Raw genomic sequence first — 57,671 nt, forward strand, 5'->3', positions numbered from 1 at the left:
CCACGGCCGCCGCGAGGATGAGCCCGTAGGTCGAGGCCATCGACAGGAGGAAGAAGGCCCCGGCGACGAGCACGGCGCTCGCGACGAGGAGGGCCTTGAAGCCGAAGCGGTCGACCATCGGGCCGAAGAACAGGGTCATGACGAGCATGGCGAAGTTCATGGTCAGGAAAAGGTCGCCGGCCGCCCCCTTGTCGAACCCGACCTTGGCGAAGAGCTCCGGCAGGATGGCCCCCAGGATGGCCATGACGATGCCGAACACGAACATCCCGGCCCAGGCCGAGGCCTGGAGCCGGGCGACGCCGGCGGCGGCAGCCCGGTCGGGGACGTCCATCGTCACTTCCCCTTCCCGCGCCTGGCCGCGGCCGGCTTTTCGCCCTTGAACGGCCGGGCGTAATAGAACTCGGTGAAGGCCCGATAGACCCGGTCCATGTGGCCGGGCGGCACGCCGTGGACGTTGGGCGAGACGAAGGTCGGCGGCACCTTCCCGGTCCTGGCCAGCACGGCGGCCGTCTCGGCCACGAGCGACATGGCGATCGAGACGGCGGCCACGGTCGAGCCGGCGGCAACGCGCTCGATCTGCCCGACGTCGACCAGGGCGTCCTCGGGCGGGACGTGGTTGTCGATGGCCACGTCGGCGATCTCGGACAGGACCTTGCCGGACGAATGGGTGCGCTTGGCGATCCCGACGTTGGCGTGCGAGGAGACGGTGACGACCTTGAGGCCGCGGGCCCTGGCTTCCAGGGCCATGTCGATGGGCGCGGCGTTCAGCCCGCCGTGGGAGAAGACCAGCATGACGTCGCGCTTCTCGAGCGGATAGCTCTGGAGGAAGACCTTGATGTAGCCCTCCTGGCGCTCGATCCAGAGAAGCTCCCGGGCGCCGCCGGGGCCGATGACGTTCGACCACATCAGGCGCGGATCGTAGAGCGGGAAGAACCCGACGAAGCCGCCGTAGCGCGGGAAGATATCCAGGACGGGAATGACCGAGTGGCCGCTGCCGAACATGTAGACGCGGCCCTTCTTCCGGATCGAGGCGGCCATGAGCTTGGCCGCGGCCTTGATGGCGGGCATCTCCCGCGCCTGGATCTCCGACAGGATCCACTGCATGATGCCGAGATAGTTCTGAGCGGACATGGGCAACTCCTTCCTAGGCCTTTTGGTTCTTCTTCGGATTGCGGAGGATCCCTCTCTCCGGCTCCGCTCGGGGTATTGCCTTTAGCTCCCCGGCCCCCCGGGAACCAGTCGTCCGGTTCCCCCCGCTTCGCGGGTCCCCTCTCCACGGACGGGGATCCTCAAGGCAATACCCCTCGCTGCCTCGAGAGGGAATCCCGTGAACGGACGAGTGAGCCGATTTTTCCCACGCCAGGCGGCCGCAACCGTAGAGGCCGGCGTCCTCGCCCAGGGCGGAGGGAACGACCCGGACCGAGCGGGCGGCCAGGGGCTGGGCCCAGCGCCGGAATTCGCGGCGCACGGGCTCGAGGAAGAGGTCGGCGGCCTGAAAGAGCCCGCCGCCGAGGACGACGACCTCGGGATCGAGCAGGCTGACGATGTTGGCGACGCCCATGGCCAGGTAGGTCACGGCCTCGGCGACGACCTCCCGGGCCAGGGGGTCGCCCTGGCGGGCCGCCGCGGCGACGGTCTCGGCCGTGACGGCCTCGATGGACCCGCCGGCCAGGCCGAGCAGGGCCGACGGTCTTCCGGCGCGCAGCGCGGCGCGGGCCTTGCGGCCTACCGAGTTGCCGGAAGCCTCGGCCTCGAACGAGCCCATCGCCTCGTATTCCGGCTTGAAGCGCGGGTCGAGCCCGAACCAGCCGACCGCGCCGGCGATGTCCTCGTGGCCGTGGACGATCCGGCCGCCGGAAACGATGCCGGCCCCGATGCCCGAGCCCACGGCGAGGAAGACGGCGTCGCGGGCGCCGGCCGCCGCGCCGCGCCAGGCCTCGCCGGCGACGTAGGCGCTGCGGTCGGATTCGAGGACCAGGGGGAACGTCACCGCGGGCAACCGCCCCTCCGGCCTTGTGATCTTATCCAGCAGCGGATACTGGTCCCAGCCGGGGATGTTCGGCGCCCAGACCCTGCCGCTCGCCGAATAGGCGATGCCCGGGACGCAGACGCCCGCGGCGAGCAGGCGCCCCCCGGCGGCGCGGGCCGCCCCGGCCAGGGCCTCGATCCGCCCGCGGACCTGGCCGGCCGCGGCGTCGCCCCCCGCCTTATCGATGGGGACCTTCTCCCGGGACAGCATCTCTCCGTCCCTGGTGAACAGGGCCGAGGCGATCTTGGTCCCGCCGACGTCGATGCCGCCGCAGAAGTCGATCATCGTTCCGCGATCCGGACGACCCAGACTTCGCGCGGCTGGAGGGACTTCTCGACGACGGCCCGGTCGCCGTCCCGGGTCAGGGCGACGGCCCGGCCCGACTCGAGGTCGGCCGCCGCGGCCCCGGCGGCGTCCGTCCGGACGCCGAACCTGGCCGTGACCGCCTTGTCCTCGCGGTTGAACCCGAAGAGAATGGCGTAGCCGTTCCCGCGGAGGAGCCGGCCCTCGACCAGGGCGTCCGGCGGGGAGACCGAGACGCGCACCGGGGCGGAGATCTTCAGCCAGTCGGCCAGCCCGGCGAAGAGCTTGCCGTTGTTGGGGTTCTTGAAATGGTGATAGGCCGAGGCGAGGAAGGAGCCGGCGATGATGGCCCTCCCCTTGCCGAACGGCGCGGCCACGATGGCCGGCCGCCCGTCGGGGAACGCGGCCACGACCCGGCTCGCCTGCCCGAAGACGTCCAGGCTCTCCTCGAAGAACAGGCTGTCGAGCTTGTCGCCGGGCCGGAGCAGCGGGAAAGCCTCGTCGGCCGACTTGATCTCGACGACCCCCGTCTTGGCCAGGGGCGTCAGCTCGAGTTCGCGGCAGCCGAAGACCTGGTCCAGGCCGCCGCCGGGGACGACCGGGCTGGAGGCGCCTTTCTCGTCCACCCAGCCGCAGCGGGCCTCGGTCAGGAGCGCGCCGCCGCCGCGGACGTATTCGACCAGGGCCTTGACGTGCGGCTGCGACATCATGACCGGGTAGGGCGCGATGATCAGCTTGTAGCCGGCGGCGCGGGGCGTCCCGAGGTCGCGGACGTGGAGGAAGTCGACCGGGATGTTGCGCTCGAAGAAGGCCCGGTGGACGCCCTGCAGGGATTCGCTCAGGTTGTTGACCCCGACCGTCTGGCCCTCGCCCGTGAAGGACTGCTGGCCGCCGACCATGTGCGACAGCGGATTGTACAGGACGGCGATCTCGGCCTTGACCGGCAGGGCCCCGAGGAAGAGGTCCTTGTTGGCCGTGACGGTCCGGGCGATCCGGCCGCCGGCCTCGGCCCGCTCGGTGACCTTGCCGTCGAGCTCGACCAGGCCGTAGCCGCCGGCCTCGTAGCCCGTGCTCATGGGATAGTAGGCGTAGATGTTGACGGCCCGGGCGCCGTAGGCGATAGCGCTCCACATCCAGTCGCGCGTGTCCGCGGCCACCACGGGGTAGCTCATCTTCAGGCCGAAGACCCCGTAGCCGCCCTGGAGCTCGCCAATGTAGAAGCCGCCGTTGCCGATGCCCATGGACCGGACGAAATCGAGGCCCGCGGCGCGGTAGAAGGGCGACCAGGGCTTTATGGTCCAGGCGTGCTTGGGGTAGATCGAGGCGCCGTAGAAATCGGCGCTGTCGGACATCTTGCGGTCGTCCGGCGTGCCCGACCAGTCGGGCCGGGTGAAGATGCCAGGGGCGGCCGAGTGGCTGGTGACGACCGTGTCGGGCAGGACCGACTTGACGGCCGCGGCCTTGAGGGCCAGGTCCTCGGCCAGCTTGTCGGAGATGAACTCCTTCCAGTCGATGTAGTCGGTGAATGTCAATATGGTGCCGTAGCGGGGCGGCTGGACCTCGTCGAACGACTTCATCGTCCGGTACCAGGCCTTGTTCAGGGCCTCGATCGCGCCGTACTTTTTCTTCAGCCAGTCCCGGAAGCGGGCCTGGGTCGAAGGGCAGTAGCAGAACTGGACCGAGGCCAGGTCGCCGACATAATAGACCTCGGCCCAGTTGATGATATGGGGCTCGCTCCAGAGGTCCCAGCCGTAGAAGGCCGGCTTGCCCTTGACGGCCCGGGCCGCGGCCTTGAAGAACTCGAGGACCTTCGCCTGGACGCCGGCGTGGTCGAAGCAGAAGCCCGGCGCGGCCTGCGACTCGACGGCCACGCCGTTCGAGGAGACGAACTTGCTGTCCGGGTGCTTCTCCCCGACCCAGTCGGGCGCCGAGTCGATGTAGACCTGGACGATGACCCGGAGACCGGCCTCGCCGGCCAGGTCGGTCAGGAGCTCGAGGGCCGAGAAATCGTACCGCCCCTCGGCCTTCTCGCAGGCCGTCCACTCGATCCAGGTCCGGACGGTGTTGAAGCCCAGCCGCTTGATCTGGTCGATGTCCTTCTTCCAGGCTTCGCGCGACCGGGGCGTCACGGCCTCGAGCATGGGGGCCCGGGGCTTGCCGCCCGCGTACCAGACGGAGACGGGGAAAAAGCCCCTGGTCTTGTCCGGTCCGGCCGGTCCGGCCGGGGCGGCGGCGGCCGGGAGGCCGGCCGCGGACAGGACGAGGGCGAGCACCATCGCGGCGGATCGTGCGTTTCTCATGCTTTTCACCTTTCGCGGCGCTTAGTCAGTTCCGGGCGGAGCGGGCGCCGAACGACTTGCCGACGACCTCGAGCAGGTCCGCGTTCCCCGAGCGGTAGTCGCCGCCGAGCTCCCAGATGATGACGCCGGCCGAGCCCTTGTCCTTGACATACTGGGCCTTGAGCCCGGCCGAGCTCATGTCGTCGTAGGAGATGACCAGGCCCCCGTCCGTCCGCCGCAGGTAGGGCACCTGGGCCTCGCTGTCCCAGACGCGGGACCAGCCCGAGGAGGGCAGGTTCATGACGTCGACGTAGGACCAGCCCTGGCTGGCCGTGAACGGCGCCCCCATGGCGCCGCAGTCGAAGGACCGGCCGAAGAACGGCACGCCGATGAGGAGCTTGTCCAGGGGCACCTGGCGGCTGCGGGCGTAGGCGAACGACTCGTCGACCGAGCCGCAGCTGTCTCCCGGCGGCTCGTACAGGGGCGAGTTGTGGCCGGAATGGTCGGACCAGCTGCCGTGGTAGTCGTAGGTCATGATGCCGATGAGATCGAAGGCGGCGGCCAGCCGCTCGAAATCTATCCAGCGTCCGTAATAGCTCCCGGACGGGGCCGCGATCGTCAGGAGGAGCGGCGGCGATTGGGCCCTGAAGGCGGCCGAGAGGGTCTCGACCAGGAGCGAGAAATCGGCCTTCTGCTGTTCGTTCGAGACGAACTCCCAGTCGAGGTCGGCCCCGTCATAGGCGTTGGCCCGGCAGAAATCGACCAGCGCGGCGGCGAAGCGGGACCGGTTCTCGGCCGTCGCGGCCGTGCCGGGAAAGCCGGCGCAGTTCCCCCAGCCGCCGAGGCTGACGATGATCTTGACGCCGTTCGCGCGTGCGGCGGCGTTGAGATCGGGATAGAGGAAGCCGTCCGGGACGACGAGGTTCCCGGAGGAGTCGGGCCAGGCGAAAGCATGGGCGATATGGGTCAGGAAAGCGAAATCGATCGCGGTTTGAGGGTACTCGGCCTTGTTATCGGACCGGTAATAGCCCATGACGACCTTGTTCGGCTTGATCGGCTCGGTCGGGACCTGGGCGACCTCGCAGGCGAACGAAGCCAGGAGGATGGCGGTCAAGGCAAGGGCCGGCCCGGCGGCAGGGACCGTTGTCCGTCGTCGGAGGCAAGACATGAGCGCGCTCCTATTCTTAGCTTATCGCCGCCCCTTTTTCAATGGACGAGACTCCGGAGGAGGGCCTGTTTCTCCGGCGACCTGGCCAGGGCGTCCCAGGACCAGAAAACAACCCCGATCGACGGCGGCTTCAGGGCCTCGGCGGCCGCGGCCCGGAACTCGCCGGGCGGCAGCGTCTCCGTGACATAGGCCTCGGAGACTTGGGCGCTGGCCAGGACGGGTGCGCCGGTCCGCGACGAGATGTCCGCGACGACGTCGTGGATCCAGGCGGGCGGCCGCCGGACCATGTGGTGATAGCACATCGGCGAGATGAGGTCGACCAAGGGCGCCAGGCGGGCCAGGTCCTGGCCGGCCACGGCGCGGACGGCCCCGCCGAAATCGTCGTGCCGCCAGGGCACGGCGTGCAGGTTGACCTTGACGGCCGGCTTGGCCTCCCGGGCGGCCTTGGCCAGGCGCTCGACGGCCCGGGCGATCGTCCGGCACTTCCATTCCGTCCATTCGGCGGCACGGGCGGACAGGATCCAGCGGGCCTTGTCGGCCGTCGTGCCCAGGGTGGCGGGAAGCGCCACGCCCATCTCCTTCTCGAAGCCGGCCAGGCAGACCGGGCAGAAGCAGGTCTGGGGCAGCGTTTCCGGGGCCCGGTCCGGCGCGACCTTCTCCCAGAACACGAAGTAGCGGATGAAGTCGAGGCTGACGGCATACGGGTCGCCGGCGGCGACGAGCGCCTTCAACCGCCCGATCTTGCGCCGGAGGTGATCCTCGCGGGCCGGGCAGACGAATTCGACCCAATCGTCGCGGGCGGGAACGCCGGAGGCGGTGATCGCGGCCAGGCCCGGGTCCGCCTTGATGGCCTCGGGGTCCTGGAAGACCGGGAAGATGAGAAAGAGATCGAGGCCTTGGGACTTGGCCCCGGCCCGGAACTCAGCGTTCCCGAGCAGGGCGTCGCTGACGAAGGCCGTATTGATCCCGAGATCCCGCCAGGCCCGGAAGAGGCCGTCGAAAGGCGGGGCGGCCTCGTAGATCTTGACCCCGACGACGGGGCGCGGAGCGGCGGCCCGTCCTCCCCCGGCGCAGGCCGCGGCCAGGAAGATCAGGGCCGCGGCCAGGGCGAGGGCCGGGGCTGTCCTTGAAAAAAGCCTGACCGGTGGAGGTTCTGCGAACACCGTCCCTCCTTGGAGAAGATGGATCAGCCCAGTTCGGGGAGGCAGAAGGAGATCGAGCGCCGCTCGCCGCAGGCGCCGCAGCGGAGCGCGGCCTCGAGCTTCTCGCACTTGAGCCCCTTCTCGGTGCGGATCTCGCTGGTCCACTTGCCGCCGCACGCGCCGCAGGACACCGGCAGGACGAGGGTGACCGTGGCCCGCCGGCCGCGACCGTCCGTCTTGGGGACGTCGACCGCCCGGACGCGGAAATCCAGGCCCTGGGCCTCCTTCAGCTCGCTCAGGAACGACCTGTAGAAGCGCAGCGTATCGGCCGATTTCTTGACGGCCAGGCGGCGTCCCGCGGCCGTGCGCATGTTGGCCGGCAGGACGGAGGCATAGGTCAGCTCCTTGCTCAGGGAATCCATGGCCGCCGACTCGAGGTTCCGGCCCCGGAGGGTCGACTTGACGAAGAAGTTGGCCACGCCGAGATAGCCGAACTTCGACAGGAAATCGGCGTCGTGGACGATATCCGCCAGGCGGTTGCGGCTGGCGCCGGATTGGTAGAGCGAGCGCAGGGCCCGGAGGACGTGGCCGATATCGGCCATCTTCAGCCCGGCCTGCTCGAGCGTGGCCCGGGCCAGCTGGGCCGCCGCCTCCTCTTCGGGCTTGTCGTCGGCGTGATAGCGCCCCCCGGCGAACTTCCCGGAGTCGTGGAAGAGGGCCACGAGCGCGGCCAGGTCCCGGTTCTCCTTTTCGGCCTTGGCCAGGCTGTAGGACTGGCCGGCCACGAGAACCGTGTGCTCCCAGAGGAAGCCCGGCCGGCCGTCCTTCTTCTTCGAGAACCTCTTCTCGGCCTCCTCGATCGTCCGCCGGACGCGCTCCACGAGGCCGGGCGAAAGCGTCGTGAGAGAGCGGTAGAATTCCTGCTGCTTGAGAAGCATGGGGGTGTGTGCCCGCTCATTATGTCCGGCCGCCGGACCTAAGTCAAGGCCGTGAACGCGTCCGCCGTTTCGCCGCCCGCGCATTGAAATGGCGGGGCAGAGAACATATGATGGGCCGCGTGACAAGGACGATCAGGTGCGGGGGACGGGAGATGACGGCCGTCGTGCTGGCCGGCGGGCGCGGCCGGCGGATGCGGGCCGACAAGGCCCGCCTGGACGTCGGCGGCCATACCCTGCTCGATCATGTCCTGGCCCAGATAGAGCCGCACTTCGACGAGATCATCGTCTCGGTCTCGGACGGCCGGCCGCCAGGTACGGCAGGCCGGGCCGGGCGGCGGCCGGATGTCAGGGCCGTCACGGATGGCGTCCCCGGGCAGGGGCCGATCGCGGGGATCCTGGCCGGGCTGAAGGCGGCCCGGAACGACGCCTGCCTGGTCGTCGCCTGCGATATCCCGGACATCGACCTCGATCTCGTTCGAGTCCTGGCCCGCACGGCCTGCTGGTCCGAGATCGCCGTCCCGGTCGGCCCCGCCGGCTTCTACGAGCCGCTCTTCGCCGTCTACCGGAAGTCCGTCATCCCCAGGATCGAGGGCCTGCTGGCCGGCGGCGAACGGAGCCTCCTGCCGCTCTTCGACCTCTGCCGCACGGCCGTCGTCCAGTTCGAGGACGCCGCCCGGATCCGCAACCTCAACACCCGCGAGGAATACGAGGATTATCTGCTCTCGCTCGGGCGCCGAAGGGCCCGCGGGTCCGGGAAGAAGCCGACGTCCGCGGGATAGGAGCGCCTGGAAGACCGTTTCGCCGGCTCAGTCGCCGGGCCGCGGAACCAGGCCGTAAAAAAGAAAACGGCCGGCCACCGCACCCATGAGGACCAGAACGAACGCAAGGTTCAGGGTCGGGCGAGAGCCGATCGGTCCGGCCGCGGGATGGGCCGTCGGCGCGGTCTCCGCTAAGGACAGGATGATGAGGATGAGCCCGCCGGCGAGCAGGGCCAGTCTCCCGAAGTGCAGCCGCCGAGGCACTCGCGTGGGGGGCCTGAGCGACGGTGCAGGCGACCTGTCAAGTCCGAAGACAGGCGTTTCCAAGGACTCGACTAGAACATCCACGGCGATCATAAGCGAAGACAGGAGCCAGAGCCCAGAAAAAAGCGGGTACGGATTGCCAGGCGGGGTGCCGGTGATCCAGGCTGTTGCCATGGCCCCGAGGGTCCCGGCGGTCAGGAAGAAAGACAGGCCCGTGTATCCCGGTTCCCAGGACGGCACCGATCTGAGCATATAGATCTTCGACATGCTCACCAGGAATAGGACTCCGTCCACAGCCAATGCGCCCATCACGATACTGAACGATAAGTCGGCTGCATTCCCTGTCCGGACAAGGATATCGGCCAGGACGATGAGGGCCAGCAGCGCGAGCAGGCACAGGATCTCGCGGCTGAGCCAGGACGTTCTCAGGTTCGCGAGGACCCGGAAGGCCCGGAAAGGGAACCGGAGATGGAAAAAGGAAAGGGCCGCGGCGATCCCGAGCAGGACGAGGGCCATTTCGAGGACGGTCAGGACGAGGTGCCGGGCCGGCATCAAGCTCCATCCCGGCGCGGCGAAAAAAAGCAGTATGGCGGACAGGACGAGGATCGCCCCGGCGGCCGTCTGGCCCAGAATGGTGAAGGCGACGAGCGGCCACTCCTTGAGCATCGGGGCCCTAGACTTCTTCCCAGTTGGCGACTTCGGCCCCCCGCTCGGCGGCGCGGGCGGCGTCCCGGTGGGGCCTGATGACCAGGGCCGGGTCGGTCTGGCCGGGATCGGGCAGCGGCACGATCTGGCGGACCTCGCCGTATTTCTTCCGCAGCTCGGCCAGGTCGCCGAAGTCGAGGGCCCGCTGGGGGCAGGCGGCGACGCAGGCCGGCGTCCCGCCGGCGTCGACGGCGTCATAACAGAAATTGCACTTTGAGACCGTGTTCGTCCGGACGTCGAAGCGGAGGGCGGTGTAGGGGCAGGCCCACTCGCAGTAGCGGCAGCCGATGCAGGCGCCCGTATCGACGAGGACGATGCCGTCGTCGCGCTTGAAGACGGCCTTGACCGGGCAGGCCAGGCCGCAGACCGGGTTCTCGCAGTGGTTGCAGGCCATCGAGACGTTGTAAGCGACCACGGAGGGGACCCAGACGCCGTCCTTCTTCTCCCAGCCGCCGCCCGTGACCTCGTAGACTCGGCGCCAGAGGAGGCCGGGCGCGAGGTCGTTGCGGTCCTTGCAGGCCATCTGGCAGGCCTTGCAGCCGCTGCAGGCCGCGGCGTCGAAGAAGAAGCCGTACTGGGTCACCATATCAGCCCGCCTGCGCCTTCTCGACCTGGACCATGATCGTGTGCTGGGCGTTGCCGAAGGCCAGCGGCGTCCAGCGCTCCGACGACAGGACGTTGACCGAGCCGCGCCGGTCGACGCCGTTCGCGTCCGGCGTCCACCAGGCGCCCTGAGGCAGGGCGACGACCCCGGGCATGATCCGCGGCGTCACCCGGCACTTGACCAGGCAGGCGCCGCGGTCGTTCCAGACCCTGACGGTGTCGCCGTTCCGGATCCGTCTCGCCTCCGCGTCGACGGGGTTGAGGAACAGGCGCTGGGGAAAGGCCTCCTCGAGCCAATCGATGCCTTCCATGGTCGAGTGGACGCGCGAGAGATAGTGGTGGCCGATGGCCGAGAGCGGGTACTTGGCCGCCTCGGGTCCGAAGGGGCTCTCCCATTCCTGGATGTACTTGGGCAGGGCCGGGATCTCGTCCGGCCGGTCCATGTCATAAAGCGTCTTGGAGAAGATCTCGATCTTGCCGGAGGGGGTCGGCAGGGGGTGCTTGACCGGGTCCCGCCGGAAATCGACGAAAGCCACGGCCGGACGCGTCACCGGGACCGAGTAGACGCCGGCGTTCGAGCGCTCGAACTCGTCGAGCGTCGGCAGGCCGGGGAAGCGGGTCGCCCGGTAACGGTCGAGCGACCAGGCCACCCAGTCGCGCTCGGTCCGGCCCTCGGTGTAGGCCTGTTCGAGGCCGAGCCGGGCCGCGATCCCGGCGCAGATGCGGTAATCGCTCCTGGCCTCGCCGGGCGGCTCGACGATCTTGGGCATGAGCAGGACCTCGTCGCCGTACTTCCAGCCGTCCTCGAGCCCCCAGGTCTCGAACTGGGTGCAGGCGGGCAGGACGAGGTCGGCGAACCGGGCCGTCGGGGTCAGGAAATTGTCCTGGACGATGATGAACTCGGCCTTCGTCTCGTCGGCCAGGATGCGGGCCGTCCGGTTGATGTTGCCGTGCTGGTTGATGAGGGCGTTGCAGGCCACGGCCCAGATGCACTTGATGTCTGAGGCGAGCTTCGACGCGCCGCGCAGGCCGTCGGCCGGGCCCATCGCGCGGCCGCGGAGGACCGCTTCGGTCCAGAGGAAGCTCGGGATCATGGCCTTGACCGGGTTGTCGCCCGTGGGGAAGACGAGCCAGAAGGGACCGCCGTCGGGGGCCTGGAGGGCTATGCCGCCGGCCCAGCCGCCGGGGACGCCGACGTTCCCGGTCAGGGCCGCGAGGACGCAGCCGGCCCGGACCGCCTGTTCGCCGTAGGCCCGCCTCTGCATGCCGTAGCCCTGGTAGAGGACGCCCGGCCGGGCGGCGGCGTATTCGCGGGCGATCCGGGCGATGGTCTGGCGCGGCACGCCGCAGATCCTCTCGGCCCATTCCGGCGTCTTGGCGACGCCGTCCCGCGTTCCGAGCAGGTAGTCCGTGTAGCTCTCGGCGCCCTCGGCCCCGGCGGGCATCTGGCTCCCGTCGAAGCCGACGCAGTGGCTGCGGACGAAGGCCGCGTCGTGGAGGTTCTCCCGGACGATGACGTAGGCCATGGCCGTCATCATGGCCGCGTCCGTGCCCGGGCGGATGGGGATCCATTCGTCGGCGAGCGCGACGGCGCTCAGGGTCAGCCGCGGGTCGACGCAGACGACCCGGGCCCCCTTCTCGCGGGCCTTCTGGACGAAATACTCGCTGTTCGTCCCGTCGCGCATCTCGGCCGGGTTCCAGCTCCACATGAGGATGTACCTGGAGTTGAGCCAGTCCTGCCGCTGGTTGCCGGTAACGCCCGTGCCGTAGACGGTTGGGGTCGCCGCGGAGATGGCCGCCCAGGAGTAGCTGTTGTAGAAGCCGAGCGAGCCGCCGAAAAGGTTCATCAGCCGCTGGGCGGTCTGGCGGCCGTTGATCTGGTTGTAGCTGCCGGTGCCGTAAGGAACGTAAAAGGCCTCGTTGCCATAGGCCGCCTTGATCCGCTTGAACTCGGCGGCGATGCGGTCGAAAGCCTCGTCCCAGGAGATGCGCTCGAACTTGCCCTCGCCCCTCTTGCCGGCGCGCTTCAACGGATGCATGAGGCGGTCCGGATGATACTGCCGGCGGCGATAGGCCCGGCCGCGGACGCAGGCCCGGAGCTGGGGGTCGGCCACGGTGTCGGACGGTCGGTCGTCGGTCTCGATGCGGACGATGCGGCCGTCGCGGACGAAGGCCTTGAGCAGGCAGCGGCCGCCGCAGTTGTGGGAGGGGCAGCCCGTCCGGACCATCCGCTCTTCGGCCCCGGGAGGCGCCTGCTCGATCAGAACGTGGCGCGGGTCGCGGCGGCGGAATCCCGGAAGGCTTTTCGAAGAGGCCGCGGCCGATCCGACCGCGGCGGTCCAGCGAAGGAAGCCCCGGCGGCTCATGGCCGAGGTCTCCATCCCTTTCTTGATCACGCCGCCATTATTGACGGGAAGCCCGGGGCAGTCAAGACGGGCGGGCGCCGGGGGCGGGGGCGGGCTCGCCCCCCGGGCGCGTCCGGGACCGGCCGCCGGCCGGCTCAGCCGACCTGGGTCGTCAGGAAGATCTGCAGGCCCATCTGGCCGATCTGGTCCTGAATCTCCTCGATGCCGTCGATATGGGCGTCCTCGTCCTTGAGGATGCCCTCCAGGATCTCGCGGGTGGCAAAGTCCTTCACGTTCCCGGCCAGGACGATGGCCTCGTTGTAGGAGTTGATCGCGCCTTCCTCGGCCTTGTGGTCGTTCGCGAACATCTTCGGGATGTCGGCGCCGACGAAGATCTTCTTGAGGTCGCTCACGACCGGCAGGCCCTCGAGGAAGAGGATGCGGCCGATGAGCTTCTCCGCGTGCTTCATCTCGGCCACGGCCCGGGCCTCGATCGCCTTGTGGAGCTTGCCGTAGCCCCAGTTGTCGCACATCTCCGAATGGACCATGTACTGGTTGATGGCCGTCAGCTCGTCGGCCAGCAGCGAGTTGAGGACGTCGATGAGCTTGGGATCGCCTTTCATGTCACCCTCCTTTTGGTTTCGGACCCGGTACGGTCCGTTCGGAAGATATTCTAGGCCCTTCCCCGGACAAAGGCAATCGGCCCCGGGAGGAGACGGCCGCCTTGCGGGCGGGGCTGGAGCGGGGAGCCGTTTTTGGCTAGAATGCAGTCATCTCCGAAGGAGGGACGCATGAGACGCTCGATCATCCTGGTCGCGATCCTTGTCGCCGCTCTGCTCCTGGCCGGGTGCGCGCCCGGCCCCAACAGCGCCGAGAAGACGCCGAACGCCGGGGGCAAGACGGCCGGCTTTTTCTACGGGCTCTGGCACGGCTTCATCTCGCCGGTCACCTTCGTCATCTCTGTCTTCAGCCGGCATGTCCGCCTCTACGAGGTCCACAACAACGGGACCTGGTACAACTTCGGCTTCGTCCTCGGGGCGGGCCTGTTCCTGAGCGGCGGCATCCTCGGCCGGAAGAAGAAGCGAGGCTGAAGGGAGATCTGGGAAGGGGTTTGACTCCCCTTCATTCCAGGGTAACCGTCTTCGCCGGGCCGTAGAGGATCCCGTTGAACAGCAGCTTGAAGGTGCCGTGGGGCTGGCCGCGGAACGCGATCTCCGGCCCGTAAAGGAAAAGCTTGCCCCGGCCGACCTCGGCCTCGGCGACCTGGACGCTCCGCCTCAGATAGGCCTCGCCCCAGGCCCAGCCGCTTCGCAGCAGCTTGCCGTCGTCGAACCAGGCCACCGGCTTCACGCCCTTGAGCTCGGCGTCGGGCGGCAGCGTGAAGGCCGGCGTATTGTCGTAGAAGACGTCCACCGTTTCCGGCATCCCCTGGCCCAGCGGATGGCTGTTGTCCACGCGGGCCCTGAGCACCGAGCCGGGGATATAGAACTTCGCGGCCTTGAGCGGCGCGGCCGTCCCGTCCGGCCCGATCTCGACCAGGGCGTTGGCCAGCGGCAGCCGGAAATGCTCGGCCAGGGCGGTGGCCGTGTCGAGGGCCAGGATGGTCCCGCCCGCCTCGACGAACCGGCGCAGGGCCGGGATCGTCTTCTCGGCCGTGATCCGGCCGATCCGTCCCTTGTACTCGTCGGGAAGCGAGGCCGGCGGCTCCGGCTGGAAGCCCCGCGCCCCTCCCCCGCCGTCCGGGCCGGCCGCCGCGACGCGCGGGATCGAGCCGCCGACGAAGATCAGGGCATCGAACCTGGCCGCGAGATCCTCGCGGTCGAGGTCCGGGGCGAAGACAAGCTCGAACGGGAACTCGAACTGCTCGAGGAGCCAGCGGATCCAGCCCGAGGCCATCGATCCGCCGTACGTGTCCCAGAGCCCGATCCGGACGGGCCGGAGCTCGAAAGCCGGCCCCTTGGGGGCGGAGGCTGCGGCGCCGATCTTCAGGCCCAGCTCAGCGGCCGCTTTCCCCAGGACAGCCGCCGCCTCTCCGGACGCCGGCGCCCAGATCGTCCCCGCGGCCCAGGTCCGGTCGCCGGTCTCTAGCGGCTCCCTCAGCCAATAGACCCTGGCGCCGGCCTTGAGCAGCCGGTTGACGGCCGTGAACGTGTCGTTGATGCGATGGTCGAGGAGATAGCCGGCCGCGCCCGGCGCGGCGTCGAAAACGCCCGCTGGCGGCTTGACCACGCCCGTCAGCCGTTCGAAGGGGCCGTCAAAGCCGTCGAGGATCCGGTCGAAAGCGACGCCCATCTGGTACGCCAGGGTCCAGCCTGCGGCGTCGTAGGGCGGATTGGGGGCGCCGCCCGGGTAGGGGAAGTCGTTCGGATGGTCCTGGGGCTCGAACATGGTCAGCAGGTGCGGCCGGAAGGCCTGGGCGGCCCTGATGACGTAGGAGCCGCGGGGGTAGCGCCGGCCGGCCGCGTCGAAGTCGGCCCTGGCCCGCTCGACGGCGATGCCGCTCTCGATGAGGGCGTTGACCAGCTTGGTCGCCGTCGGGAAATCCGCCTGGTCGGACGGGATGACGTAGCCCCGCGCGTCGCGGCGGGCCTTGTCGAAGATCGCTTCGTAGTACTTGACGTCGGCCCCGCGGCCGCGCCCGAAGCCGCCCGGGCCCGGCGCGCCGCTCCCGGCGCCGGCGGCGCCCCGGCCGGCCGCCCGGTCCTTTTCGATGGCGGCCTGGACGGCGGCCACCGTCCCCGGGACGATGGTCCAGGAGTCCCGGCTTCCCAGCTCGATGGCGTGCCGGCCCATGAGATAGCGCCGGTACAGGAAATCCTCCCGGTGCTTCGAAGCCACGTCGAGGATGGCCAGGTCGGCCGTGATCGAATACTCGACCGACTGGCGAAAATGCCATTTCTGGGGCGCGACGGGATAGGGATAATCCTGGCTGGGCAGCAGCCGCTCCGGGATGAAGGGGATGTCGACCGGCGTCGGGCTGCCGATGGCCTCGGTCAGGATGCCGATGATGTTGTGGAAATAGCCGGTGCTCCGCAGGCCGCCGTTCCACCAGGTCGAGTACGGCGCGCCCGAGCGCATGGTCGCCCCCGGCTTGCCCTCGGTCACGAAGCGGTTGTGCATGGACGCCGCGACGAGGTCGATGCCCATGGGGATGAGCGGGTCGAAGTCATAGTTGAACGGATCGCGGAACGGCGGCGCGAACAGGACCGTTCCGGCCGGCCCGGTCTGGTGATGGTTGTAAAGGACCTGGGGGTGCCACTCGACGAACAGCTGCCGGCTGATGGCCTTGGTCTCCGGCTGGGTGTTCATGTAGAAGTCGCGGTTGTTGTCGTGGCCGATGTACTTCTGGTAGAGGACGGGCAGGCCGTTCATCGACCGCTTGGCCGGCTCCTTCTCGCGCATGTACCAGTCGGCTACGAGGTCGAGCCCGTCGGGATTGGCCGGCACGGCCAGGAGCACGACGTCGTCGAGGATGCGGCGCGTTTCGGCGTCGTTCCGGCTGACCATCCGCCAGACCAGCTCGATGAGCTGCTGCGAGCCGAGGATCTCCGTGGCGTGGAGCCCGCCGTCGATCCAGACGACGGCCTTGCCCGCGGCGGCGAGCTTCCGGGCGCCCTCGTCGGTCAATCCCTCCGCTAGGGCCAGGCGCTTCGAGATGTCCCGATACCGTTCCAGCCGGGCCTGGTTGGCCGGCGATGTGACGACGGCCATGATCATCGTCCGGCCCCCGGCCGTCTTCCCGATCTCGACGACCTTCAGCCGGTCCGACTCCGCGTCGAGCTTCTTCCAGTACGCGGCCAGCTGCCTGTAGCTGACCAGCTGGTAATCGTCGCCGATGGAAAAGCCGAATTGCTCCTGTGGGCTCGTCAGCCGGGCCGCGGCGGCGGGCATCCGCAAGGCCGCCAGGACGGCCAGGACCAGCAGGATGGACAGGGCGGGGCGCGGCGAGCGGCGGGTACGGGTCCGGCACGGGATGGACACGGGCATGCCTCCTCGATGGGTTCGGAGGAGGTTCTATATCAGAGGATGCGGGAGGGTGTCAAAGGCGGAAGGGCGGCGCGGCCGTCACCAGACGCCCGGGATGAGACGGGACCGGACCGCCAGGGCGTATTCCTCGTACCAGAGGAGGTCCAGCTTTAGCATGCGGTCCTCGAGGCAGGTCCTGAGGATGAGCAGCAGGCCGGCCAAGCCCTGAGGGATAAGGGCCCAGGAGGAGCCGAGGGCGAGCGGCGTCGCCAGGCCGAAGAGCAGTCCGCCGAGGTAGCCGGGGTGGCGGCAGAACCGGTAAGGGCCCTCGCGGCAGACGGTCTGGCCCCGGTCAGATTGGATGCGGGCGACGCTCGAGAAGAAGGCGTTGACGCACTTGGCCCAGGTCATCAGCCCGTGGCCGGCGACGAAGGCGGCCAGGGCCAGGACATAGACGAACCAGGGTAAGGCGGCGCTCCAATGGAAGCGGCCCGCGTCCAGCGCGGCCAGGATGACCGCCGCGAAATAGAGCGGCGTCGAGAGCAGGTAATATCCCTTGTCCCACCATTTCATGCCCCGGCCGGGGCGGAGCCGCTCGGCGATGAGCCCGTTCTCGCTGCTCACGAGCCGCGAGGAGGCCGCGAAGGCGGCCGCGGTCCCGGCCAGGAAGAGCCAGCCCTGCCAATAATCCAGACGGCCCGCGGCCGCGAAAATAAAAGCGCCCAGGACGGCGATGCCGGCAAGGTGGGCGGAAACGAGCCGGACCCGGACTCTCCTCATAGTACCATTATCGGCGAGAGCCCCGACGGATGCAATATCGCCCCTGCTCCTGTCCTGACGATCCGCCCGACCCGCCTACTTCCCGGCCTCGCCCCGGACGACCCGGAAGCCCGTGCACTCCGGCGAGGCCGCCGGGCGCGCCTTGGGATCGGCCGGCCGGTCGGCGCTGCCGCCGACCGCCTGGCCCGTGCCGTCCTTCGCGATCGCCCATTCGGCCGCGTTGCCGCCCAGGTCGAAGACGAGCTCCTCGCCCTCCTTGCCGGCCCCGGGGAAGCTGCCGGCTTCTTTCAGCAGGGCCGCCGGCCCGCCGATCTCCCTGATCTTGGCCGCAAGCCGGAGCGCGTCGTCGGGATTCGCGGCGTAGCCGGCCCAATGATCGAGCGTGTTCTCCCCGCTCACCCCCTCCGACAGCCTGGCCGCTTCCTCCGTGGTCGGCAGGCGCCAGGCCGCGCCGGTCAGCTTCGAGAGCCAGGCCGCGTAGGCCCGGGCCTCGTCGAAGGTCACTCCCGTCGCGGGGAAGTTCTCCTGGCCCGGGGCCGGTTGACGCTTAGGGTCGAAGGCCGCGTACTGGGCCCGGGTGACCTCGAAGCGGCCGACCTCCAGGCCGGCCCTCTTGACGGCCTCGGGGACGAGGGCCCCGGCCGGCCCGGCCTCGACGCCGAAGCGGCCCCCGGCCCGGGCGATGGACAGCCGGCGGACCGCCTGGCCCAGCGGCGAATCCGGCTTGAGGGCCTCGTTGGCCGCTTTCTCCGTCTTGAAGAACCAGCGGTCGAACCAGGCCATGTCCTCGTCGAGCTTGCGCAGCTGGTGGGCGTATTCCTGGAGGCCGTGCGGCTCGCCGGGGAAGAGCAGGAACTTCACCGGCACCTTGTCCAGGTGGTAGAGGGCCCGGTAGTGCGTCCAGCCCTGGCTCGTCGGGACGTTGCGGTCCTCGGTGCCGAAGAAGATGATGGTCGGCGCCTTGACCTTGTCCATCTGGAACAGCGGCGAGATGCGCAGGTAAAGCTGGGGGTCCTCGAGCGGCGACTTGCCCAGGTAGTAGGCGTCGAAGGACTGGCCGAAGTCGACGTTGGCCCAGTCGCTGATGAACTCGACGTCGCCGGCGCCGGCCGAGACGACCTTGTAGCGGTCGGGATTGGCGATGGACACGGCGATCGACAGGATCGAGCCGTTCGACCAGCCGAAGGTGCCGACGCGCTGCGGGTCGGCCAGGCCGCGGGCGATCATGGCCTCGACGCCCTTCTCGATGTCCTCGACGGGATAGTCATAATAATGGCCGCAGCAGATCGATTCGACGAACTTGAGGCCGTAGTTGGTGCTGCCGTGATAGTTCGGCTTGAGGATGAAGGCGCCGCGCTGGTTGAGGAGCTGGTGGGCGTAGGCCCAGCTCTCGTCCCACATGTCGAGGTCGGCCCCGGCCGGGCCGCCGTGGGGGGCCGTCAGCAGGGGGTAGGCCTTGCCGGCCTCGTAATTGTGCGGGTAGTAAAGCAGGCCCTCGATCTCCTCGCCCAGGGCGCCGGTCCAGCGGACGATCTCGGTCCGGGCCACGGCCTTGTCCTTGAAGCCGGGGTTGAGGTCGGTCAGCCGCGCCGCCGGGCCGAGCTTGGCGCCGTCGAGGGGGGCCCGGAACCACTGGCCCGGCAGGCTGGCCGTCGAATGATCATAGACCAGGACCCTGGCGTCGCGGCTGACGGCGAAGCCGAAGATGTTGCGGACATGCTCGCCCGCAAGGTCGGTCCGCTTCCAGGCGTCGCCCGTCTTGACGTAGCGGGCCGGGCGGAGACGGACGCCGTCGGCGAGCAGGGCGATGAAGCCGTCCGGCGCCGGCTCGAGGCCGCCGCCCAGGCCGTTGGCCCAGCCGAGGTCGACCTGGAGGTCGCGGCCCGCGGCCAGGTCGTAATAGTAGAGGAGGGTCACTGTCGCGGTGAAGAAGCGGGGATCGGACGAGTAGGGCGCGGCGAAGTAGAAGCCGCGGCCGTCCCGGGCCGGCCGGATGGCGGACGGGATCAGGCGCCTGCCGGCCAGGATCTCGCGGCGCTCGCCGGTCGTCAGGTCGTAAAGGAACGACTTGGGCAGGATCTTGTGGTCCCACTCGAAGCTCAGGTACTGGCCATGGACGGTCAGCGCCTTCCGGCCGTCGGGGCTGACGGCCCAGGCCTGAATGAAGTCCGTGTTGTCGGTCAGCCGGGCGATCTTCCGGTCCTTGAGGGACAGCTTGAAGAGGCGGACCGGCGGCTCGTGGAGGACGTCGTCGACGACCCGGGTCGTGTCCTTGCGGCGCTTGACTTCCTGCTCATAGAACGCCGGGTCCTCCTGGGCGCTGAAGACGACCGTATCGTCGTCGACCCATTCGAAGTCCTCGACGCCGCGGACGAGCCCGGTCACCGGGAAGGGCTCGCCGCCGAAGGGGCTCATCTGCCAGAGCTGCGAGCGCGACAGGTCGGGGTTCGGCTTGGGCAGGGGCTTGGTGCTGCGGAAGAGGATGGCCTGGCCGTTCGGCGACCACTTGGCCGCGGTGTTCAGGTCGGTTCCCCGGGTCAGGGCGATCTCTTTCCCGGTCGCCAGGCTGGTCAGGTAGAGATTGGCGACGCGGCCGTTCTTGTCCTTGTCCATCCGGCTCCGCGTCCAGACGGCCCAGGCGCCGTCGGGCGAGATCTCCCAGCCGGAGGCCGTCTCGGCCAGGAGGACGTCCTCGGCCGTCCAGGCGGCCCCGGGCCGGCCGGGATTCCCGGGAGCCGGCTTCTCCGGCACGGCGGCGAAGGCCGCCGCGGTGATGAGAACGGCCAGGGCTGTCGCGAACCGGATCGCTCGGGGATGTCCGACCTTCATGGGCCACCTCGCTCTTCGGATTTGAAGGGGATTCTTCCACCATTCGGCCGCGCCTGTCAATGAGGCCATCCGGGACCCGTCCGATAATCAATGTCCGGCCGCCCGAAGCGACTAAAGTTATCCAGCTGGCGGAAATACACTCCAGGAGGCTAGTTCGATGTCCTTCAAGCGCACACTTCGCCCCGTTGCCGCCGTTGTCCTCGCCGCGCTCGTGCTCTCGACCGCCGGTTTCGGACAAACGCGCCGGCATGATCTCTCCGTATCCTACGGCGCCCTCTCGATCGACCAGATGGCCGACATCCTCCAGGACGTGGTGACCATCGTCCTCACGCTCGGCTCGTTCAACAAGACCGACGCCAAGTATACGGGTGTGCCCTTCCTGACCTACCATTACTCGGCCAACTCCCGCTTCGGGTTCGGTTTCGCGGTCGGCGGCTACAACGTCTCGGGCACCCTGCAGTCGGGCGGAACCGACCAGGGGACGTTCAAGGAGCGGAACGCCATCGGGGCCGTCGAACTCGACTACCGCTGGATCATGCGTCCCGGCTTCCAGCTCTACTCCGGGGCCGGCTTCGGGCTCCGGTACCGGCACGGGACTTATCAGGCCGCCGATTCGGACACCGTCAACAAGTTCCTGCCGACGTTCCACATCAACGCCATCGGCCTGCGCTTCGGCCGGGCCGTCGGCGTCTTCTTCGAGCTCGGCGCCGGCTACAAGGGCGTCCTTTCGGCCGGGATCAACGGCCAGTTCTGAAGTCCCCGGCGGCCGGCCGGAACCTTGCCGCCGCGCGGTTCCTGGCGTAGCATAGCGTCACGGGAGGTGCGGCATGAGATGCAGGGTCTGCGGCAAGGATTACCCGTCGCTCTATCACTTCAAGACGGCCGACGTCTGCCTGAGCTGCTACGAGGGCATGGGCGAGGATGAGCGGGCGAAGGCGGCCCAGCCGAAGGAGATCTTCCAGCGGACGACGACGGCCTTCACCATCGACGGCTATCGCATCGTCAAGTCGTTCGGCGTCGTCCGGGGGATCACCGTCCGGTCCAGGTCGGTCTTCGGGACGATCGGGGCCTCGCTCCAGACGATCGTCGGCGGCAACATCACCCTCTTCTCCGAGCTCTGCGAGGAGACCCGGGCCGAGGCCTTCGAGATGATGGTCAACCACGCCGTCGAGCGCGGCGCCAACGCCGTCATCGGCGTGCGCTACGACGCGACCGAGATCATCCAGGGCGCGACCGAGGTCCTGTGCTACGGCACGGCCGTGCTCGTCGAGCCGGCCGGATGAGCCGGGCGGAGCCGGGGCCGGCCCGCGAGCGCGGCGGCAGCCCGGCCGCCGATTGTCTGAGGGGAACGTCTATCGTATAATCGGCCACGGTCCCGAGAAAGCCGGCGCCCGGGTGGCGGAACTGGCAGACGCACGACACTTAAAATGTCGCGGCCGCAAGGCCTTGCGGGTTCGATTCCCGCCCTGGGCATTCCCCTTCCCCCTCTTCGGGTCCGGCCGGAAGGAACGATCGGGGCGCAGCCCGACTCCTGATCCGAGGGATCATTTCCTTTCCAGGAACGCCAGGGCCCGCTCCAGGACCGGGTCGCGGCCAGCCAGCAGGTCGCCGATCGTCGGCCTCACCGGGAAGTCCGGGACAAGGCCGCGGTCCCCGGGATAACCGTCGACGGCCATCGTGGTGCGGACGAGCGGCACGGAGACCCGGATGCGGCTGCGGGGCAGGGTCGCCAGGACCAGGCAGGCGGTATTGCCGTAGTAGCCCGCCCCGCCTTCCTCGCCGAAGAACACGGCCTTCTTGTAGAAATGGAAGGCCGAGACCGCTTCGCCGGCGGCCGAACGGCTGCCTCCGTCGATAAGGATGGCCACCCGCCCGGCGAAATGCGGCGATCGGGGCATCTGGAGCCCGCGGTTCGGATGACCCACGACGTCGAACCGTCCGGCCGCGTTCTTCCGCAGGGGCCGGGCCAGCTCGGCGACGCTCTCCACGGTCTCGCTGGTAAAGCGAAAAAGATCGTAGCGATCCTTTTTGGCCTCCATGGCCCAATAATAGAGGAACGGCCGGTCGGCGACGTGGGCGAAGAGCATCTTGCCGTATTCGTCGAACCCGCCGCCGTTCCCGCGGAGGTCGATGACGAGGCCCGGGGTATTCTTCTCTTCGAGCGAGCGGAACGTTTCCGCCAGGAAGGCCGGGAACCCGGGCCGGGACTTGTCCTGGTCGTCGCCGAGGGCCCGGATGGTCAGGACGGCCGTCGAGCCCCGGAAGGACAGCTCATAATTCGGCCGGCGCCCGGCAGTCGCGGGATACCGTTCGCCCGGGATCCGGGCGATGTCCCCCGCCGTGATCCCCGGCACCGCGACCTCCCCGGTCTCCCCGGAGGTGCGGGAGCGGAGGCGGGCCCGGAAAGCCTCCGGCATTCCGAACCGGACGGCATAGAGCAGGCCGAAGGCGGCCGGATCCTCGAGCCGGCGGAGCTTGGCGGTCCTGATCCCGGCGTCGGCCGGGACGAGCGGCAGGAGGGCCTCGATGATCTCCCGCATGGGCCGGCCGTCGATCGCCAGGACTTCGGCGCCCTCGCCGACGCTCCGATCGCCGCTCAGGTTCCTGAGGATATGAACGCGGTCGCCGAGAATGCGGAGGGCGAACGGGAAATGAACGGGCTTGGCGTCTAAATAGGCCGCGGCCCCCTCGGACAGGGCGAGACGCGTATGGCCGTCCTGGATCGCCGCGATCAGGGGAAGGAGCCGGCCGTAGAGATCGATCTCCGTCAGCGGCCCGGTCAGGCCGCTCTTGACGGCCTCGAAGCTCTTCTCGAGCTCCGCGACCGGCGCGTACCTGTCCAACCCTCCATGGCCTTCCTCCAGGATGTCCCAGAGGACCGAGAGATCGGCCTTGAGGGCCTCGACGGGGAGCGTTCCCTGGGGATCGAAAGGGCCAGCCGGGGCTCCGATCTGACCGACGGCCGCCGGGGCGACAAGGACGGCCGCGGTCAATAGGACGAGGGCCGAAATCCCCGGCTTTCTACCCGTCCGCCGCATATCCCTAGTTTATCGCTTGCTCCCGGACACGTCCATCGAAGCCCTCGGCCCCCGAAGACCGAGTTCGGGGAGTACCGCGTGATCCTCGAGATCGACAGCCGTCATCTCCCCCGCCCCTCGTTCCAGACGATATCGCCACGGTCGAGCGACCAGTCGTTGCCGAACCAGCCGATGGCCCGGACGCCGTCCGTCCCGGAACGGAGCGCCTCGGCCGAGAAGAGCATCAGGTCGGGGAAGCCGGCGCCGCTGACGAAATATTGAACGGGCGAGGCGGCCACCCAGCCGGCGCTCCCGGTCCAGGCGACGGCGCCCACCGAGGCGACGTCACTCCCGGGGCGCGGCCGGACGAAGTAGGCCGCGTGGTCGGCTCCGTTGAAACGCTTCTGCCCGATCCGCGCCCACCCGCTCCGGACCTCGATCGGCGAGCCCGTCAGAAGCTTCCGCCAGGCGGCATTGGTGTCGGCGTTGCCGTAGAGGATGACGCTCCGGTCCTTGAATTTGGCCGGGTCGAAGGCCGTGTCCGGCAGGATCTCGATGCCGGCGTTGCCGCGGACCCAAAACGTCTCGGCGTCGTAGCGGGCCTTGGTGAAGGCCCGGAAGTCCTCGGCATCGTCGCCCCGCGTGCCGTAGACGAAGACGAAGCCGTGGCGGAACGCGTCTTTGAAGCCGCCCGAGCGCTGAGGGCCTTTGAGCGCCGGCGCGGGGCGGTCGATGATCCGCCAACCCTTCTCGCCGCGCTCGAGCCGGAGCCGGAGCGGGTCTATCCCGGTCTCGGACTGGATCTTCGAACCGTCGAGATCGATCGCGGCGATCTCGCCCGACGGCAGGGCCGGAAGATCGATGGCCAGCTGCTCGACATTCTCGGTCGTGCCCTTGAATATCTTGCCGGCCTCGTCCCGCTCGATCGCGACCGTGCTGTACTCGAGCGGCTTCCGCTGGGCCAGGATCTCGACCCAGCGCGACCGTGACGAGATCCCGGGGTTGGCCGTGACTAACTCGACGCGCCGGACCTCGGCGTCCGCCGGCCCGACATGGTCCTTCAGGAATTCGAAGAGCGGCGGCCAGTCGACGCACTCGCTCCCCCACCAGTGCCCCGCGCCCGGCCGCTCGTAATAGGCGAAATCCGGGTGGAACCCGCCCAGGAGCTGGCGCATGAAGCGGGCCTGGTCCACGGGCACGTTGTCGTCCTGGTCGCCATGAAGCACGTAGATGCCGTAATGAAGGAAGTTCCGGGCCAGGTTCGCCGTCTCGCTGGGATTGTTCGCCCGCAGGAGCATCCGCTCGACCGGCGATGGGTCCTTGTAGGCCATCCCGCCGCCGTACGAGGTGAAGCTCGTCCAGCCCGCGCTCGGGGCGATGGCCGCCCAGAGGCCGGGCACGGTCGCGCCGACCTGCCAGGCGCCGTGGCCGCCCATCGAATGCCCCGTCAGATAGGTCCGGGCGGGGTCGGTCCCGAAGAGCCGCTCCGCCTCGGCCCGGACCTCGAGCACGTCAAGCCGGCCCCAATCCTCCCAGTCGAAGCCGTAGGGGCGGCGGTTGGTCGCGGCCGCGATCCAGGCCCAGTCCTTCGGCTTATAGGCCCGGGCCTGGCCGCCGGCCTCGACGCTCGCCCCGTGGAGCGAAACCACGAGAGCGGGCTTCCGCCCGTCCGGCGTCCTGGCGCCTTTGACCATCGGCGCCACGCCGAAGTACTGGACGCTGCCGTCGATGTCGCTGATGAAAGTCCGATTGTGGTGGGCCGTGGCCGCGACCGCGTTGAGCTCGAGCGGGAGAACGGGCGTTTCGAGCGCCCTGCGGCCCGCCTTCGCCCGGGCCAGGACCTCGATCCTGACCGGCCCTTCGGACGCCGGCGCGTCGACGGCCAGCGGCACGGCCAGCTTCTGGGTGAAGAACGGGGCGACGGTCACGCCCAGGGGCGTCCGGATCTCCCGGCCGCCGACCCGGAGAAGGATCTCGACCCGCTCCAGTCTCACGGCCGTGGCGTTGACCAGGCGCAGCCCCGCCCAGACCGGGCCTTTCTCCCCGACGACGAGGTCCGGCAAGGTCATGTCCTTGTCGGTGAAGGAGACCTCCGCCGGCGGCTCATAGAGGCGGCCTTTGAAGCGGCCGCGCTCGCCCCGGAAGAGAAGCACGTTCCGCCCCCTGACCAGGCGAACGGGATGGCGCAGGTAGTCGGCGCCGTATTTTTCGCCGCCGCGGAGCTCCCCGTTGATCCAGGCGACATAGAATCCGGTCGCGTCGAGGATCATCGTCCTGGCCTCGTCGGCATCGACGGCCATGAACAGGTAGCCGCCCGTGAGCGCCTTGTCCTCGATCCAGCCGTCCCTGTTCGCCTCGACGGGAGCCCAAGCCTGGTCCTCGCCCTTGGAGTTCTTTCCGACAACGAGACCCTGGCGCGGCGCCACTATCGCGCCAGTCGCCATCTGCCAGGCCAGCAGGTCCGAAGCGACGGCCGAACGCCCATAGAAGCCGATGAGCCCGACGGCCAGCCCCTTCGTCAGGGCCAGCTCGGCCGCGCCGGCCGCGAGCCGCAGGGCGGGCGGCGCGCCGGCCGGCGGATTCGGGGTTCCGCCGGACCGCGCGAAAACTGCGACAAGAGAGATCATGACGACCGGAAATGAGGCGGTCCGGGCCGTTCGGCATCTCATGAGCGCTCTCCTCCGTATTTGATCGGGGCAAATTCGAACGGCCGCATGATAGCCGCTTTTGCTCCGGAGCGTCAACGCCGGGAACCCGGCAGCCGGTCGGGACGATCCGGGGCCGCGGAGCCGGGGGACTCGTTCCGCCGGGGAGCCGTCCGTCAGCGATACCTCTGCTTGTTCCGCTTGATCTCCTTGAGCCGGACGGCGAAGTCGCGGCCAGCCGCCTTTTCGCGCTGCCGGCGGGTCTTCTCGTCCTTCTTGAGCTCGAGGAAGCGCAGCTCGCGGCGGAGCTTGAGGTAACTCTCCCGGCGCGCCGGGTCGAGGGCGCCGTCCTCGACGGCGGCCCTCACGGCGCAGCCCGGCTCCCCCCCGTGGCCGCAATCGGGGAAGCGGCAGCGGGCGGCCAGGCGCTCGATCTCGTCGAAGGTCCGGTCGAGCCCGTCGTCGTCCGCCCAGAGCCCGAGTTCGCGCAGGCCCGGCGTATCTACGAGCAGGGCCCCGCCGGGAAACCGGACGAGCTCGCGGCAGGTCGTCGTGTGCCGGCCTCGCCCCTCCCGGGCGTCGCTGACCTCGCCGGTGGCGAACCGTTCCTCGCCGAGGAGGCGATTGATGATCGTCGATTTGCCCACGCCGGAGGAGCCGAGCAGGGCCACCGTCTTCCCCGGCTCGAGGTAAGGCGCCAGAGGGTCGAGCCCGCCGGCGGCCCGGGCGCTGACCGTCGCCACCGGCACGCCCGGGGCGACGGCGGCCGCCGCGGCCGCGGCCTCGGCCAGGTCCTCCGGGCGGAGGTCGGCCTTGTTGAGCACCAGGACCGGCGCGGCGCCGCTCGACCAGGCCGTGGTCACGTAGCGTTCGATGCGCCGGATGTTGAAATCGCCGTCCAGCCCGCTGACGAGGAAGACAGTATCCACGTTGGCCGCGACGACCTGGGCCTCGACGGCCTCCCCCGCAGCCTTGCGGATGAAGGCGCTCCGGCGCGCGAGCAGGGCCTCGATGAGGGCCCGGCCGCCCTCGACCTGCCGCAGGACGGCCCAATCGCCCACGGCCGGGTAGTCCGCCGCTCCCGCGGCCTTGCGCCGGAACCGGCCCGAGACCCCGGTCTCGAGCTCGCCGCCGGCCGCGGCGGCCGTCCACAAGCCGCGTTGCTGCCGGATGACCCGCCCGGGGACGAGGCCGCGCCCGGCGAACGGCGCGAACAGGTTTTCGAGGCCGGCCGACCAGCCATAATCCATCATCTCCATCATCGTCGGAAACTCCCTGTCAAATGACGCCTGGGGTCGGCGCCGCGGATGCGCGCCGGCCCTTCCCGCCCGCCGGGCCGCGGGCCCGGTCAACGTCCCGGGACCGGTCCTACGGGACGACCTTGTAGACCTTGTCGCCTTCCCGGACGTGCTCCTTGACCTTCAGGCCGGCCGAGATGCCCTTCGCGACCTCGGGGACCTGCAGGTGCTCCTGCTGGAGCGAATCCACGGTCTGGGTGAAGTCGCTCGTGTGCCCCTTGATGCGGATGGTCTCCCCGACCTTCAGGTTGCCGGCCGTGACCTCGATCACGGCCACGCCGATCTTCGGGAAATAGTGGGTGATGTGCCCGATCTCTTCGTCCGCCATGGTCCCTCCTCCCCGTCCTCCCGGCGCTCCCGCCCGGGCGGAATGATACCCCCGAACGGCGGGACCGTCAATCGGCCCGCGGGGGGCCTATTTCAGGAACGAGTAGTCCCGGCCGTACCGCAGCATCTGCTCGACGTAGCCCTCGGTGAGATCGATCTTGACGTCGACGATCCGGCCGCTCTCGACGACCGGCGTGTAGACCGGGTTGACGAACCCGGCGTAGGGGGCCAGGTGGAGCCTGGCGTAGCGCTCCAGCACTTCCTTGTGGAGCTCGGGGTCGACCTGGACGCCGTAGCCCTCGATCAGGGCCTTGGCCGCATCATAGTCGCCCTCGCTCGTGATCCGCTGGATCTCGGCCAGGAGCCGGCCGTAGAGGGCCCGCAGCTTCTGGTAGTCGTTGATGACGAAGAAGGTCTTGCCGTCCCTGGCCACCCGCTCGATGACGTTCTCGGGCCGGCCCTGCTCGTAGACCCAGTGGGCGATCAGGGCCCGGTCGCGCATGTGAGCCTCCTCGACCGTTTTGCCGGGCTGGATGCGGACCAGCTGGGTCATCAGGCCGTTGCGGACGTCGAGGTCGTACTCGGCCATGGCCGCTTCCTTGTCGGGCAGGAGGCCGAGCTCGATCATCTTGTCGTCCATGATGTAGTAGAGCCCGAACAGGTCGGCCCGGGCCTCCTCGATGGCCGAGTGATAGTTCTTGAGCGACTCCGACCCGACGCCGGGCATGAGCTGGCCCGAGCCGTGGCCGAGGACCTCGTGGAGGTCGGTGTGGATGTTGCCGGCCAGGGCGCCGTACTTCCGGGCCCGCTCGAGGAGCTCGGGGGTATAGGTGAACTCCGGCCCGAAAGGCGACTTGAGCGAGGACTGGTCGTAGGCGTAGGTGAAGTTCTCGATGGTCACGGACTTGGAGCCGTAGTCCCTGCGGATCCAGTTGGCGTTCGGCAGGTTGATGCCGATGGGCGTCGAGGGATAGCAGTCGCCGCCGATCATGGCCGCGGTGATGACCTTGGCCGAGACGCCCTTGACCTCCTTCTTCCTGTACTTGGGATCGACCGGCGAGTGGTCCTCGAACCACTGGGCGTTGGCCGAGATCGTGTCGGCCCGCTTGGTCGCGGCCAGGTCCTTGAAGTCCACGACGGACTCCCAGGTGGCCTTCATGCCCAGCGGGTCGTTGTAGACCTCGATGAAGCCGTTGACGAAATCGACGAGCGAGGCCAGGTCCTTGACCCAGAGGATGTTGTATTCGTCGAAGCGGGCCAGGTCTCCCGACCTGTAGTAGGCCACCAGGGCGGCGATGGCCTTCTTCTGGGCCTCGTTCTCAGCCACGGCGGACGCCTTCTCGAGCCAAGAGACGATCTCGGCGATGGCCGGCCCGTAGAGGCCGTTGAGCGAGTAGACCTCCTCGACGACCCGGCCGTCCTTCTTGACCAGCCGGGAATTCAGGCCGTAGGAGACGGGGGTCGGGTCTTTCGGGTCGACGATCCCCCGGTAGTACTGTTCCACCTCGGCCTGGCTGACGCCGTCATAGAAGTTGACCGCGGAGCTTCGGACCAGGTCCCTGGTCGAATCCAGGGAGACCTTCTTGGCGTCCACGGCCGGGTCGAAGAGGATGGGCTTCAGGAAGGCCAGGAAGTCGTCGATCGACTGGCCCGGGGCGAGCGGCAAGGCCTCGCCCTCGGCGCCCTTGACCAGCGCGGCGAAGTAGTCGGCGTCGAAGCCGGGCACGAACTTGTCGTTCGAGTAGTGGTGGTGGATGCCGTTGGAGAACCAGACCCGCTTGACGTAGGTCATGAACTCGGCCCAGCGGGGGTCGTTCCGGTCGCCCTTGTAGCCCCGGACGACGGCGTCGAGGGTGCGGCGGATGATCAGGTTGTGCTTGTAGTTCTGGTCGAAGATGATGTCCCGGCCGCAGAGGGCGGCCTGGCTGAGATAATAGACGAGCTCCTTCTGGGCCGGCGCCAGGGCCTCGAAGCCCGGCACCTGGTAGCGGAGGATGCGCAGGTCGGCGAACTGGTCGATCTGCCACTGGAACTCGGCGGCGGCCGCCGGGGCGGGCGCCGGGGTCTCCGGCCCCTTCTTCCTGCAGCCCCCGGCCAGGCTGATCAGCCCGAGGCAGAGAACGGCCAGGAGCGAGCTCTTGATGTTCGTATTCATGCGGCTGGACCTCCCACGGGATATCACGGGGTATGATAGCCGAATGTCGAAGAAGCGGTCAACCGGAAGAAATCCCGGGCGCCGCCGTCCAAAGTGAGGCTGTGAATTCTAGGTGGAGGTATCCATGAAGAAGCACGTTTGGACAGTCGTTCTCGTCTTCGCCCTGATCGTCGGCCTGCGGGCCCAGGGCCCGCCGCCGCAGCAGCAGATGAAGCTCGAGGACGTGCAGAAGGCGCTGAGTCTGGTCGACAAGCCCCAACCCGCGCCGGCCAAGTTCAAGGCCGGCCTGGAGGCCATCACCGCCAAGGACTCGATCGCGATGCTGAGCTACATCGCGTCCGACCTCCTGGAAGGCCGCGAGACGGCGACCCGGGGCTACGCCCTGGCCGCGGAGTACGCCGCGTCCCTCTTCAAGATGTGGGGCGTCAAGCCGGCCGGCGACATGCCCATGATGCAAATGAGCTCCCGCATGGGCGGCCCCCAGGGCGGCGGCGCCCCGCAGGCTCCCCGGGAGAGGACCTATTTCCAGGAATTCGCCCTCAAGGAGACCACGGACTCCCAGTCGGACATCACCATCGAGGTCGCCAAGGGCGGCGCCCTGAAGACCCGCGCCTTCCATGGCGGGCAAGACTATCAGGGCGGGATGGGCGGCATGGGCGGCGGCACCGAAGGCACGCTGACCGCGCCCGTTGTCTTTGTCGGCTATGGCATCACGGAGCCGTCCGTCGGCTTCGACGAGCTCAAGGGCCTGAACCTCAAGGGCAAGATCGTCCTCGTGCTCAGCGACGCGCCGGGCCGGGACGATCCCAAGTCCCCCCTTCAGTCGAAGAAGGAGCTCAAGGACAAGTATTTTCCGGCCATGCCCCAGGGCGGCGACATGATGGCCATGATGATGCGGGGCGGTCCCCAGCGGTTCAACAAGCTCACGGAGATCCAGAAGCTCGGGCCGGCAGCCATCATCCAGGTCTCGAGCGCCGGCAACGATGCCGCCATCTTCAACGCTCTCTCCATGGTCCGCAAGCCCAGTGATGATCGCGCGATCGTCAACAAGCCCCGCCGGCGGCTTTCGCTGGCCAGCGACATGGGCGCCGCGGAGATGGGCCGGTTCGGCCCCTCGGCCACCCAGATCACCCGGGAGATGGCCAACTTCCTCCTCGAGGGAACCGGCCAGACGGTCGATGAGCTCAAGAAGAAGATCGATTCGACCAACAAGTCTGCCTCGATGGACATCCCCGGTGCCAAGATGACGATCGCCACGACGGCCAAGGTCGCCCTGGTCCGGGGCACCAACGTCCTGGGCATCATCGAGGGCTCGGACCCCAAGCTCAAGGATGAGTACTTCGTCGTCGGCGCCCACTACGACCACAACGGCATGTGGGGCGACTACATCTATAACGGCGCGGACGACAACGGCTCCGGCTCGGTCGGCGTCCTGAACATCGCCAAGGCCATCGCCGCCAGCCCGGTCAAGCCCAAGCGGTCCATCATCTTCGCCCTGTGGACGGGCGAGGAAGAGGGCCTCCTCGGGTCGCGCTATTACGCCCAGAATCCCATCTTCCCGATCGCCAAGACCGTCGGCTATCTGAACTACGACATGATCAGCCGGCCCTACGACGCCGAGACCCTGGCCCGCTCCGCGCGGATGTACACCCAGGCCGGCGCCGAGGCCGAAGCCCTGGTCAAGAAGATCCGCGCCCCCTGGTTCGTCAGCGTCAACCTGACCGAGGGCACGCCCTTCGCTGACATCGCCCGGGAGATGAACCAGTACGTCGGGCTCGACCTGGCCTTCCGCTTCAACGCCCCCGGCGTCGGCAGCGGCGGGTCCGACCACGCCTCGTTCGCGGCGGTCAAGGTCCCCTTCGTCTATTACATGGCGGCCATGACGGCCGATTACCACCAGCCGAGCGACAGCGTCGAGAAGGTCAGCGGCGACCTCATCGCCAAGATCAGCCAGCACGGCTTCCTGACCGTTTACGCGTTCGCCGACAGATAAGGATCCCTTCGCGCGGGGGGCGGGCCGCCCGGCCTGCCCCCCGCTTCATCATCCCTCCCCCCGTCCTATCCCCGCCCCGCCGCCGCGAAAAAAGCCGGAGCCCGCGCCCGGTCCGCGTGACGGGGCTTGCGGGAACTTCCGGAAATAAATTAGAATGGGCCCAAGGGCCATCATCAAGCCCATGAATAAACTTCGTGTCGCGCTCATCTACAACGCCTTTACGGACGCCCAGCCCGACGAGAAGGCCGATACCGGCAGTCTCCATTATCTGCGCCAGATGATCCGGGGCATCGCCCGCGGCCTGCGCCGCCGCCGCCACCTGGTCACGGTCGTGCCGCTGGCCGGCGACCTGGCCGTCCTCCAGCGGCGTCTCGACCGCATCCGTCCGGACGTCGTCTTCAACCAGTATGACGACGTCGTGCACGGCGCCCTCTACGAGATGCGCGTGGCCGCCTTCATCCGCATGCTCGGCTATCCCCTGACGGGGTCGCCCGCGCTGGCCCTCGGGCTGAGCCGGGACAAGTACATGTCCCTGAGCCTGCTGAAGGGCGCCGGGCTGCCCATCCCGCCCTCGACGGTCCTGATCGAGCGGCTGCGCGACGTCGACGAGCACAAGTGGACGTTCCCCCTCATCGTCCACGCCGCCCAGGAGCACGCCGGCATCGGCCTCGACCGCAACTCCGTCGTCGAGACCAAGACGGCCCTGCGCGATAAGGCCAGGGAGATCCTGCGGACCTACCGGCAGCCGGCCCTCGTTCAGCACTTCCTCAAGGGCCGGGAGTTCAACGTCGGCGTCGTCGGGGGCCGGACCCTGCGGGCCATGCCGCTGGCCGAGGTCGACTACTCGCGCCTGCCGCACTCCATCCCGCCGATCATGTCCTACGCCGCCAAATGGGTCGCGACCTCGGTCGAGTACAAGCGGACCTCCGTCATCTGCCCGGCTAGGGTGGATCCGGAGCTGGCCGCCCTGATCAGCCGGACGGCCATCAAGGCCTTCCGCGCGGTCGGCGGCTGGGGCTACGGCCGCGTCGATATCCGTCTCGGCGAGAACGGCGAGCCGGTCATCCTGGAGGTCAACTGCAATCCCTGCCTCGACAGCGGCATGGGCCTGGCCCGGTCGGCGGAGCGGGCCGGCCTGGCCTATCCCGACCTCCTGCAGGCGATCGTCAAGGCCGCCTTCGAGGGCCCGCCGTACGACATGCACCTGCCCATCTTCAAGGCGGCGGGGACCGGCGCGGCGCGGGGCCGCTGAACCGGCTCGCGGGACGGCCTGCCGCTCAGCCCGTCAGACGGCCGGTATAGGCGTAATCGAGGGCCAGGGCGATGACCAGCGAGACGACGTCCATCATCCGCTGCCCCTCCGCGCCCGGCCGGTAGCTCAGGCCGAGGGCGCCGGCCCGGACCTCGAGCTTGCGCAGCAGCGATTCGGCCTCGGCCGGGGTCAGCACGGACCAGTGGACCACCCGTTCGACCAGGCGGTCGTGGAACCGCCTGAACAGGGCGGCGGCGGGCCTCAGGACCTGCCCCCGCGAGGCGGGGAACGCGTCCCGGAGGCTGTCGTCGACGTAGCCGCGGGCGTCCCGGCGGAAGCGCTCGGCCTTCTTGCCGTAGTGTTCGGCCAGCGTCAGGTTCATGCGGTCGGCGGCCCTGAGGTGCCGGCCCCGGCGGCTCTCCGGGGCGGCGCCGCGGATCTCCTCCATGAGCCGGTCGACATAGAGGAGCTTGCGGATGACGGGCCAGTTCCGGTAGCGCTTCCGCCAGCCGGAGCGCGGCGTCAGCCAGACGGCGAAGGTCTCGGCGAAGTCCTCGTCCGGGTGCTTCTGGGCGTAGGTCCGGCCATAGGGGTAGGCGGCGACGTGGCGGACGTAATTGCGGCTGGCCCGGTCCGGACGGAACGCGTCCCGGTAGGGCCTGGTGAACGGCCCGAAGATCTCCGCCCAGCTCGGCCGTCGCCAGAGGCGGTAGGCGTAATTGACGGCGTGGCCGGCCTCGTGGCGCAGGAGCATCATGATCGTCCTGGGGTCTTCGATGTCCCCGGCCTGCTCCTTCTCGAGGCGGGTCAGCCGGGGGTCGGCCAGGTAGAACGGAACGCCGATGACGGGGGTCCGGTCCGGGCAGCCCCAGCTGTCCGTCAGGTAGACCTCGGGCTTGAACCGCAGCTTCTTGGCCTCCATCTCCCGGCGCAGCCGGCCGACAAAGCGCTCCAGGGGGGAGCCTTCGATGGCCAAAGGGAGGTCCGAGACGCGGGTCTTCAGGAGCTCGAAGCGGACCGTCTCCCAGCTCTGGACCAGCGCCCGGATGGTTTTGCCGCTCATGACAGAAGGTGAAAATAGGTCAACGGGGAGGGCTTGTCAAGACGCCAGGGGCCGGGCGGCCCTCCCCGGGAGGGGCGGCCTTGAGGGGCCGGCCGCCTTATGGTAAAATAGTTTTTCGATCGGATCAACCAATCAGAAAGACGTTGCGGAAGGATATTCCGGACCGAGAGCCGCCTCCCCTCGCGGAGGCCGGCCCGGCGCCGGGCTTTGCCCCCCACCCGTCGGATAAGGAAATAACATGCGTTTTACGGAACTCGACCTCGATCCCAGGCTCCAACAGGCCGTCGCCGACCGCGGCTACGTCAACCTGACCGCCGTCCAGGAACTGACCCTGGCCAGGTCCCTCCAGGGCCAGGATGTGGCCGTCCAGTCCCAGACCGGGACCGGCAAGACGGCCGCCTTCCTGATCACCCTCTTCGCCCACATGCTGAAGCATCGCAAGGCCTCCCGCCGGAAGGCGCTCATCATCGTCCCGACGCGCGAGCTGGCCGTCCAGATCCAGGGCGAAGCGCTGCTCCTCAACCGGGCCCTCGGGCTCGAGATCGGCTGCTTCTACGGCGGCGTCGGCTACGCGGCCCAGCTGGCCCAGATCAAGGCCGGCCCGGACCTCATCATCGGCACGCCGGGCCGGCTGCTCGACCTGGCCGAGCGCAAGCGCCTGGATTTCAAGGAGTGCGGCTTCCTGGTCATCGACGAGGCCGACCGCCTCTTCGACATGGGCTTCCTACCCGACCTGCGGGACCTCGTCCGGCAGATGCCGGACCGGACGCGCAGGCAGAGCATGCTCTTCAGCGCCACCCTGAACAAGCTGTCCCGGCGGGTGGCCGAGGCCTACCTCAACGACCCGGCTTTCATCGAGGTCACGCCCGACCAGATGACCGTGGACACGATCTCCCAGGAGCTCTACCGGGTCGGCAGCCACATCAAGCTCAATCTCCTGCTCGGCCTGCTGCAGCAGCGGGCGCCCCGGAACGTCCTGATCTTCACCAACATGAAGCACACGGCCTTCCTGGTCGCGAAGCAGCTCCAGGCCAACGGCTACAAGGCCAAATTCCTCAACGGCGACCTGCCGCAGAGCGAGCGCCTCAAGATCATCGAGGACTTCATGGCCGACCGCTTCCCCATCCTGGTGGCCACGGACGTGGCCTCGCGCGGCCTGCACATCGACGACCTCGAGATGGTGGTCAACTACGACATCCCCCAGGACATCGAGAACTACGTCCACCGCATCGGCCGGACGGCCCGGGCCGGCGCGACCGGCCTGGCCATCACCCTGGCCAGCGAGAAGACGGCCGACCAGCTCGAGGCCATCGAGAAGTTCATCGGCCAGAAGATCCCGGAGATCCCCGTGACGAGCGGCATGTTCGCGCGGGACATGAGCCTCGAGCGCCTGGCCGGCCAGGACCTGGAGCGGCGCCCGCCTTCGAGACGGCGGGGGCACGGACGGTCCGGCGGCCGCGCCGGCCGGACGGGCGGGCGGCCCCGCTCCTCGCATTGACAGGCCGCGGACGGCCGCATAGAATGGGCGCCTGACCCGGGAGGGCCCGGGGATCCCGACGCCGAGGTCGTCCGATGGAAAAGAAGCCGTTGCCCGAGCTGGACCGGATCTGCGCCGCCTTCGATTGTCCGGGGACCTGGGTCTCGTCCTGCGCCATCCCCTCCGGCCACATCAACGACACGTATTGCTCCGAGTTCGATGAGCGAGGCCGGCGGGTCAAGTACGTCAACCAGAGGATCAACCATCACGTCTTCCGGGAGCCCGAGCGGCTCATGGAGAACATCGAGCGGGTGACCGGCTTTGCCCGCGAGCAGATCCTGGCCGCCGGGGGTGACCCCGACCGGCGGACGCTGACCATCGTCCCGGCCCGCGACGGGAGATCCTTCCACCGGACGCCGGAGGGCGACTACTGGCGGATGTTCCGCTTCATCGACGGCGCCCGGACCTATGACCGGGTCGAGGACATCCGCCATGTCTACGCGGCCGCCCAGGCCTTCGGCCGCTTCCAGAAGATGCTGGCCCGCCTGCCGGGCGAGCGGCTCCACGAGACCATCCCCGATTTCCACCATACCCGCAAGCGCTACGAGGCCTTCCTGGCCTCCGTCGGGCGCGACGAGGCCGGCCGGGCGGCGGCGGTCCGGCCCGAGATCGATTTCGTCCTGGCCCGGGAGAAAGACGCCGGCGTGGTCGTCGACGGGCTCGGCTCGGGGCGCATCCCCGAGCGGGTCACGCACAACGACACCAAGTTCAACAACGTCATGATCGACGACCGGACCGGCGAAGGCATCTGCGTCATCGACCTGGACACGGTCATGCCCGGCTCGGTCCTCTATGATTTCGGCGACTCGGTCCGGCTCGGCGCGGCCACGGCCGCGGAGGACGAGCGTGATCTGGGCCGGGTCGGCTTCGACCTCGGGATGTTCGACCGTCTGGCCGCGGGCTACCTCGACGCGGCCCGGGACTTCCTGGCGCCCGCCGAGGCGGAGCTGCTGGCCTTCTCGGCCAAGCTCCTGACCCTCGAGTGCGGCATCCGCTTCCTGACCGACCACCTCCAGGGCGACGTCTACTTCAAGATCAGCCGCGAGGATCACAACCTCGACCGGGCCCGGACCCAGTTCAAGATGGTCGCCGAGATGGAGAGCCGGATGGGGGCGATGGAGTCGGTCGTCAGGAAATACCTCTGACCCGCCGGGGCCGGTCCCGGACAGCCGGGGCGCGGCCGCCCGCTCAGCGCAGGCGAACCGTCATGCCCAGCTTTTCGAGCGATTTGACGGCCGTCTCCAGCTTCTGGTTCTTGACGAAGAAGTGATCGGTCGTGTAGGCGGAGACAGTGAAGATATTGACCCCGGCCTCGGCCAGGGCCCCGGAGACCGCGGCGAAGAAGCCGACCAGGCTCAGGGGCAGGACCATGTCAAAGGTGATCATGCGCCAATCGCCCTCGAACCCCAGGAACTTCTGCGAGCCGAGCTTGGACTCGTCGATGATGCAGGTCGTCTCCCGGTCGTCCTTGATGACCGCGAACGAGTTGACCAGGGCCCGCTTCGACTTGACGATGGCGTAGGTGCCGGGCGCGACCACGGCCCGGCCGTTCTTGAAGTACTTGCGCAGCTCGCTGCGTTTCATGGCTTACCCCCCCTTGCGCGCCTTCGTCCTGGCGCGGGCCCTCTCCCGCGCCCAGCCGGTCTTCTCCACCTGGCGGGCCCTGGCGATGGCCAGGGCCCCGGCGGGCACGTCCTCGGTGATGGTCGAGCCGGCGGCCACGTAAGCGCCCCGCCCGACCGTGACCGGGGCCACGAGCTCCGTGCCCGAGCCGATGAAGGCCCCGGCTTCGATCCGGGTGGGGTTCTTCCGCACTCCGTCGTAGTTGCAGGTGATCGTCCCGGCGCCGACGTTGACCCCTTCCCCGACCTTGCTGTCGCCCAGGTAGCTCAGGTGCTGGGCCTTTGAGCCGGGCCCGAAGTCGGTGTTCTTCATCTCGACGAAATTGCCCACCTTGGCGCCGGCCCGGACGCGCGTCCCCGGCCGGAAGCGGGAGAACGGCCCGACCTGGGCGTCGTGCTCCAGGACGGCGTCCTCCATGACCGTGGAGCTCAGGACCCGGACCCGGTCGCCGAGGACGGACGACATGATGTGGACGTGCGGGCCGATGCGAACGTCGGCCCCGATCCTCGTCTTCCCCTCGACGACGACGAAAGGCTGGACGACGGTCCGCGGGCCGATCCGAACGTCCCATTCGATCCAGGCGGACGCGGCGTCGAGGAAGACGACCCCCCGGCGGGCCAGGTCTTCGTTCTTGCGCCGTCTCAGCTCGGCCGCGGCCAGGCCGGCCCCGGCGGCGTCGCCGGCGGACCGGACCTCGGCCGGGTCCGGGCATTCGGTGAAGCCGATCTTCCGCCCGGCCAGGGCCAGGCGCCGCGCCAGGGCCTCGAACCCGGCCGGACCGGCGGCCTGCGGGAGGGTCTTAAGGAACGGGAAGACGTCGGCCGATCGGATCGCCACGACCCCGGCCAGCCCTTCCGCCGCGCTCAGGAACGTCAGGGACCAGCCCCTGGCCCGATGGGCGCGGAGGAGCGACTTCAGGGTCCGTTCCCGGAGCAGAGGCAGGGCGGCCGGAACGGCGAGGATGTCGCAGTCCGGATACCGCTCGAGGATCGGGCGCGCCGCCCGCAGGGCCGCCAGCGCGGCCGGCCGCGCCGCGCCCCCGGCGGCCCCGCCGGGCAGGACGAAGACGGGCCGCCGCGTCCCGAGGCCGGCCGCGAGGCCCGGCCAATCGTCCCGGCCCGGCCGTTCCGGGCCGGCGAGGATCAGGACTGCGTCGGGGTCGAGGCGGACGGCGGCCTCGAGAGCGAAGGCGCCGAGCGGCCGCCCCAGGACCGGCTGGAAGACCGTTCGCTCTCCCCCCCAGAAAAGAACGACGGTGGAGCGTTTCATGGGACTTTGGTGATCAGCTTGAACTTCTTGTCTTCCCAGAGCCGCTCGAAATCGGTCTCGTTCTGGGCCAGGACCGCGAAATTCTTGTCCTTCTGGATGGCCTTCTTGAGCATCTCGAGCGACTCGTCGGTCAGGCCCATCAGGCAGGAGGCGTCGGCTTGCAGGTAATAGACGAGCCCCTCGCGCTCCTTGAATTCGAGGGCCTTATCGAGGGCCTTGAGGGCCGCCCCGTAGTCCTTCTGGTTGATCTTGGCCACGGCCAGATGGTAGAAATCGTCGAAGCCCTTGGGCGAAACGGCCTCTTTCTTCGGCCTTTTCTGGGCGATGGAAAGGTAAGCCCGGGCCCGGTCGATGATCTCCTTTTCGGCGGGGAATTTCTCGATGAAGTCCTTGAACCCGGCGACCGCCTTGTCGAGATCGCCTTTCTGGAAGTCCTTGACGGCCAGGCCGAAGGCCGCGAGGGCTTTCTGGTATTCGTCCTTTTTCGATCGTTGTTCGCGCACGGCAGTTCCTCTCGAGTGGAGTCGAAGTGCGCTTATTTTACACGACTTGCCGCCTTTTGACAACAGCCCGCCCGCGGCCCGGGCCCGGGGGCCGGCCGTTTCAGAGCGGCCGGTAGGAGAAATCCCGGAATTCGGCTTCGGCCGCCCCGCGGCCGCAGGCGAAGAAGGCCGGGCGGAGGCTGCGGAAGCCCCCCAGGAGGTTGGTCTGGCGGGGCGAGACGTCAACCGCGTCCTCGATCCGCTTCCAGGCTTTGCCGTCCGGCCCGAAATACAGCCCGACCGTCTGGTCGTCGCAGACGATCTTGAAATGGACGGACCCGCCGCCGGGGAGACCGGCCATCTTTTCGCGGCGATCGACGCCGAAGGCGTAGACGCCGTCCGGCCCCAGGCCGCAGCCGTAATAGAAGCCCCGGCCGTAATAGAGCATCAGTCCCCGGAAGCCGGGCCCTCCGGCCGCGATCTCGGCCGTGATCTCGTAGCGGTCGTGATGGGCCTGGAGGAGCAGCGGAGCGGACTCTTCCGGCGTGTCGCCGCGGGGCTTCATCCTCAGGACGGCCCCGGAGAAGGCGTAGCGGGCCGGGTCGAACGATCCGGCGGCCTGGAAACGGTGATCCCGGTAGAGCGTCTCGAGATCGCCCCGCAGGTCGATGGTCGAGCCGACGTTCTCGCCCCGGGGCATCGGGATGGGCCGCGAGGGATCGACGCCCTCCCTGAGGCGGGGCCAGCCGTCCGCCGTCCATTCGACGGGCTCGAGGAGCGTCATCCGGCCGCGCGTGCGGCGGTTGTTCCTGGCCGCGTGATAGACGACGTACCAGTCGCCGTCCGGCGTGTCGACGAAGCTGGCGTGGCCCTTGGACCACCAGGCTTCGGCCGACGAGAACGTGCGGATCAGGGGAGAGAAGGGCGAGTTCCGCCACGGGCCGAAGACCGATCTCGACCGGGCGACGACGGCCATGTGGCCGGTGGCCGGGCCCGACGTTCCGCCCTCAGCCGAGACGAGATAGAAATATTCGCCGCGCTTGAAAAGCTTGGGCGATTCGAGGCAGAAGCATTCGACCAGCCAGTCTTCCGGATACGTCCAGCCGTCATAGACCTTGCGGGCCTCCCCCACCGTCGAGAGCCCGTCGGGAGCCAGGCGGATCATGTAGCCGTCGGAAAAATAGAGATAGCGGTGGCCGTCCTCGCCGACGATATGCCCCGGATCGATGTTCCCGATCTTCAGGTCCACCGGGGCCGACCATGGCCCCGCCGGCGAGGCGGCCGTCACGACGCAGTTCGAACGGGTCGTCTGGTTGGGATAGTAGATGTAGTAGCGGTCGCCGTACTTGACGAGCTCGGGAGCCCAGATCTCTCCTTCTCCCCCGGTCAGGGCGACGCCGATGGCCCTCCAGTTCACCAGGTCCCGGGAGTGCCAGACGACCAGCCCGGGCTTGTTGTCATGGGGCGTGTGGGTCATGTAGTAATCCGCCCCGTCGCGCAGCACGGTCGGATCGGGATAGTCGCCGGGAAAAACCGGGTTCAGGTAAAAGCCGTTGCCGAGGTCGCCGAACGAGCCCGGCGGGACCGTCCCCGGCCCGGCGGCTTTCGACGGCGGGTCCGCGGGACGGCAGGACGCGGCCAGGAAGACGATCAAACCGGGAAGCAGGAGCCTGATTCGGGAGCCCATGGGGGGATGTTATCAGCGGGTCCGCGGCCAAGTCAAACCGCCCCGGGTCGCCGGGCCGGCGGACAGGGGCAAAAGGCGGGCCGATGTGGTAGAATGGCCAGGATGAAGAAGCGGCTGGCGGAGATCCTGGAGAAGGTCCGGACGGGCCGCCTGACCCCCGCTCAAGCCCTCGAGAAGCTCGAGGGTTTCCCCTATTGCGACCTCGATTTCGCCAAGGTGGACCACCATCGCGAGGTGGCCAAGGGGACCCCGGAGATCGTCTTCGGCCTGGGCAAGACCCCGGCCCAGATCGCCTGCATCGCCCGGGAAATCCTGGCCAAAGGGTCGAACCTCCTGGTCACGCGCGTCGAGCCCGCCGCCTGGGCCAAGGTCCGGGCCAAGCTGCCCGGCGCCGTTTACAGCGAGACGGCCCGGACGATCACCCGGATCCAATCCCGGCCGCCCGCCGGCCAGGGCACGATCGTAGTGCTGACGGCCGGGACCTCGGACATCCCCGTCGCCGAAGAGGCGGCCGTGACCGCGGAGACGCTGGGCAACGACGTCGAGCGCATCTACGACGTGGGCGTGGCCGGGCTGCACCGCCTGCTCGGCCAGTACGAGCGGCTGCGGCGGGCCCGGGTCCTCATCGCCGTGGCCGGCATGGAGGGGGCCCTGCCGAGCGTGGCCGCCGGCCTGGTCAAGGCGCCGGTCATCGCCGTGCCCACCAGCGTCGGCTACGGGGCCAGCTTCCGGGGCCTGGCCGCCCTGCTGGCGATGCTCAACGCCTGCCCGGGCGGAGTGGCCGTGGTCAACATCGACAACGGCTTCGGGGCCGGCTTCATGGCCAGCCAGATCAACCATTTATAGCGCAGAGAAACGGACGGCATCGTCCTGGGAAATAGCCCGTCGGGTGCCTTGACAAGGCGCGGTGCCGCCCCTATATTCTATGAGAAAGTCCGGGCCAGATATCATTCATGGAGATCATTGACCAGGTCAGGCAGGCCTCGTCCATCGTCGAGATCGCCTCTCAGTACACGACCCTGAAGCGGCGGGGCCGTAAATGGGTCGGGCTCTGCCCCTTCCATACCGAAAAGACCCCCTCCTTCACGATCGACGAGGACAAGCAGCTCTATCACTGCTTCGGCTGCGGCGTCGGCGGCGACATCTTCTCCCTGCTCATGGAACGGGAGAACATGACCTTCCCCGAGGCCCTCAAGAGCCTGGCCGAGCGCTACCACGTCCCGCTGCCGGCCCAGCAGCGGGTCCGGCCCGAGGTCCTGAAGCTCGAGGAGAAGCTGTTCAAGATCAACGAGCTGGCCCTCGGCTATTTCCGCAAGAACCTGGCCGGCACCGCGGAAGGCCGCAAGGGCCTCGAATACCTGAAGAAGCGCGGCCTCTCGGACGAGACCATACAGACGCTCAAGATCGGCTATGCCCTGAACGCCTGGACGGCGCTCATCGATTTCTTCAAGTCCCAGGACGTCCCCGTCCCGCTCCTCGAGAAGGGCGGCCTGGCCCTGCCGGGCTCGCGGCCGGGCGAGTTCCGCGACCGCTTCCGCGGCCGGGTCATCTTCCCCATCTTCAGCCTGACCGGCCGCGTCGTCGCCTTCGGCGGCCGGACCGTCTTCGACGCCGAGCCGAAGTATCTCAACTCCCCGGAGACGCCCCTCTATTCCAAGGGCAAGCTCCTTTACGGGCTGAACTTCACCAAGGACGCCATCCGCCAGGAAGGGACGGCCATCCTGGTCGAGGGCTACACCGATCTCTCGTCCCTCTACCAGGCCGGCGTCACCAACGTCGTCGCTTCGCTCGGCACGGCCCTGACGCCGTGGCAGGTCGGGCAGGCCCTGCGCTTCGCCCCGCGTCTCGTGGTCAGCTACGACGGCGACAGCGCCGGCCGGACGGCCGCGGCCCGGGCGGTCCCGCTCGGCCTCGAAAAGGGCCTGAACGTCGACGTCCTCGTCCTGCCCGACGACCTGGATCCCGACGCCTTCATCCGCCGGCACGGCCGCGACCGCTACCTGGCCCTGATGAAGAAGGCCGCCCCCGGCCTCGACTTCCTGGTCGACTCGCTCGTGGCCGGGGTCCGCATGGACATCCCCGAGGAGAAGGGCAAGGTCGTCCGGACCGTCGTCCGGGAGATCGAGAAGGCCCCCGACCCGGTCGCCCGGGGAGAGTACCTGCGCCGGGCCAGCGCCAAGCTCGGCGTCGCCGAGGACCTGCTCCGCAACATCATCGAGCGGAAGGCCCCGGACAAGAAGGCGGAGGAGCCGGGCCTCTTCTGCCCGGCCGAGAAGCGGCTGTTCCAGATCCTCATGAGCGCCCCGGCCCTCGCCACTGACGTCTTCGCCGAGTGCAGCGAGGAAATGTTCCAGGGCCTGCGGAGCGAGCCGGTCTTCCATTACTTCCTGGAGTGCTTCCGGAACAACGAGGCCTGGAGCTTCCCCGGGCTCCAGGGCCGCGTGCCGCCGGCCCTGCTGTCGCAGCTGGCCCAGGCCCTGTTCGAGAAGTCGGCCGGGGGATCTGCCGAGGAGGCCCAGGAGTGCCTGCGCTCCCTGCGCAAGGTCCATCTCCAGAACCGGCTCAAGGACATCCAGCAGAAGATCGCCCGGTCGGAGAGGTCCGGAGAGAAGGAGGAGCTCCTGTCCCTTCTCTACCAGAAGCAAGACGTGACCAAGCAGATCCTGTCGATGACGTGAAGGGAAGAAAGAGCGATGAGCGGACGTCCAAAAGGATCAAACGGTCGGAAAAGAGGTGCGCCCCGTGTCGCCGGATAACAAGTTGCACAAGGACGAGATCTCCCAGCTCATCTCCAAGGGCCGCAAGCAGGGCTACCTGCTGTTCGAGGAGATCGACAAGACGTTCACAGAGGACCTCGACTCCGAGGAGGATTTCGACGATTTCCTGTCCTCGATGGGCGATTACGGCATCAAGATCCTCGACTCGCGCCAGAAGGAGATGCTCCCCCAGCGGCGCAAGACCGATCTCGTCTCGACCCACGGCCTGGAGCGGACGACCGACCCGGTCAAGCTCTACCTCCGCGAGATGGGCAACATCTCCCTGCTGACCCGCGAGGGCGAGATCTCCATCGCCCGGGAGATCGAGCGCGGAGAGAAGAGCATCATCAAGGCCCTCAGCCGGACCCGCATGGTCCTCAACGAGGTCCTGGCCCTCGAGGAGCGGATCAAGGAGAACCCCTTCGTCATCCAGGAGATGTTCGACGTCTCCGAGGAGGACATCGCCGAGGGCCGGCTCGAGGAGAAGAAGAAGCAGATCCTGTCCAAGATCAAGAAGATCAGGGAGCTGAGCAAGAAGCTCGATCGCATCCCGGAGAAGAAGAAGACCCTCGTCAGCCGCGGCCGGATCATCGTCCAGATCAGCCGGTACATCCGGGACCTCAACCTCCGCTCGGCCCACCGGGAGAAGATCATCGACGAGCTGCGGACCCGCCTCAAGGTCATCAACGACCTCGAGGACGCCCGTGACGACTGGGCCGCGGCCCTGGCCAAGAAGAAAAAGGACGACCCGGTCCTCAAGCAGAAGGTCCGCGACACCAACAAGGAGCTGCGGCGGCAGACGACCGAGATCGGGCTCGATCCCGAGTCCCTGCGGCGGGCCGTCCGGGCCATCACGGCCGGCAAGAAGGTCAGCGACCAGGCCAAGAAGGAGCTGGTCGCGGCCAACCTGCGGCTGGTCGTCTCCATAGCCAAGAAGTACAGCAACCGCGGCCTCCAGTTCCTGGACCTCATCCAGGAGGGGAACATGGGCCTGATGAAGGCCGTCGAGAAGTTCGAGTACCGCCGCGGCTACAAGTTCTCGACCTACGCCACCTGGTGGATCCGCCAGGCCATCACCCGGGCCATCGCCGACCAGGCCCGGACCATCCGCATCCCCGTCCACATGATCGAGACGATCAACAAGCTCATCCGGGTCTCGCGGGCCCTCGTCCAGGAGATCGGCCGCGAGCCGACGAGCGAGGAGATCGCCAAGAAGATGGACATGCCCGTCAGCAAGGTCCGCAAGATCATCAAGATCGCCCAGGAGCCGATCTCCCTCGAGACGCCCATCGGCGAGGAAGAGGACAGCCACCTCGGCGACTTCATCGAGGACAAGCTCATCCCCTCCCCGCCCGACACGGTCATCCACATCAACCTCAAGGAGCAGATCGAGGAGGCCCTCAAGTCGCTGACCGACCGCGAGGGCCGGGTCCTCAAGATGCGCTTCGGCCTCGGCGACGGGAACGAGCACACGCTCGAAGAGGTCGGCCAGCAGTTCAAGGTGACGCGCGAGCGCATCCGCCAGATCGAGGCCAAGGCCCTGCGCAAGCTCAAGCACCCCAGCCGCAGCCGCAAGCTCAAGAGCTTCACCAACAGCCACTGAACGGCCTCGGCGGGGTGCGGTCGCCGGCCTTTCCGCAGGCCGGTTCAATTGACGCCGGGTCAATATTTTGTTATAAAGAGGGGCTTGAGGGCCTATAGCTCAGCGGTAGAGCCGCCGGCTCATAACCGGTAGGTCCCAGGTTCGAATCCTGGTAGGCCCATGGGACCGAGAGACCGAGGATGCGTATACCGTGGAAATTGATTTCGACCTGATAGTCGAGCTCCAACGCCTGGATTCCGAGATCCGTGACGCTTCCCTCGTCCTCGAAGGCATCCCGCGCCTCGTCCAGGACGTCGACAGGAAGATCGAGGCCACGACCAGGCTGGTCGCCGACGCCAGGGACAAGATGGCCCAGAACCAGAAGAAGCGGCGCGACCTCGAGAACGACGTCAAGGACCTGAAGATCGCCATCGGCAAGTACAAGCGTCAGCTCAACGAGGTCAAGAGCAACAAGGAATACACCGCCCTTCTCCACGAGATCGAGGAGACCCAGCACAAGGTCGACGCCCTCGAGGAGCAGATCATCGCCGAGATGCTGGCCGCTGACGACGTCGAGCAGGACATCCAGGCCGCCCTCCGCCGCCAGGCCGCGGAGGAGGACCTGCTCAAGAAGGAAAAGGTCGTCCTCGACGTGAAGATGAAAGAGACGGAGGCCCGCCACGCCGCCCTGGCCGGGGAGCGCGAGGCCCTGCTGCCCAAGATCCCCCGCGAGCAGCTCAAGCTCTACGAGGCCATCTCCCAGAAGAGGGGCGGCACGGCCCTGTCCCCCGTCACGGGCGACTTCTGCGCCATGTGCCACATGCGCGTCCGCCCGCAGATGCTCAACGAGATCCGGGACAAGACCAAGGTCATCCTCTGCGAGGCCTGCGGCCGGATCCTCTACTGCCCGGCCAAGCCCGAGCCGATCAAGACCGAGCCCCCGGCCGCGGAATAGCCCCGCCGGCCTCAGGCGCCGGCCCCGCCGTCCTCCCGCCCGTTCCCGTTCTCGGCCTCTTCCCCGTACAGGGCCTCGATGTCCGCCTGGTACTCGGCCGTGACGTTGGCCCGCCGGACCTTGAGCGACGGCGTCATCTCGCCCTTCTCGATGTCGAAGTCGCGCGGCAGGACGGCGATCTTCTTGATCCGCTCGTACGAGGCCAGCAGCGGCGTCGCCTTGTCGACCTCGGCCTTGAGGAACTCGACGATCCGCGGCTCCCGGCACAGCTCCTCGATCGAGCCGGAGGCGATCCCCAGCGCCCGGGCCAGGTCCCGGAGCTTGTCGAAATGCGGCACGATCAGGGCCGCGGCGAAACGGCGGCGGTCCCCGATGACCACGGCGTTGGCGATGTAGGGGCTGGTCTTGAGCAGGTTCTCGATCGGCTGGGGGGCGATGTTCTTCCCGCCCGACGTGACCAGGAGGTCCTTCTTGCGGTCGGTGATGACCAGGAAGCCGTCGGCGTCGAAGCGGCCGATGTCCCCGGTGTGGAACCAGCCGCCCTCCAGGATCTCCCGCGTTTCCGCCTCCCTCTTATAATAGCCCTTCATGACGTTCGGCCCGCGGGCCAGGATCTCGCCGTCTTCGGCGATCCTGATCTCGACGCCGGGGACGGGCTTGCCGACCGTCCCCAGCCGCAGGCCGTCGAAGGTGTTGACGGCCAGAACCGGCGAGGTCTCCGTCAGGCCGTAGCCCTCCAGGATGACCAGGCCGATGGCGTAGAAGAACTCGGCGATGTCCTTGGACAGCGGCGCCCCGCCGGAGACGAAGAAACGGACCCGGCCTCCCGTCCGGCCGATGATCTTGGAAAAGACGAGCTTGGCCGCGACGGCCTTCTTCAGCTTCAGCCCGGGCGGCAGGGTCCTGCCGGCCAGGGTCAGGGCCCCGGCCTGCCGGCCGACGCCGACCGCCCAGAAGAAGATCCGTCGCCGCAGGGCCGGGCTGGCCAGGATCTGGTCCATGACCTTGGTGTAGATCTTCTCGAAGACCCGGGGCACGCTGACCATGATGTGCGGCCGGACCTCGAGCAGGTTCTGGGCCACGGCGTCGACGCTCTCGGCATAGGCCACCGTGCAGCCCTTGTATAGGTAGGTGAACATGACCATGCGCTCGAGGACGTGGGACAGGGGCAGGAACGACAGCACCGTATCCTTGTCCGAGAACGCCAGGACGTCCGAGGCCGCCTGGATGTTGGAGAGCAGGTTGGCGTGGGTCAGGATGACCCCCTTGGGGACGCCGGTCGTTCCCGAGGTGTAGATCAGCGTCGCCTCGTCCTCGGGCTTGATCCGGTCCACGAGCGCCTCGAACAGGCCCGGCTCGGCCGCGGCCGCGGCCCGGCCCTTGTCCAGGACCTCCCGGAGGGTCAGGACCCCGGCCGGGGCCTCGTCGGCGAAGGTGAGGTAGTGCTTGACCTTGGCCAGGCCGGCCCGGAGAGGTTCGATCTTCTTCCACTGGTCGGCATTGGAGACGACGACGACGCTGGCGTCCGAATCGTCCACGATGTAGCGGATCTGCTCGGAAACGAGGGTCGTGTAGATGGGCACCGTCAGCCCGCCCGCGGCGAGCGTCGCGAAGTCGGTCGCGGTCCACTCCGGCCGGTTCTCGGACAGGATGCATAGCTTCTGGCCCGGCCCGAAGCCGAGGGCCCGCAGGCCGAGGGCCAGATGCCTGACGCTGTCCCCGAACTCCGCGGCGGCGATGGGCCGGTACGCGCCGTCCTTCTTGACCAGCATGTAGTCCGGCTTCGGGTAGGCCGCGACCGAATGGACCAGCAAATGCGCGAGTGACGACACCATGATGCGGCGCTCCTTACTCCATTGAAATTGGTCCGATTCTAGTTTTGCCGGGCGCCCGTGTCAAGCCGTGCGGATCTTCCCGTCGACGAGCTCGATCGTCCGGTCGGCCAGCGCGGCCAGCTTCGGGTTGTGGGTGACCAGGAGAATCGTCAGCCCTTCCCTCCCGTTGAGGTCCTGGAGGATGCGGCCGATCTCGTCGCTCCGGGCTGTGTCGAGGTTCCCGGTCGGCTCGTCGGCCAGCAGGATGGAGGGCTTGTTCACCAGGGCCCGGGCGATGGCCACCCGCTGCATCTCGCCGCCGGAGAGCTGGCCGGGCAGGTGGTCGGCGCGCTTGTCCAGGCCGAGGAGCGCCAGGAGGCGGCCGACGTCCTCCTCGGCCCCCGGCTTCTTGAAGAAGGTGAACGGCAGGACGACGTTCTCGAGGACCGTCAGGGTCGAGACCAGGTAGAACTTCTGGAAGATGTAGCCGAAGACATCGCGCCGGATGCGGGTCAGCTTGGCCTCGGACAGCCCCTTGCCGTTCTTGAAGACGACTCGGCCGTCGAGCGCCAGCCGGCCCGAGCTCGGGTTGTCCAGGCAGCCCAGGACGTTGATCAGGGTGGTCTTGCCCGAGCCCGACGGCCCGATGACCGAGACGAACGATCCTGTCTCGATCCGGACGGAGACGTCGTCGACGGCGGCGATCTCCTCCGGGCCGCGGCGGTAGAGCCGCCTCAGGTGCTCGGCCTCGAGGGACCAGCGGGACGCGGCGCTCATGACTCCGCCTCGCTGCGGATGGTGTCGAGGGGCCTCATCCGGGCCGCCTTCCAGGACGGGTAAACGCCGCTCGCCAGGCCGATGGCCGTGACCACCCCGAGGGCCATGAGGACCAGGCCCGTGTCGATGGACACCAGGCCGCCGCTCGGCGAGTACGGCAGGAGCCTGCGGACGAGGACGTCCGTCAGCCGGGCCGTCACCAGGGCCAGCCCCGTGCCGATCAGGCCGCCGCCGATGCAGAGGATGATCGTCTCGAGCCAGACTAGCTTGAAGATGTCGCCGGCCATGGCCCCCATCGACTTGAGGATGCCGATCTCCTGCCGCCTCTCCATGACGGACATCAGGACAGTGTTGACGACGCCCATCATGGCGATGAGGATGGCGATGACGGCGATCGAGAGGACCATGACCCGGGCCGTCGAGACGAGGGTCATGATGGTCGTCTTGACCTGGGTCAGGCTGACGACCTGGACGTCGGGCAGCTTGTACATCTTGTCCTCGAAGGCCTTCATGTTGGCGTCCTTCCTGACCTTGATGCCGATCGACGTCAGCTCCGGGACCCCGAATATCCTCTGGACGGTCTTGATGGGCAGGAAGATCGTGCCGTCGTCCTGCGTCCCCGTCCGCTCCAGGATGCCGACGACCTTGACCTCGACCCCCTTCTCGGGGATGAGATAGAGGTCGCCGATCTCCCGCTGTTCGAGCTCGGCGACCTCGTAGCCGAAGACGGCCTCGGCCGCCTCGGCCTCGCGGAACCAGCCGCCGGCCTTGAACGGCAGGGCGCTCTTCATCTTCGGGTAGGTGGCCGGGTCGACGCCCAGGAACGCGGCCAGCCCGCCGCTCTCGCCCTTGTTCGGGTCGAAGACGACCTGCATGAGCATGGGCGTGACGCTGTCGACCTCGGGCTCGGCCGCGACGGACGCGGCGATGGCCGGATCCATGTACTTGAGGCCGGTCCCGCCCTTGAGCATGAGCGTCGCCGCCTCGTAGGGGCAGCCCTTGGCCACGACGAGCATCTGGAAGCCGAGGTTGTCGATGTCCTTGTTGAGGGACGCCTCGTAGCCGCGGTTGAAGCCGAAGAGGCTGACCAGGACCCAGGCGGCCATGGCGATGCCCAGGACCGTCAGCAGGCTCCGCGTCTTCTTGCGCAGCAGGTTCTTGTAGGCGACCTGGAAGACCGAGATCCTTTTTATCACGTTCCTATCCTTTGAAGAATTTCAGGTGGGCGTTGCCCAGGAGGAACTCGTCGGCCAGGACGAGGTTCTTCTTGGTCGCGCGGAGGATGGCCCGGAAATCGCGGTCCGAGCCCGGGTCGGGATTCGCGATCCGGCTGACGGGCCCGGGCGGCTCCTCCTTCCCCGTGACGACATCGTACCTGTAGAAATCCCGCAGGCTGAGGCCGAGGAACTGGTTCCCGAAAGCGGGATCGCGGAAGGCCTTGGCCGCCTTGGAGGTGAGCTTCTGGAGATAGAAGCCGCGGATGACCCCCTCGCGGTCGAGGGCCAGGAAGACCTGGAGCCCGCCGTAGGTCCCCTTCTGGTTGGCGCCGTGGATGTAGCCGATGAGCTCCGTGCCCTTGTAGATTTCGTACATGGTGTAGGGGACGTCGGCCGTCTCGAACAGCCCGGTGAACTTGTCGCCCAGGCGGGCCTCGATCTGCCGCAGGAGGCCGTCGCCGCCCTTCCTGGAGACTGAGACATAGAGCGTCTTGTAGCCGGTCGAGCCGGGGAAGAGACGCTTGACGTCCCGGTCCGGGTCGTTGAGGTCGCAGCCGACCGCGGCGTAGAGCGCCAGGGCCGCGGCGCCGAGAAGGATGCCGGCGGCGGCCGGGACGAGCGCCCGGACCGGCCGGGACCGGCCGGTCGATGATCCGCGGATGTCACTCATTTCCGTTCCTTTACAGCCGCTTGTAGTAATAAAGCTGGACGACGAATCGGACCCCGGGGCCGGCGCTGTCGCGGAGGACCATGAAGCGGCCGGCGAGGTCCGCGTTGAAGAGGTAGGTCAGCCCGGAGCCGAGGGAAAAATCCCAGTCGCCGGCCCGCCGCATGAGCGCGGGCTGGAGCTCGATCTTCAGCCGGCCTTCCTCGAGAAGGGACAGGCCCGGGCGCCAGAAGGCGAGAAAGGTCCCAGCCCCGCCTCGGCGGCCGGCCAGGATCTCGGCCCGGCTTTCCAGGTTCCTCCAGGCGAAGGACCAGTCGAGGCCGGCCGCGGTCCAGGCGGCGGGATCAGGGTCCGCCAGGGTATAGCCCATGGTCTCGAGGACGCGGCCCTGGGACAGCGACAGCCCGACGCTGTGGCCGTCCCGGGCGAGAACGCCCTTGAAGATCCTGGCGGCGGCCAGGTAGTTGCCTTTTAGATAGAGGGGCATGCCGGAGCCCGCGGTCAGCGAGGCGGCCACCCCGCCCCAGGCGAAATCGCGGTCGAGGCCGACGCCCCAATCCCGGTCGAAGCCGAACCCGAACATGGTCGCGTCGGGCAGGAGCAGGGCGTGATTGTCGAGGACGGAGGCGAGCCCCATGGCCGGGCGGCTGTGCCCGATCCAGATGTTGGCGAATTTAGGCTTGAGGCGGAGATAGGCGTTGTAGAGCTGCGGCTTCGGCCGCTTCGTCTCCTGGTCATAGACCAGCCGGGCCTGGACCCCCAGGACGCCTATATCCCGGGTTTCGGCGCTCAGGCGCTGGACGAAGTCGAACCCGAGGCCCGGCTTCTGCATCGCGTCGGCGGCCATGAACGAGAAGAGATCGACCCGGCCCGGCGCCGTGGCGTAGGCCCCGACCGCCTGGAGCTCGAGGTAGAGGAGAGAGCTCTGGGCCCTGAGGCCCGGCGCGAACGCCCCGAGGAGAGCCAGGCAGGCCGCGCCGAAACGGACGGCGGACCGGCGGCCGGGGCGGCGGCTCCCCGCCCCGCCGGCCTCAGACATCGAAGGCGACCCGGCCGCGGAAGACGACGACGCCGTTGCGGGCGAAGGTCAGCCGGACCTCCCAGTCGCCGGGCATGACCACGCTGACCGGCAAGAGGTAGTCGCCGGCTTTGTTGGTCTTGAAGGCAACCTCGCCCGAATCGTGGGCGCCGCGCATCGACGGCATGTCCGAGCGGCCGGTGATGGACAGGTCGGTGACCCGCTTCCCGTCCTTGTCATAGATCTTGACGATGAGGACCGAGGTCCCCATCTTCGGCGTCTTGTCGAATTCCCAGGTGAAGTAGTTGACCTCGCCGATCCAGCACTTCTTGCCCGCTTTGGGCAGGTCCTGGAAAACGGGTTCCTGGCCGCCGGGCACAAGGCCGGGGGAATTGCAGCAGGAGCCGGCGGGCTGGGCCGCCAGGGCCGTCGCCGCGCCCAGGAAGATCGCCAGGGAGATCATCAGGATATTGGTCGTTCTCATCGATAGCGCCTCCGATCCGGTCCCGAATTCCGATCCATTATATCGGAATCCCGCCCGGTCATCCAGGAGGCGGCCCGGCCCCGGACCGGGATCACGGCCCGGGTCACTTCTCGTTGTCGAGGACCTGTTCGAGGATATCGCGGGTCACGAACCACGTCCAATGGAGCTTCTCGAGGGTCTTGCGGTCCATCGTGAACGCCGAGAACGGCTTCCACAGGGGGGGCGGCGCGGGATTATTGGTCTCGATCTCGACGCGGACGACATCGAGGTTCTTGAACTTGCGGTAGAGCATCTGGAGCTTCGGCCCGATCTCGGACGCCAGGTCCGTCTCGTAATTGTCCTGGTCCACATCGTAATAATGATAAGCGATGAGGACCTCGCCCTTGTCGCCCAGGCTGAAGTCCGAGACGCCGGAGCTGTCATCCCGGGGCGTGCCGAGCACGGAACGCATCTCCGGGAGGCTCAGCTCCTTGATGATCTTCTCCTTTTCGGGCTTGACCTGCCCGGGCGCCGCCGTCTGGCCGGCCAGCAGGGCCGCCGCGAGCAGGGCCGCGACGCCCGCCCCCACGACTGTCCATCTTCTCATGTCCGGTCTCCTTTCGTTCGGCGCGGCCACGGTCTCATCCAGGATGGAAGGACCTTCTTTTCCTGAAGGCCCGCCCTCCCCTCTTGGGCCTGACCTCGACGCGGACCGCGCCGTCACTGCAGATCCCGGCCGGCGTCGGGCGGACGCGACGGACCGCCTTTTTCGGACGCTCCGGACCGGCGGGACTCGTTTTCATGAAAACCCATAATCCAAGATATGTGCCAAGCGCGGGTGGGCGGGCCCGGACGGGGGCGCGGCGTCCGCCCCATGGGACCGGGAGGCCGGACCGGGGCCTCATACCGCCGGGCGGGAATGTGTCCTGGCCGGTGAGAAACGTAAAGGCCGGATGTTCCCCGAAGCCCCGGCGCCGGGGCGGGCGGAGGCATCAGGCCTTCAGGCGGGAATAGAAGACCTTTTTGACCGCCTCGGCCGCGAGGACGTAAAGGGCGGTGATCCCGGCCAGCCAGGCCAGGATCGGCGCCGGCAGGGGGGTGAAGCCAAGCAGGGCGTTCAGCGGCGTGTAGGGCAAGGACAGGGTCACGACGGCGATGATCAAGGTCGAGACCAGGAGCCACCGTCCGGGCCGGCTCCTGACGAACGGGCGGCGGGTGCGAACGACCAAGGCGACCAGGAGCTCCGTCAGGACGGACTCGACGAACCAGCCGGTCCGGAAGACATCCGGCGGCACCTTGAGCAGGAGGAGGAGCACGGCGAAGGTGACGGCGTCGAAGATAGAGCTGGTCAGGCCGAAGACGACCATGAAAGAACGGATGAAGCGGATGTCCCAGCGGTGGGGCGACCGGACCATCTCCGGATCGACGTTGTCCCCGGCGATGGCGAGGGCCGGGATGTCGGACAGGAAGTTGTTGAGCAGGACCTGCTTGGCCAGCAGCGGCAGGAAGGGCAGGACGACCGAGGCCGCGGCCATGCTGAGCATGTTGCCGAAGTTGGCGCTGGTCGTCGTGAAGATGTACTTGAGCGAATTGGCGAAGGTGACCCGGCCCTCCTCGACGCCGCGCCGGATGACGTCCAGGCCGGGCTCGAGCAGGACGATGTCCGCGGCCTCGCGGGCCACGTCGACGGCCCCCTCGACGGAGATGCCGACATCGGCGTCGTGGAGGGACGGGGCGTCGTTGATGCCGTCGCCCAGGTAGCCGACGACATGGCCGGCCCGCTGCATGGCCCGGATGATGCGCTCCTTGTCGTTCGGGTCCGTCTCGGCGAACAAGGTCGTGCCCTCGACGGCGTGGACGAGGGCGTCCTCCGGCATCACGGCCAGATCGGAGCCGGTGATGACGCCCCGGACCTCGAGACCGACCATCCGGGCGACGCTTTCGGCGACGCGGCGGTTGTCGCCGGTGACGATCTTCAGGCCCACTCCCCGTCCGGCCAGGTCCTCGATCGCCCCCAGCACGCCGGGCTTGGGCGGATCGAAGAAGCGGAGGAAGCCGGCGAAGGCCAGGCCGCGCTCGTCGCCGCGGGTGTAGGCGGCCTGGACAGGCACGGGCTTGACGGCCACGCCCAGGACCCGGTACCCGGCCTCGCTCCAGCGGGCGAACAGGTCGAGGATCCGGTCCTTCTCGGCCGCGTCCAGCGGGACGGCCGCGGCGCCCCGCCGGGAAGAGACGCAGACGCCGAGCAGGGGCTCCAGGGCGCCCTTGGCGATGAGCATCGGCCCGGCCTCGCCTTCCCGGGCGACGATGCTCAGGCGCTTGCGAACGAAATCGTAGGGGATCTCATCCAGCTTGACCGCCGCCCCCGGGACCATCGAGCGCGCGCCGGTGATGGCCTCGTCCAGGGGGTTGGCCAGCCCCGTCTGGAGGCGGGCGTTGAGGAAGGCCCAGCGAAAGACCTCGTCGGACGGTCGGCCGTCGGCGTCGAGGGCGCCGTCGAGCTCGACGACCCCCGCGGTCAGCGTGCCCGTCTTGTCGGTGCAGAGGATGTCCATGCTGCCGAGGTTCTCGATCGAGCTCAGCCGCCGCACGATGACGCCGCTGCGGGCCATGGCCCGGGCGCCCTTGGAGAGGTTGATGGTGATGATGGCCGGCAGGAGCTCCGGCGAGATGCCGACGGCCAGGGCGATGGCGAACAGGAGCGAGTCGAGGGGCGGCTTGACCGAGATGATGTTCATGCCGAAGACGACCAGGATGAGGGCGATCATGACCTCGGACAGCATCAGGCCGAAGCGGCGGATGCCGCGCTCGAATTCCGTCTCGGGCGGCCGCCGGACGATCCGGTCGGCGATGCGGCCGAAAGCCGTCCCGGCTCCGGTCACGGCGACCAGGGCCAGTGCGGTCCCGCTGCGCACGTTCGTGCCGGCGAAAACGCAGTTGGTCCGCTCGGCCAGGCTCGAGACCGGGGCCGCCTCTCCGGGTTTTTTCTCGGCCGGGAACGTCTCCCCGGTCAGGGCGGCTTGGCTGACGAAGAAGTCCTTGGCCTCCAGGACCCGGCCGTCGGCCGGGATGAGGCTGCCGGCGGACAGCATCACGATATCGCCCGGGACGAGGTCCTCCGCCGGCACCGACGCCGGCGCCCCGTCGCGGAGCGCCGTGACCTTGTGGGCCAGCCGGCTCCGCAGCTTCTCGACGGCCCGCGAGGCGGAGTATTCCTGGGCGAAGGTGATGGACGCGCTCCCGATGACGATCGCCAGGATGACCAGGGCGTCGGCGAAGTCCCGGGCCAGGGCTGATACGAACGTGCCGAAGAGAAGGATCAGGACGAGCGGGCTCTTGAACTGCCTCAGGAAAAGGCCCGCGGCCGGGGACCTCTTCCTGACCTTGAGGGCGTTCGGCCCGGCCGCGGCGAGCCGGGCCCGGGCCTCGGCCTGGCCGAGACCCCGCGGCGCCGCCCCGAGCCCGGCCAGGACCTCGGCGGCGGGAGGGCTCCAGTAATCGATCGCCGGGAGCTTTCGATCGGGCATGGTTCCTATATCCCTGGGGTGTCGCGCGCCCCGATGATAGGCCTCGGTCCGGAGGGTGTCAAGGAACGTCCGGGCGGGGTTGTTTGACACCCGGGCCGGGCATTCCCTATAATCGGCCTGATCAGTGGGATTCCATGGCCAAGATCCTGATCATCGACGACGATCCGCTTGTCTCCGACTCCCTTTGCCAGGTCGTGGACAAGATGGGGCACGGTTCGTCCGTCGCCAGGAGCGTGGCCGCGGCCCTGGAGGCCGTCCGGGACGGGGCCTTCGACATCATCTTCTGCGACGTCCGCATGCCCGACGGCTCCGGCCTGGACATCCTGCCCGAGCTGAGGGCCGGCCAGCTCCCGCCCGAGGTCATCATCATCACCGGCTACGGGGACCCCGACGGGGCCGAGCTGGCCATCAAGAAGGGGGCCTGGGATTACGTCGAAAAGCCCCTGTCCGTCAAGGACGTCGCCCTGGCCGTGGAGCGGGCCCTCCAGTATCGGGACAAGAAGCGGGCCGCCCCGGCGCCGGTGGCCCTCAAGACCGAGGGCATCATCGGCAAGAGCCCGAAGCTCCGCGCCTGCCTGGACGCGCTGGCCCAGGCCGCCTCGAGCGAGGCCAACGCCCTGATCACGGGAGAGACGGGAACGGGCAAGGAGCTGTTCGCCTGGGCCATCCACCAGAACAGCGACCGCGCTTCGCGGAACTTCGTGGTCGTGGACTGCGCCGCGCTGCCGGAGACGCTCGTCGAGAGCACGCTCTTCGGCCACGTCCGGGGCGCCTTCACCGGGGCCGACAAGCCCCGCGACGGGCTGGTCCGGCAAGCGGACGGGGGGACGCTCTTCCTCGACGAGATCGGCGAGCTGCCCCTGTCCATCCAGAAATCCTTCCTCCGCGTCCTCCAGGAGCGCCGCTTCCGCCCGGTGGGGGGCGGGCAGGAGGTGACCAGCGATTTCCGGCTGGTCACCGCGACCAACCGGAACCTCGAGGACATGGTCCGGGCCGGAGGTTTCCGCGAGGATCTCCTCTTCCGGATCCGGACCCTCGTCCTCGCCCTGCCGCCCCTGCGGGAGATGAGAGAGGACCTCAAGGAACTCGTCATCCATTACGTCGTCAGGTTCTGCGATCAATACGGCATCCCGATGAAGAGCTTTTCGCCCGATTTCGAGCAGGTCCTGACGGCCTACGACTGGCCCGGCAACGTCCGCGAGCTCATCCAGTCGCTGGAAAAGGCCATCGTCAGCGCCAAGGACGAGCCGGTCCTCTTCCCCAAGCACCTGCCGGAGCATATCCGCGTCCGGCTGGCCCGGGACGCCGTTTTGAAAAAGAAGGTTTCCGAGCCCGTTCGGCCCCCCCTTCCGGGAGAGACGGCCGCGCCGGCCTCCATGAAGGACTTCCGCGAAGCGGGGCTGGCCCGGCTGGAAAGCGAGTACCTGGCCGGCCTGATGCGTTCGACCTCCCGCAATATCGCCGAGGCCTGCCGCCTCTCCGGGCTGTCCCGCTCGCGCCTCTACACGCTCCTCAAGAAATACGGCATCCCCCTGTCCTGAAGCCGGCCGTCCCGCGGGACCGGCCGGGACGGCCATCGAGTCCCGCCCGGCAGAATTCCTCCTCCCGACGGCCCGGCCGGCGGCGGCGGCGGCCCCGGGGCCCCAGGGCGGGCGTCCGCGGCCGGACGCCGTCAGGGCCCGCGCCGGACTTGGCACAATTCTTGGAATCTCCCTTTGTGAACGATGGCGGAAAGGACCGCTATGGCCTTGAACGTGTTCTTCCTGATGGCCAGGCCCTCCGAGGACGGGCGGGCGTTGGTGGGCGCGGCCGGGTCGCTCGTCACGGACGGCCGCATCGAGGTCTTCTCGAACCTTGCCGACTTCGAGGCCCGGATGCGCGGGCCCAAGGCGCCTCGCTCGCCGGCGATCGTCTGGAACCCGACGCACGACGACCTGCGCGCGCTCGCGGGCCTGAGCGATCTCCTCGCGGGCCTGAGGCTTCTTCTGGTCCTGCCCGATGACGAGGCGATGACTGTCGCCCTGGCCCACAAGCTGCGGCCGGCCTATGTCTCCTACATGGACGACGGGATCTCCGAGATCGTGGCCGTGCTCGGGCGCCTGACGGCCCCCGGGGAGGATGCGCCGGGTCCGGGGTCGGCGTGATGGAACGCCGCCCCCGGGTTCGCCCCACTGCCCGTCCTGTGGTAGAATCGCTCCCGACGATCCAGTCCGCGGAGGGGATGGCCATGGACAGGGCGATGAGAGATTCCGGCATAAGGATCCTGGGCCGGGTCCCTTGGGGGACCCATTTCTGCCAGTTCTATAAGACCCGCAAGGATCTCCTGGACGTCCTCGTGCCCTATTTCCAGGCGGGCCTGGCCTCGAACGAATATTGCATGTGGATCTGCTCGGAGCCGCTGGGGATCGCCGACGCCAGGAAGGCCCTGCGCCGGGCCG

General features: G+C 68.4%; 47 protein-coding genes and 2 tRNA genes (1 of these 49 running past the window's edge). 17 read left to right on the plus strand and 32 right to left on the minus strand.

Annotation, left to right across the window (positions count from 1 at the left end; translation table 11 throughout):
* From ABFD52_05760 to ABFD52_05790, 7 genes are all read right to left on the minus strand, one after another.
* Positions 1–337 (minus strand): MFS transporter (locus tag ABFD52_05760; GenBank protein ID MEN6560259.1); only part of this gene is annotated, 337 nt, incomplete at its 3' end.
* On the minus strand, positions 334–1,131 hold the full coding sequence (locus ABFD52_05765; GenBank protein MEN6560260.1) for a sugar isomerase domain-containing protein: 798 nt from the start codon (positions 1,129–1,131) through the stop codon (positions 334–336). The genes ABFD52_05760 and ABFD52_05765, both read right to left, overlap by 4 nt.
* A 13-nt stretch (positions 1,132–1,144) precedes the next feature.
* Entirely contained in the window at positions 1,145–2,314 is a 1,170-nt protein-coding gene (locus tag ABFD52_05770; protein MEN6560261.1) for an ROK family protein, read from the minus strand.
* Positions 2,311–4,632 carry a beta-galactosidase gene (locus ABFD52_05775; protein MEN6560262.1) on the minus strand — a complete coding sequence of 774 codons (2,322 nt, stop codon included), beginning with the start codon at positions 4,630–4,632 and terminating at the stop codon, positions 2,311–2,313. The genes ABFD52_05770 and ABFD52_05775 overlap by 4 nt, the downstream gene beginning before the upstream one ends.
* A 25-nt stretch (positions 4,633–4,657) precedes the next feature.
* Positions 4,658–5,725 (minus strand): glycoside hydrolase family 18 protein, encoded by a 1,068-nt coding sequence (locus tag ABFD52_05780; protein ID MEN6560263.1) that lies wholly within the window; start codon positions 5,723–5,725, stop codon positions 4,658–4,660.
* Positions 5,726–5,817: 92 nt separating this feature from the next.
* The gene (locus ABFD52_05785) at positions 5,818–6,942 is read right to left on the minus strand and encodes a hypothetical protein (GenBank protein MEN6560264.1); all 1,125 of its coding nucleotides are present in this window, start codon (positions 6,940–6,942) and stop codon (positions 5,818–5,820) included.
* 23 nt (positions 6,943–6,965) lie between these two features.
* Positions 6,966–7,859, minus strand: coding sequence for an HD domain-containing protein (locus ABFD52_05790; protein MEN6560265.1), 894 nt, complete (start codon positions 7,857–7,859; stop codon positions 6,966–6,968).
* A gap of 119 nt (positions 7,860–7,978) precedes the next feature.
* Here ABFD52_05790 and ABFD52_05795 point away from each other — a divergent pair, with 119 nt between their 5' ends.
* Complete coding sequence (locus ABFD52_05795; GenBank protein ID MEN6560266.1) at positions 7,979–8,638, plus strand: molybdenum cofactor guanylyltransferase; 660 nt, start codon at positions 7,979–7,981, stop codon at positions 8,636–8,638.
* A 27-nt stretch (positions 8,639–8,665) separates the two neighbouring features.
* On the opposite strand, the gene ABFD52_05800 is transcribed toward ABFD52_05795, so the two are convergent.
* From ABFD52_05800 to bfr, 4 genes are all read right to left on the minus strand, one after another.
* Positions 8,666–9,547 (minus strand): DmsC/YnfH family molybdoenzyme membrane anchor subunit, encoded by an 882-nt coding sequence (locus ABFD52_05800; GenBank protein MEN6560267.1) that lies wholly within the window; start codon positions 9,545–9,547, stop codon positions 8,666–8,668.
* Positions 9,548–9,554: 7 nt separating this feature from the next.
* Positions 9,555–10,172: a DMSO/selenate family reductase complex B subunit gene (locus ABFD52_05805; protein ID MEN6560268.1), complete on the minus strand. Its 618-nt coding sequence runs from the start codon at positions 10,170–10,172 to the stop codon at positions 9,555–9,557.
* Between the two features lies 1 nt (position 10,173).
* Positions 10,174–12,585 carry a DMSO/selenate family reductase complex A subunit gene (locus tag ABFD52_05810; GenBank protein ID MEN6560269.1) on the minus strand — a complete coding sequence of 804 codons (2,412 nt, stop codon included), beginning with the start codon at positions 12,583–12,585 and terminating at the stop codon, positions 10,174–10,176.
* A 104-nt stretch (positions 12,586–12,689) separates the two neighbouring features.
* Entirely contained in the window at positions 12,690–13,157 is a 468-nt protein-coding gene (gene bfr / locus ABFD52_05815) for a bacterioferritin (GenBank protein MEN6560270.1), read from the minus strand.
* Positions 13,158–13,325: 168 nt separating this feature from the next.
* Here bfr and ABFD52_05820 point away from each other — a divergent pair, with 168 nt between their 5' ends.
* Positions 13,326–13,625, plus strand: a complete 300-nt coding sequence (locus tag ABFD52_05820) for a hypothetical protein (GenBank protein ID MEN6560271.1) — start codon at positions 13,326–13,328, stop codon at positions 13,623–13,625.
* 31 nt (positions 13,626–13,656) lie between these two features.
* Here ABFD52_05820 and ABFD52_05825 read toward each other — a convergent pair whose 3' ends face one another.
* From ABFD52_05825 to ABFD52_05835, 3 genes are all read right to left on the minus strand, one after another.
* Complete coding sequence (locus ABFD52_05825) at positions 13,657–16,515, minus strand: M14 metallopeptidase family protein (protein ID MEN6560272.1); 2,859 nt, start codon at positions 16,513–16,515, stop codon at positions 13,657–13,659.
* Between the two features lie 84 nt (positions 16,516–16,599).
* Positions 16,600–17,280: a methyltransferase gene (locus ABFD52_05830; GenBank protein MEN6560273.1), complete on the minus strand. Its 681-nt coding sequence runs from the start codon at positions 17,278–17,280 to the stop codon at positions 16,600–16,602.
* 75 nt (positions 17,281–17,355) lie between these two features.
* Entirely contained in the window at positions 17,356–20,109 is a 2,754-nt protein-coding gene (locus ABFD52_05835; protein MEN6560274.1) for a prolyl oligopeptidase family serine peptidase, read from the minus strand.
* A 157-nt stretch (positions 20,110–20,266) separates the two neighbouring features.
* On the opposite strand from ABFD52_05835, the gene ABFD52_05840 reads away from it, so the two are divergent.
* From ABFD52_05840 to ABFD52_05850, 3 genes are all read left to right on the plus strand, one after another.
* Positions 20,267–20,863, plus strand: a complete 597-nt coding sequence (locus ABFD52_05840; protein ID MEN6560275.1) for a hypothetical protein — start codon at positions 20,267–20,269, stop codon at positions 20,861–20,863.
* A gap of 157 nt (positions 20,864–21,020) precedes the next feature.
* On the plus strand, positions 21,021–21,392 hold the full coding sequence (locus ABFD52_05845) for a YbjQ family protein (protein ID MEN6560276.1): 372 nt from the start codon (positions 21,021–21,023) through the stop codon (positions 21,390–21,392).
* 106 nt (positions 21,393–21,498) lie between these two features.
* Positions 21,499–21,582 (plus strand) — tRNA-Leu (locus ABFD52_05850).
* A gap of 71 nt (positions 21,583–21,653) precedes the next feature.
* On the opposite strand, the gene ABFD52_05855 is transcribed toward ABFD52_05850, so the two are convergent.
* From ABFD52_05855 to ABFD52_05875, 5 genes are all read right to left on the minus strand, one after another.
* Positions 21,654–23,102, minus strand: coding sequence for a S41 family peptidase (locus ABFD52_05855; GenBank protein MEN6560277.1), 1,449 nt, complete (start codon positions 23,100–23,102; stop codon positions 21,654–21,656).
* Positions 23,103–23,248: 146 nt separating this feature from the next.
* The gene (locus ABFD52_05860) at positions 23,249–25,795 is read right to left on the minus strand and encodes a prolyl oligopeptidase family serine peptidase (protein ID MEN6560278.1); all 2,547 of its coding nucleotides are present in this window, start codon (positions 25,793–25,795) and stop codon (positions 23,249–23,251) included.
* 152 nt (positions 25,796–25,947) lie between these two features.
* A complete protein-coding gene (rsgA, locus tag ABFD52_05865) occupies positions 25,948–27,033 on the minus strand; it encodes a ribosome small subunit-dependent GTPase A (protein ID MEN6560279.1) in 1,086 nt (361 codons plus the stop codon).
* 106 nt (positions 27,034–27,139) lie between these two features.
* A complete protein-coding gene (locus ABFD52_05870; GenBank protein ID MEN6560280.1) occupies positions 27,140–27,397 on the minus strand; it encodes a hypothetical protein in 258 nt (85 codons plus the stop codon).
* An 87-nt stretch (positions 27,398–27,484) separates the two neighbouring features.
* Positions 27,485–29,551, minus strand: a complete 2,067-nt coding sequence (locus ABFD52_05875) for a dihydrofolate reductase (GenBank protein ID MEN6560281.1) — start codon at positions 29,549–29,551, stop codon at positions 27,485–27,487.
* A 124-nt stretch (positions 29,552–29,675) separates the two neighbouring features.
* On the opposite strand from ABFD52_05875, the gene ABFD52_05880 reads away from it, so the two are divergent.
* Both ABFD52_05880 and ABFD52_05885 read left to right on the plus strand, forming a co-directional pair.
* On the plus strand, positions 29,676–31,544 hold the full coding sequence (locus ABFD52_05880; protein ID MEN6560282.1) for a M28 family peptidase: 1,869 nt from the start codon (positions 29,676–29,678) through the stop codon (positions 31,542–31,544).
* A 181-nt stretch (positions 31,545–31,725) separates the two neighbouring features.
* Positions 31,726–32,796 (plus strand): hypothetical protein, encoded by a 1,071-nt coding sequence (locus ABFD52_05885; protein MEN6560283.1) that lies wholly within the window; start codon positions 31,726–31,728, stop codon positions 32,794–32,796.
* 25 nt (positions 32,797–32,821) lie between these two features.
* Here the strand turns inward: ABFD52_05885 and ABFD52_05890 are convergent, their stop codons facing one another.
* Positions 32,822–33,859 (minus strand): putative zinc-binding metallopeptidase, encoded by a 1,038-nt coding sequence (locus ABFD52_05890; protein ID MEN6560284.1) that lies wholly within the window; start codon positions 33,857–33,859, stop codon positions 32,822–32,824.
* Positions 33,860–34,097: 238 nt separating this feature from the next.
* Between ABFD52_05890 and ABFD52_05895 the strand changes: the two genes are divergently transcribed.
* Positions 34,098–35,357, plus strand: coding sequence for a DEAD/DEAH box helicase (locus ABFD52_05895; protein MEN6560285.1), 1,260 nt, complete (start codon positions 34,098–34,100; stop codon positions 35,355–35,357).
* A gap of 74 nt (positions 35,358–35,431) precedes the next feature.
* Complete coding sequence (locus ABFD52_05900) at positions 35,432–36,541, plus strand: aminoglycoside phosphotransferase family protein (protein MEN6560286.1); 1,110 nt, start codon at positions 35,432–35,434, stop codon at positions 36,539–36,541.
* Between the two features lie 43 nt (positions 36,542–36,584).
* On the opposite strand, the gene ABFD52_05905 is transcribed toward ABFD52_05900, so the two are convergent.
* The 4 genes from ABFD52_05905 to ABFD52_05920 all read right to left on the minus strand — a co-directional run bounded on the left by ABFD52_05905 (position 36,585) and on the right by ABFD52_05920 (position 40,457).
* The gene (locus tag ABFD52_05905) at positions 36,585–36,980 is read right to left on the minus strand and encodes an ACT domain-containing protein (GenBank protein ID MEN6560287.1); all 396 of its coding nucleotides are present in this window, start codon (positions 36,978–36,980) and stop codon (positions 36,585–36,587) included.
* Between the two features lie 3 nt (positions 36,981–36,983).
* A complete protein-coding gene (locus ABFD52_05910) occupies positions 36,984–38,288 on the minus strand; it encodes a DapH/DapD/GlmU-related protein (protein MEN6560288.1) in 1,305 nt (434 codons plus the stop codon).
* On the minus strand, positions 38,285–38,791 hold the full coding sequence (locus ABFD52_05915; GenBank protein MEN6560289.1) for a tetratricopeptide repeat protein: 507 nt from the start codon (positions 38,789–38,791) through the stop codon (positions 38,285–38,287). Before ABFD52_05915 ends, ABFD52_05910 begins: the two co-directional genes overlap by 4 nt.
* Positions 38,792–38,891: 100 nt before the next feature.
* Positions 38,892–40,457 carry a family 43 glycosylhydrolase gene (locus tag ABFD52_05920; protein MEN6560290.1) on the minus strand — a complete coding sequence of 522 codons (1,566 nt, stop codon included), beginning with the start codon at positions 40,455–40,457 and terminating at the stop codon, positions 38,892–38,894.
* A 102-nt stretch (positions 40,458–40,559) separates the two neighbouring features.
* Between ABFD52_05920 and larB the strand changes: the two genes are divergently transcribed.
* From larB to ABFD52_05945, 5 genes are all read left to right on the plus strand, one after another.
* A complete protein-coding gene (larB, locus tag ABFD52_05925) occupies positions 40,560–41,303 on the plus strand; it encodes a nickel pincer cofactor biosynthesis protein LarB (protein ID MEN6560291.1) in 744 nt (247 codons plus the stop codon).
* Between the two features lie 107 nt (positions 41,304–41,410).
* The gene (dnaG, locus tag ABFD52_05930; protein ID MEN6560292.1) at positions 41,411–43,135 is read left to right on the plus strand and encodes a DNA primase; all 1,725 of its coding nucleotides are present in this window, start codon (positions 41,411–41,413) and stop codon (positions 43,133–43,135) included.
* A gap of 64 nt (positions 43,136–43,199) precedes the next feature.
* Positions 43,200–44,816: an RNA polymerase sigma factor RpoD gene (rpoD, locus tag ABFD52_05935; GenBank protein MEN6560293.1), complete on the plus strand. Its 1,617-nt coding sequence runs from the start codon at positions 43,200–43,202 to the stop codon at positions 44,814–44,816.
* Positions 44,817–44,904: 88 nt separating this feature from the next.
* Positions 44,905–44,976, plus strand: a tRNA-Ile gene (locus ABFD52_05940).
* A gap of 30 nt (positions 44,977–45,006) precedes the next feature.
* The gene (locus ABFD52_05945) at positions 45,007–45,750 is read left to right on the plus strand and encodes a C4-type zinc ribbon domain-containing protein (GenBank protein ID MEN6560294.1); all 744 of its coding nucleotides are present in this window, start codon (positions 45,007–45,009) and stop codon (positions 45,748–45,750) included.
* Positions 45,751–45,761: 11 nt separating this feature from the next.
* On the opposite strand, the gene ABFD52_05950 is transcribed toward ABFD52_05945, so the two are convergent.
* From ABFD52_05950 to mgtA, 8 genes are all read right to left on the minus strand, one after another.
* Positions 45,762–47,585 carry a long-chain fatty acid--CoA ligase gene (locus ABFD52_05950; GenBank protein ID MEN6560295.1) on the minus strand — a complete coding sequence of 608 codons (1,824 nt, stop codon included), beginning with the start codon at positions 47,583–47,585 and terminating at the stop codon, positions 45,762–45,764.
* 60 nt (positions 47,586–47,645) lie between these two features.
* Positions 47,646–48,341, minus strand: a complete 696-nt coding sequence (locus ABFD52_05955) for an ABC transporter ATP-binding protein (protein MEN6560296.1) — start codon at positions 48,339–48,341, stop codon at positions 47,646–47,648.
* Complete coding sequence (locus ABFD52_05960) at positions 48,338–49,537, minus strand: ABC transporter permease (GenBank protein MEN6560297.1); 1,200 nt, start codon at positions 49,535–49,537, stop codon at positions 48,338–48,340. The genes ABFD52_05955 and ABFD52_05960 overlap by 4 nt, the downstream gene beginning before the upstream one ends.
* 4 nt (positions 49,538–49,541) lie before the next feature.
* Positions 49,542–50,228, minus strand: a complete 687-nt coding sequence (locus ABFD52_05965) for a hypothetical protein (GenBank protein MEN6560298.1) — start codon at positions 50,226–50,228, stop codon at positions 49,542–49,544.
* 10 nt (positions 50,229–50,238) lie between these two features.
* Positions 50,239–51,264 carry a hypothetical protein gene (locus tag ABFD52_05970; GenBank protein MEN6560299.1) on the minus strand — a complete coding sequence of 342 codons (1,026 nt, stop codon included), beginning with the start codon at positions 51,262–51,264 and terminating at the stop codon, positions 50,239–50,241.
* Positions 51,257–51,727 carry a FixH family protein gene (locus tag ABFD52_05975; GenBank protein ID MEN6560300.1) on the minus strand — a complete coding sequence of 157 codons (471 nt, stop codon included), beginning with the start codon at positions 51,725–51,727 and terminating at the stop codon, positions 51,257–51,259. The genes ABFD52_05970 and ABFD52_05975 overlap by 8 nt, the downstream gene beginning before the upstream one ends.
* A 103-nt stretch (positions 51,728–51,830) precedes the next feature.
* Entirely contained in the window at positions 51,831–52,313 is a 483-nt protein-coding gene (locus ABFD52_05980) for a hypothetical protein (GenBank protein ID MEN6560301.1), read from the minus strand.
* A gap of 385 nt (positions 52,314–52,698) precedes the next feature.
* A complete protein-coding gene (gene mgtA / locus ABFD52_05985) occupies positions 52,699–55,233 on the minus strand; it encodes a magnesium-translocating P-type ATPase (protein ID MEN6560302.1) in 2,535 nt (844 codons plus the stop codon).
* A 134-nt stretch (positions 55,234–55,367) separates the two neighbouring features.
* On the opposite strand from mgtA, the gene ABFD52_05990 reads away from it, so the two are divergent.
* The 3 genes from ABFD52_05990 to ABFD52_06000 form a co-directional block, all read left to right on the plus strand.
* On the plus strand, positions 55,368–56,774 hold the full coding sequence (locus ABFD52_05990) for a sigma-54 dependent transcriptional regulator (protein ID MEN6560303.1): 1,407 nt from the start codon (positions 55,368–55,370) through the stop codon (positions 56,772–56,774).
* Between the two features lie 201 nt (positions 56,775–56,975).
* Positions 56,976–57,377: a hypothetical protein gene (locus tag ABFD52_05995; GenBank protein ID MEN6560304.1), complete on the plus strand. Its 402-nt coding sequence runs from the start codon at positions 56,976–56,978 to the stop codon at positions 57,375–57,377.
* 83 nt (positions 57,378–57,460) lie between these two features.
* A protein-coding gene (locus ABFD52_06000) for a PAS domain S-box protein (GenBank protein ID MEN6560305.1) crosses the window boundary here: on the plus strand, positions 57,461–57,671 show its beginning. The gene runs 3,158 nt beyond the window's last position; only the first 211 of its 3,369 coding nucleotides appear in the window; the start codon lies at positions 57,461–57,463; its stop codon lies off the right edge, out of view.

This window comes from Acidobacteriota bacterium, assembly GCA_039683095.1.
Lineage (GTDB): Bacteria > Acidobacteriota > Aminicenantia > Aminicenantales > Saccharicenantaceae > RBG-16-66-30.

Excerpts from the sequence above, each read along its gene's own strand:
- ABFD52_05875 (MEN6560281.1), bottom strand. The coding sequence starts at position 29,551 with ATGAATACGAACATCAAGAGCTCGCTCCTGGCCGTTCTCTGCCTCGGG.
- ABFD52_05765 (MEN6560260.1), bottom strand. The coding sequence starts at position 1,131 with ATGTCCGCTCAGAACTATCTCGGCATCATGCAGTGGATCCTGTCGGAG.
- ABFD52_05900 (MEN6560286.1), top strand. The coding sequence starts at position 35,432 with ATGGAAAAGAAGCCGTTGCCCGAGCTGGACCGGATCTGCGCCGCCTTC.
- ABFD52_05920 (MEN6560290.1), bottom strand. The coding sequence starts at position 40,457 with ATGGGCTCCCGAATCAGGCTCCTGCTTCCCGGTTTGATCGTCTTCCTG.
- ABFD52_05895 (MEN6560285.1), top strand. The coding sequence starts at position 34,098 with ATGCGTTTTACGGAACTCGACCTCGATCCCAGGCTCCAACAGGCCGTC.
- ABFD52_05975 (MEN6560300.1), bottom strand. The coding sequence starts at position 51,727 with ATGAGAACGACCAATATCCTGATGATCTCCCTGGCGATCTTCCTGGGC.
- ABFD52_05970 (MEN6560299.1), bottom strand. The coding sequence starts at position 51,264 with ATGTCTGAGGCCGGCGGGGCGGGGAGCCGCCGCCCCGGCCGCCGGTCC.
- larB (MEN6560291.1), top strand. The coding sequence starts at position 40,560 with ATGAAGAAGCGGCTGGCGGAGATCCTGGAGAAGGTCCGGACGGGCCGC.
- ABFD52_05840 (MEN6560275.1), top strand. The coding sequence starts at position 20,267 with ATGTCCTTCAAGCGCACACTTCGCCCCGTTGCCGCCGTTGTCCTCGCC.
- ABFD52_05870 (MEN6560280.1), bottom strand. The coding sequence starts at position 27,397 with ATGGCGGACGAAGAGATCGGGCACATCACCCACTATTTCCCGAAGATC.
- bfr (MEN6560270.1), bottom strand. The coding sequence starts at position 13,157 with ATGAAAGGCGATCCCAAGCTCATCGACGTCCTCAACTCGCTGCTGGCC.
- ABFD52_05830 (MEN6560273.1), bottom strand. The coding sequence starts at position 17,280 with ATGAGGAGAGTCCGGGTCCGGCTCGTTTCCGCCCACCTTGCCGGCATC.
- ABFD52_05890 (MEN6560284.1), bottom strand. The coding sequence starts at position 33,859 with ATGAGCGGCAAAACCATCCGGGCGCTGGTCCAGAGCTGGGAGACGGTC.
- rsgA (MEN6560279.1), bottom strand. The coding sequence starts at position 27,033 with ATGATGGAGATGATGGATTATGGCTGGTCGGCCGGCCTCGAAAACCTG.
- ABFD52_05800 (MEN6560267.1), bottom strand. The coding sequence starts at position 9,547 with ATGCTCAAGGAGTGGCCGCTCGTCGCCTTCACCATTCTGGGCCAGACG.
- ABFD52_05995 (MEN6560304.1), top strand. The coding sequence starts at position 56,976 with ATGGCCTTGAACGTGTTCTTCCTGATGGCCAGGCCCTCCGAGGACGGG.
- ABFD52_05770 (MEN6560261.1), bottom strand. The coding sequence starts at position 2,314 with ATGATCGACTTCTGCGGCGGCATCGACGTCGGCGGGACCAAGATCGCC.
- ABFD52_05950 (MEN6560295.1), bottom strand. The coding sequence starts at position 47,585 with ATGGTGTCGTCACTCGCGCATTTGCTGGTCCATTCGGTCGCGGCCTAC.
- ABFD52_05990 (MEN6560303.1), top strand. The coding sequence starts at position 55,368 with ATGGCCAAGATCCTGATCATCGACGACGATCCGCTTGTCTCCGACTCC.
- ABFD52_05820 (MEN6560271.1), top strand. The coding sequence starts at position 13,326 with ATGAGACGCTCGATCATCCTGGTCGCGATCCTTGTCGCCGCTCTGCTC.
- ABFD52_05885 (MEN6560283.1), top strand. The coding sequence starts at position 31,726 with ATGAATAAACTTCGTGTCGCGCTCATCTACAACGCCTTTACGGACGCC.
- ABFD52_05775 (MEN6560262.1), bottom strand. The coding sequence starts at position 4,632 with ATGAGAAACGCACGATCCGCCGCGATGGTGCTCGCCCTCGTCCTGTCC.
- ABFD52_05905 (MEN6560287.1), bottom strand. The coding sequence starts at position 36,980 with ATGAAACGCAGCGAGCTGCGCAAGTACTTCAAGAACGGCCGGGCCGTG.
- ABFD52_05980 (MEN6560301.1), bottom strand. The coding sequence starts at position 52,313 with ATGAGAAGATGGACAGTCGTGGGGGCGGGCGTCGCGGCCCTGCTCGCG.
- mgtA (MEN6560302.1), bottom strand. The coding sequence starts at position 55,233 with ATGCCCGATCGAAAGCTCCCGGCGATCGATTACTGGAGCCCTCCCGCC.
- dnaG (MEN6560292.1), top strand. The coding sequence starts at position 41,411 with ATGGAGATCATTGACCAGGTCAGGCAGGCCTCGTCCATCGTCGAGATC.
- ABFD52_05860 (MEN6560278.1), bottom strand. The coding sequence starts at position 25,795 with ATGAGATGCCGAACGGCCCGGACCGCCTCATTTCCGGTCGTCATGATC.
- ABFD52_05880 (MEN6560282.1), top strand. The coding sequence starts at position 29,676 with ATGAAGAAGCACGTTTGGACAGTCGTTCTCGTCTTCGCCCTGATCGTC.
- ABFD52_05910 (MEN6560288.1), bottom strand. The coding sequence starts at position 38,288 with ATGAAACGCTCCACCGTCGTTCTTTTCTGGGGGGGAGAGCGAACGGTC.
- ABFD52_05805 (MEN6560268.1), bottom strand. The coding sequence starts at position 10,172 with ATGGTGACCCAGTACGGCTTCTTCTTCGACGCCGCGGCCTGCAGCGGC.
- ABFD52_05955 (MEN6560296.1), bottom strand. The coding sequence starts at position 48,341 with ATGAGCGCCGCGTCCCGCTGGTCCCTCGAGGCCGAGCACCTGAGGCGG.
- ABFD52_05790 (MEN6560265.1), bottom strand. The coding sequence starts at position 7,859 with ATGCTTCTCAAGCAGCAGGAATTCTACCGCTCTCTCACGACGCTTTCG.
- ABFD52_05965 (MEN6560298.1), bottom strand. The coding sequence starts at position 50,228 with ATGAGTGACATCCGCGGATCATCGACCGGCCGGTCCCGGCCGGTCCGG.
- ABFD52_05835 (MEN6560274.1), bottom strand. The coding sequence starts at position 20,109 with ATGAAGGTCGGACATCCCCGAGCGATCCGGTTCGCGACAGCCCTGGCC.
- ABFD52_05845 (MEN6560276.1), top strand. The coding sequence starts at position 21,021 with ATGGGCGAGGATGAGCGGGCGAAGGCGGCCCAGCCGAAGGAGATCTTC.